Annotated in this window: 52 protein-coding genes (2 of these 52 running past the window's edge); 32 read left to right on the top strand and 20 right to left on the bottom strand. The window is 59.6% G+C overall.

The genetic code is table 11. The features are described 5' to 3' along the window. The 3 genes from MUM_RS1000000132865 to MUM_RS1000000134835 all read left to right on the top strand — a co-directional run. Positions 1 to 684, top strand: the 3' portion of a protein-coding gene (locus MUM_RS1000000132865) for a hypothetical protein (protein ID WP_141629560.1). It extends 420 nt beyond the left edge of the window; only the last 684 of its 1,104 coding nucleotides appear in the window; the start codon falls outside the window, past its left edge; it ends in the stop codon at positions 682 to 684. A gap of 545 nt (positions 685 to 1,229) precedes the next feature. Beyond that, on the top strand, positions 1,230 to 1,595 hold the full coding sequence (locus MUM_RS0127590; RefSeq protein ID WP_010176274.1) for a DUF6124 family protein: 366 nt from the start codon (positions 1,230 to 1,232) through the stop codon (positions 1,593 to 1,595). A 131-nt stretch (positions 1,596 to 1,726) separates the two neighbouring features. After that, a complete protein-coding gene (locus MUM_RS1000000134835; RefSeq protein ID WP_010176273.1) occupies positions 1,727 to 1,948 on the top strand; it encodes a hypothetical protein in 222 nt (73 codons plus the stop codon). Positions 1,949 to 2,049: 101 nt separating this feature from the next. Here MUM_RS1000000134835 and MUM_RS0127580 read toward each other — a convergent pair whose 3' ends face one another. Then, complete coding sequence (locus MUM_RS0127580; protein WP_010176272.1) at positions 2,050 to 3,237, bottom strand: MFS transporter; 1,188 nt, start codon at positions 3,235 to 3,237, stop codon at positions 2,050 to 2,052. A gap of 493 nt (positions 3,238 to 3,730) precedes the next feature. On the opposite strand from MUM_RS0127580, the gene mqo reads away from it, so the two are divergent. Beyond that, a complete protein-coding gene (gene mqo, locus MUM_RS0127575; RefSeq protein WP_010176271.1) occupies positions 3,731 to 5,377 on the top strand; it encodes a malate dehydrogenase (quinone) in 1,647 nt (548 codons plus the stop codon). Positions 5,378 to 5,466: 89 nt separating this feature from the next. Here the strand turns inward: mqo and MUM_RS0127570 are convergent, their stop codons facing one another. Further along, the gene (locus MUM_RS0127570; protein ID WP_010176269.1) at positions 5,467 to 8,394 is read right to left on the bottom strand and encodes an HD domain-containing phosphohydrolase; all 2,928 of its coding nucleotides are present in this window, start codon (positions 8,392 to 8,394) and stop codon (positions 5,467 to 5,469) included. Between the two features lie 114 nt (positions 8,395 to 8,508). Beyond that, positions 8,509 to 9,174, bottom strand: coding sequence for an NADPH-dependent F420 reductase (locus tag MUM_RS0127565; RefSeq protein WP_010176268.1), 666 nt, complete (start codon positions 9,172 to 9,174; stop codon positions 8,509 to 8,511). A gap of 97 nt (positions 9,175 to 9,271) precedes the next feature. Here MUM_RS0127565 and MUM_RS0127560 point away from each other — a divergent pair, with 97 nt between their 5' ends. Continuing rightward, complete coding sequence (locus tag MUM_RS0127560) at positions 9,272 to 10,168, top strand: LysR family transcriptional regulator (protein ID WP_032882292.1); 897 nt, start codon at positions 9,272 to 9,274, stop codon at positions 10,166 to 10,168. On the opposite strand, the gene MUM_RS0127555 is transcribed toward MUM_RS0127560, so the two are convergent. Then, positions 10,165 to 11,013, bottom strand: coding sequence for a LysR substrate-binding domain-containing protein (locus MUM_RS0127555; protein ID WP_010176266.1), 849 nt, complete (start codon positions 11,011 to 11,013; stop codon positions 10,165 to 10,167). The two genes, MUM_RS0127560 and MUM_RS0127555, sit on opposite strands and share 4 nt — an antisense overlap. 97 nt (positions 11,014 to 11,110) lie before the next feature. Here MUM_RS0127555 and MUM_RS0127550 point away from each other — a divergent pair, with 97 nt between their 5' ends. Both MUM_RS0127550 and MUM_RS0127545 read left to right on the top strand, forming a co-directional pair. Continuing rightward, entirely contained in the window at positions 11,111 to 12,010 is a 900-nt protein-coding gene (locus MUM_RS0127550; RefSeq protein ID WP_010176265.1) for a DMT family transporter, read from the top strand. A gap of 158 nt (positions 12,011 to 12,168) precedes the next feature. Then, positions 12,169 to 12,498, top strand: a complete 330-nt coding sequence (locus tag MUM_RS0127545) for a YXWGXW repeat-containing protein (RefSeq protein ID WP_010176264.1) — start codon at positions 12,169 to 12,171, stop codon at positions 12,496 to 12,498. Between the two features lie 15 nt (positions 12,499 to 12,513). On the opposite strand, the gene MUM_RS0127540 is transcribed toward MUM_RS0127545, so the two are convergent. From MUM_RS0127540 to MUM_RS0127530, 3 genes are all read right to left on the bottom strand, one after another. Next, positions 12,514 to 12,888: a hypothetical protein gene (locus MUM_RS0127540; RefSeq protein WP_010176263.1), complete on the bottom strand. Its 375-nt coding sequence runs from the start codon at positions 12,886 to 12,888 to the stop codon at positions 12,514 to 12,516. A gap of 74 nt (positions 12,889 to 12,962) precedes the next feature. Further along, positions 12,963 to 13,358, bottom strand: coding sequence for a PIN domain-containing protein (locus MUM_RS0127535; RefSeq protein ID WP_010176262.1), 396 nt, complete (start codon positions 13,356 to 13,358; stop codon positions 12,963 to 12,965). Then, complete coding sequence (locus MUM_RS0127530; RefSeq protein ID WP_081480140.1) at positions 13,355 to 13,669, bottom strand: AbrB/MazE/SpoVT family DNA-binding domain-containing protein; 315 nt, start codon at positions 13,667 to 13,669, stop codon at positions 13,355 to 13,357. The genes MUM_RS0127535 and MUM_RS0127530 overlap by 4 nt, the downstream gene beginning before the upstream one ends. A 98-nt stretch (positions 13,670 to 13,767) precedes the next feature. Here MUM_RS0127530 and MUM_RS0127525 point away from each other — a divergent pair, with 98 nt between their 5' ends. Next, positions 13,768 to 14,160, top strand: a complete 393-nt coding sequence (locus tag MUM_RS0127525) for a RidA family protein (protein ID WP_010176260.1) — start codon at positions 13,768 to 13,770, stop codon at positions 14,158 to 14,160. A 1-nt stretch (position 14,161) separates the two neighbouring features. Here MUM_RS0127525 and ppnN read toward each other — a convergent pair whose 3' ends face one another. Together ppnN and MUM_RS0127515 are read right to left on the bottom strand one after the other, a co-directional pair. Then, a complete protein-coding gene (gene ppnN / locus MUM_RS0127520; RefSeq protein ID WP_003218868.1) occupies positions 14,162 to 15,535 on the bottom strand; it encodes a nucleotide 5'-monophosphate nucleosidase PpnN in 1,374 nt (457 codons plus the stop codon). 147 nt (positions 15,536 to 15,682) lie between these two features. Continuing rightward, entirely contained in the window at positions 15,683 to 16,507 is an 825-nt protein-coding gene (locus MUM_RS0127515) for an aspartyl/asparaginyl beta-hydroxylase domain-containing protein (protein WP_010176258.1), read from the bottom strand. Positions 16,508 to 16,892: 385 nt separating this feature from the next. On the opposite strand from MUM_RS0127515, the gene fabV reads away from it, so the two are divergent. Then, positions 16,893 to 18,086 carry an enoyl-ACP reductase FabV gene (gene fabV, locus MUM_RS0127510; protein WP_010176257.1) on the top strand — a complete coding sequence of 398 codons (1,194 nt, stop codon included), beginning with the start codon at positions 16,893 to 16,895 and terminating at the stop codon, positions 18,084 to 18,086. A 65-nt stretch (positions 18,087 to 18,151) separates the two neighbouring features. Here fabV and MUM_RS0127505 read toward each other — a convergent pair whose 3' ends face one another. Continuing rightward, complete coding sequence (locus MUM_RS0127505) at positions 18,152 to 19,384, bottom strand: anthrax toxin-like adenylyl cyclase domain-containing protein (RefSeq protein WP_081480139.1); 1,233 nt, start codon at positions 19,382 to 19,384, stop codon at positions 18,152 to 18,154. Between the two features lie 196 nt (positions 19,385 to 19,580). Here MUM_RS0127505 and MUM_RS0127500 point away from each other — a divergent pair, with 196 nt between their 5' ends. Continuing rightward, positions 19,581 to 20,204: an HAD family hydrolase gene (locus MUM_RS0127500; protein ID WP_010176255.1), complete on the top strand. Its 624-nt coding sequence runs from the start codon at positions 19,581 to 19,583 to the stop codon at positions 20,202 to 20,204. Here MUM_RS0127500 and MUM_RS0127495 read toward each other — a convergent pair. Beyond that, positions 20,201 to 21,106 (bottom strand): LysR family transcriptional regulator, encoded by a 906-nt coding sequence (locus MUM_RS0127495; protein WP_010176254.1) that lies wholly within the window; start codon positions 21,104 to 21,106, stop codon positions 20,201 to 20,203. The genes MUM_RS0127500 and MUM_RS0127495 overlap by 4 nt on opposite strands. 103 nt (positions 21,107 to 21,209) lie before the next feature. Between MUM_RS0127495 and MUM_RS0127490 the strand changes: the two genes are divergently transcribed. Continuing rightward, positions 21,210 to 22,379 (top strand): aspartate aminotransferase family protein, encoded by a 1,170-nt coding sequence (locus MUM_RS0127490; RefSeq protein ID WP_010176253.1) that lies wholly within the window; start codon positions 21,210 to 21,212, stop codon positions 22,377 to 22,379. Here MUM_RS0127490 and punR read toward each other — a convergent pair whose 3' ends face one another. After that, the gene (gene punR / locus MUM_RS0127485) at positions 22,380 to 23,312 is read right to left on the bottom strand and encodes a DNA-binding transcriptional activator PunR (protein WP_010176252.1); all 933 of its coding nucleotides are present in this window, start codon (positions 23,310 to 23,312) and stop codon (positions 22,380 to 22,382) included. It abuts the gene before it with no gap. 122 nt (positions 23,313 to 23,434) lie between these two features. On the opposite strand from punR, the gene punC reads away from it, so the two are divergent. Further along, positions 23,435 to 24,628, top strand: a complete 1,194-nt coding sequence (gene punC, locus MUM_RS0127480) for a purine nucleoside transporter PunC (RefSeq protein ID WP_010176251.1) — start codon at positions 23,435 to 23,437, stop codon at positions 24,626 to 24,628. On the opposite strand, the gene MUM_RS0127475 is transcribed toward punC, so the two are convergent. Together MUM_RS0127475 and MUM_RS0127470 are read right to left on the bottom strand one after the other, a co-directional pair. Next, on the bottom strand, positions 24,625 to 25,458 hold the full coding sequence (locus MUM_RS0127475; protein WP_010176250.1) for a hypothetical protein: 834 nt from the start codon (positions 25,456 to 25,458) through the stop codon (positions 24,625 to 24,627). The genes punC and MUM_RS0127475 overlap by 4 nt on opposite strands. A 144-nt stretch (positions 25,459 to 25,602) precedes the next feature. Next, positions 25,603 to 26,553: a LysR family transcriptional regulator gene (locus MUM_RS0127470; RefSeq protein ID WP_010176249.1), complete on the bottom strand. Its 951-nt coding sequence runs from the start codon at positions 26,551 to 26,553 to the stop codon at positions 25,603 to 25,605. A 172-nt stretch (positions 26,554 to 26,725) separates the two neighbouring features. Between MUM_RS0127470 and MUM_RS0127465 the strand changes: the two genes are divergently transcribed. Then, a complete protein-coding gene (locus MUM_RS0127465; RefSeq protein ID WP_010176247.1) occupies positions 26,726 to 28,237 on the top strand; it encodes a nucleobase:cation symporter-2 family protein in 1,512 nt (503 codons plus the stop codon). 116 nt (positions 28,238 to 28,353) lie between these two features. Here the strand turns inward: MUM_RS0127465 and MUM_RS0127460 are convergent, their stop codons facing one another. Together MUM_RS0127460 and MUM_RS0127455 are read right to left on the bottom strand one after the other, a co-directional pair. After that, the gene (locus MUM_RS0127460) at positions 28,354 to 29,280 is read right to left on the bottom strand and encodes a proline iminopeptidase-family hydrolase (RefSeq protein WP_010176246.1); all 927 of its coding nucleotides are present in this window, start codon (positions 29,278 to 29,280) and stop codon (positions 28,354 to 28,356) included. A 94-nt stretch (positions 29,281 to 29,374) separates the two neighbouring features. Beyond that, positions 29,375 to 30,139: a LuxR family transcriptional regulator gene (locus tag MUM_RS0127455; RefSeq protein ID WP_010176245.1), complete on the bottom strand. Its 765-nt coding sequence runs from the start codon at positions 30,137 to 30,139 to the stop codon at positions 29,375 to 29,377. A gap of 182 nt (positions 30,140 to 30,321) precedes the next feature. On the opposite strand from MUM_RS0127455, the gene MUM_RS0127450 reads away from it, so the two are divergent. From MUM_RS0127450 to MUM_RS0127425, 6 genes are read left to right on the top strand one after another with little or no spacing between them, the layout of a single operon-like run. Beyond that, complete coding sequence (locus tag MUM_RS0127450) at positions 30,322 to 31,209, top strand: proline iminopeptidase-family hydrolase (RefSeq protein WP_010176244.1); 888 nt, start codon at positions 30,322 to 30,324, stop codon at positions 31,207 to 31,209. 3 nt (positions 31,210 to 31,212) lie between these two features. After that, positions 31,213 to 32,160 (top strand): ABC transporter permease, encoded by a 948-nt coding sequence (locus tag MUM_RS0127445; protein ID WP_010176243.1) that lies wholly within the window; start codon positions 31,213 to 31,215, stop codon positions 32,158 to 32,160. Next, positions 32,157 to 33,014 (top strand): ABC transporter permease, encoded by an 858-nt coding sequence (locus MUM_RS0127440; protein ID WP_010176242.1) that lies wholly within the window; start codon positions 32,157 to 32,159, stop codon positions 33,012 to 33,014. Before MUM_RS0127445 ends, MUM_RS0127440 begins: the two co-directional genes overlap by 4 nt. Then, entirely contained in the window at positions 33,011 to 33,967 is a 957-nt protein-coding gene (locus MUM_RS0127435) for an ABC transporter ATP-binding protein (RefSeq protein ID WP_010176240.1), read from the top strand. The genes MUM_RS0127440 and MUM_RS0127435 overlap by 4 nt, the downstream gene beginning before the upstream one ends. Then, entirely contained in the window at positions 33,964 to 34,965 is a 1,002-nt protein-coding gene (locus MUM_RS0127430) for an ABC transporter ATP-binding protein (protein WP_010176239.1), read from the top strand. Before MUM_RS0127435 ends, MUM_RS0127430 begins: the two co-directional genes overlap by 4 nt. 15 nt (positions 34,966 to 34,980) lie before the next feature. Beyond that, on the top strand, positions 34,981 to 36,495 hold the full coding sequence (locus tag MUM_RS0127425; RefSeq protein WP_010176238.1) for an ABC transporter substrate-binding protein: 1,515 nt from the start codon (positions 34,981 to 34,983) through the stop codon (positions 36,493 to 36,495). Positions 36,496 to 36,678: 183 nt separating this feature from the next. Here the strand turns inward: MUM_RS0127425 and MUM_RS0127420 are convergent, their stop codons facing one another. The 4 genes from MUM_RS0127420 to MUM_RS0127405 form a co-directional block, all read right to left on the bottom strand. Then, the gene (locus tag MUM_RS0127420) at positions 36,679 to 37,419 is read right to left on the bottom strand and encodes a YciK family oxidoreductase (protein WP_010176237.1); all 741 of its coding nucleotides are present in this window, start codon (positions 37,417 to 37,419) and stop codon (positions 36,679 to 36,681) included. Positions 37,420 to 37,596: 177 nt separating this feature from the next. Further along, positions 37,597 to 38,268: an N-acetylmuramic acid 6-phosphate phosphatase MupP gene (gene mupP, locus MUM_RS0127415; RefSeq protein ID WP_010176236.1), complete on the bottom strand. Its 672-nt coding sequence runs from the start codon at positions 38,266 to 38,268 to the stop codon at positions 37,597 to 37,599. Between the two features lie 4 nt (positions 38,269 to 38,272). After that, positions 38,273 to 38,971: a bifunctional 2-polyprenyl-6-hydroxyphenol methylase/3-demethylubiquinol 3-O-methyltransferase UbiG gene (ubiG, locus tag MUM_RS0127410; RefSeq protein ID WP_010176235.1), complete on the bottom strand. Its 699-nt coding sequence runs from the start codon at positions 38,969 to 38,971 to the stop codon at positions 38,273 to 38,275. A 63-nt stretch (positions 38,972 to 39,034) separates the two neighbouring features. Next, positions 39,035 to 40,366, bottom strand: coding sequence for a TRZ/ATZ family hydrolase (locus MUM_RS0127405; RefSeq protein ID WP_010176234.1), 1,332 nt, complete (start codon positions 40,364 to 40,366; stop codon positions 39,035 to 39,037). Between the two features lie 108 nt (positions 40,367 to 40,474). Here MUM_RS0127405 and mtnA point away from each other — a divergent pair, with 108 nt between their 5' ends. From mtnA to tviB, 13 genes are all read left to right on the top strand, one after another. Next, on the top strand, positions 40,475 to 41,551 hold the full coding sequence (gene mtnA / locus MUM_RS0127400) for an S-methyl-5-thioribose-1-phosphate isomerase (RefSeq protein ID WP_010176233.1): 1,077 nt from the start codon (positions 40,475 to 40,477) through the stop codon (positions 41,549 to 41,551). 303 nt (positions 41,552 to 41,854) lie between these two features. After that, complete coding sequence (gene gyrA, locus MUM_RS0127395) at positions 41,855 to 44,509, top strand: DNA gyrase subunit A (RefSeq protein WP_010176232.1); 2,655 nt, start codon at positions 41,855 to 41,857, stop codon at positions 44,507 to 44,509. Positions 44,510 to 44,727: 218 nt separating this feature from the next. Further along, positions 44,728 to 45,813 (top strand): 3-phosphoserine/phosphohydroxythreonine transaminase, encoded by a 1,086-nt coding sequence (gene serC, locus MUM_RS0127390; protein ID WP_010176230.1) that lies wholly within the window; start codon positions 44,728 to 44,730, stop codon positions 45,811 to 45,813. Further along, positions 45,813 to 46,907, top strand: a complete 1,095-nt coding sequence (pheA, locus tag MUM_RS0127385; protein WP_003218812.1) for a prephenate dehydratase — start codon at positions 45,813 to 45,815, stop codon at positions 46,905 to 46,907. The genes serC and pheA overlap by 1 nt, the downstream gene beginning before the upstream one ends. Positions 46,908 to 46,916: 9 nt before the next feature. Beyond that, positions 46,917 to 48,029, top strand: a complete 1,113-nt coding sequence (hisC, locus tag MUM_RS0127380) for a histidinol-phosphate transaminase (RefSeq protein ID WP_010176229.1) — start codon at positions 46,917 to 46,919, stop codon at positions 48,027 to 48,029. Between the two features lie 28 nt (positions 48,030 to 48,057). Next, entirely contained in the window at positions 48,058 to 50,268 is a 2,211-nt protein-coding gene (locus MUM_RS0127375) for a bifunctional prephenate dehydrogenase/3-phosphoshikimate 1-carboxyvinyltransferase (RefSeq protein WP_010176228.1), read from the top strand. After that, positions 50,265 to 50,954, top strand: a complete 690-nt coding sequence (gene cmk / locus MUM_RS0127370; RefSeq protein WP_003172653.1) for a (d)CMP kinase — start codon at positions 50,265 to 50,267, stop codon at positions 50,952 to 50,954. Before MUM_RS0127375 ends, cmk begins: the two co-directional genes overlap by 4 nt. A gap of 119 nt (positions 50,955 to 51,073) precedes the next feature. After that, entirely contained in the window at positions 51,074 to 52,768 is a 1,695-nt protein-coding gene (gene rpsA, locus MUM_RS0127365; RefSeq protein ID WP_003218806.1) for a 30S ribosomal protein S1, read from the top strand. Positions 52,769 to 53,105: 337 nt separating this feature from the next. Next, on the top strand, positions 53,106 to 53,402 hold the full coding sequence (gene ihfB / locus MUM_RS0127360) for an integration host factor subunit beta (RefSeq protein WP_003218804.1): 297 nt from the start codon (positions 53,106 to 53,108) through the stop codon (positions 53,400 to 53,402). 24 nt (positions 53,403 to 53,426) lie between these two features. After that, the gene (locus MUM_RS0127355; RefSeq protein ID WP_010176226.1) at positions 53,427 to 53,669 is read left to right on the top strand and encodes a lipopolysaccharide assembly protein LapA domain-containing protein; all 243 of its coding nucleotides are present in this window, start codon (positions 53,427 to 53,429) and stop codon (positions 53,667 to 53,669) included. Between the two features lie 266 nt (positions 53,670 to 53,935). Continuing rightward, on the top strand, positions 53,936 to 55,285 hold the full coding sequence (locus tag MUM_RS0127350) for a Wzz/FepE/Etk N-terminal domain-containing protein (RefSeq protein ID WP_010176225.1): 1,350 nt from the start codon (positions 53,936 to 53,938) through the stop codon (positions 55,283 to 55,285). Between the two features lie 267 nt (positions 55,286 to 55,552). Next, a complete protein-coding gene (locus MUM_RS1000000134375; RefSeq protein ID WP_141629559.1) occupies positions 55,553 to 55,768 on the top strand; it encodes a hypothetical protein in 216 nt (71 codons plus the stop codon). 165 nt (positions 55,769 to 55,933) lie between these two features. Further along, positions 55,934 to 56,461 carry the start of a Vi polysaccharide biosynthesis UDP-N-acetylglucosamine C-6 dehydrogenase TviB gene (gene tviB, locus MUM_RS0127345; RefSeq protein WP_010176224.1) on the top strand. 750 nt of this gene lie beyond the right edge of the window, so only the first 528 of its 1,278 coding nucleotides appear in the window; its start codon is at positions 55,934 to 55,936; its stop codon lies off the right edge, out of view.

Genomic DNA, 56,461 nt, shown 5'->3' with positions numbered 1-56,461 from the left:
ATTGACCAAGCGCTATCGAAGGTCGCGGGGCAAAAGGCTGAGGTTGAAAAGCAGCAAACGAAATCGACTCTCCTCGCGTCCATTGCGAGCATCAAGCAGGGCGATTACAAAAGTCTTGCAGACACCTACGCCCAACTAGCCGCTATCGACCATACCTACCAGGCCAATGCTGATAAATTCTCGAGGCTCGCTACTCAGCAGACCAGAGAAGCGGAAGCCCGAGAACAAGCTGCAGCAGAAAAGGCTCTTCGGCGAAGCATGGGGTTAACCTGGAACTACTCTGATGGTGAGGACAATATGTCCGGAAAACCAGTGCGGCGGGCGTACGTTTCGTCGTTGAATACCGTGGATTTCAAGTTTCCGTACAGCGGCGTGCAAAGAGCCACACTCACTATCCGTAAGCATCCACGGTGGGGCACGTCGGTGTATGTAGCTATCGAGAAAGGTCAGTTTGTTTGTGGATACGATGACTGCGATGTACGCGTCAGATTTTCTAAGGGCAATGCTCTGCGCATGTCAGCCAGCGAGCCTGATGACCACAGCTCCAATTTACTTTTCATCAGCAGTGCGTCGTCGTTCGTTGCCCAAGCTCGGAAGTCCGAAAAAATCTACATCGAGGCCGATTTTTACCAAGAGGGCAGCAGGGTCTTCGAATTCGATAGCTCAGGCCTTGAGTGGAAATGATTAGGGTCAAATAACCCCGTCCAATTAATTTCTTCTTTGGTGAGAAACTGCTCGGGCAGAGGATCAACCAATCGGTGCACTTGGACGGTGCAGTATGCAAGCTGCCCTTTGCTCGGTAGCAGCGACATTTATGTCACGGCGGATCACTCGCTCGATTTTGCTGCAGTTCTTCGCAATCAGCGGAACAAACGGATCTGTACGACGTCTTTCATGGTGATGATGCGGGGGCAGACCATGGAACTCTCCAGTATTCCTTGAGAAATTTCCCACACTTTTCTCAGCTTGCCCCTCAGACCTCGCATCGCTAACCTCCTCAAACCGCTGGAAAACCAGCGGCCGGATGTGGAAGTCCGTACCAGCTAAGACGCAATCGCCTATAAACACCTACCGGCTTTTTTTTACGCCTGTATCATGTGTTATGGCGGCTGTGCGCGGGGCACTTCGGTGCGCCGGGTCCTTAGCCCTGGTCTTCCACACCTGCGTACAGCTGCCACCCTCATGTGGAAGTGAGATTGGCAGTTCCTGAATAGTTAAGGAGCTTCGCCATGTACAAAATCACACCGAACCCGCCTCACGCCTCAAATACCGCACCCACTGATGCCAAGCTTCAAGCAGCGGCTCAGCGCGCTATCCATCACTACTTGCCGTCATCCGATGACGACGTACCCGCCGGGCAACCAAGCAGCAATCTATTCCTCGTCAGCCCCGACATAGACACCGAAACCCTTCTAGCCAACGCCGCCGAAAACCTGGAATCCGCCAACCAAATGGCTGCAACCTTGGCTTTCGACCTGGAAGAACCTCACCGCGCCATCGTCCTGGGCATCCAGCAGCTAATCGACCTGAGTGCTCTACTCGTTGACCGAGCCCTGGAGCAAGTCGCGCCTGCGGCCAGCGCCGTCACAGCCTGACGCCTAACCCAAGGCGGCAACCTGAACCCATCCTGTCATCCCGCAAAGTTTCATAATTCCCTGCGCTTTTGAGGTTTACGATCCTCTTCAAGAGAGGACCTCCGTGCCTCCATCCCACAGGGAACTGAAAAATGATCTCCAACCTCGTCAAAGTCGTGATGGTTGCCGGCGCGTTGCTGTTGAGCGCTTGTTCGACGGGTTCGTCGGACGTGAGCAGCGACCCTTGTTTCACCGGGGGATGCCAGGCCTTTGGGGACCATAGCCCCAGCAAGGCCGCTAAGATGAATTTTGGAGGCAGTGCGCTTGGGAGCAGTTACGGGGAATATGGTTCGGGGTTGATGCATGATGACTGACTGAGCGGGTGGGGCAGTCATTTACTCATTGACTGACCCACCGCTTTCGCGAGCAAGCCCGCTCCCACATTGGATCGTGGGTGGGCTTTGGAGGTGTGCCGTTAGCGGCCGCCCTTCATACGCCGTGCGATCAGGTAAATACCCAACCCAACCAGCGCCGTAGCCGCGCCAATATAGCCCGTGCTGGTCCACCCATACCCCGCTGTAATCGCCATCCCACCCAACCACGGGCCTAGCGCATTCGCCAGGTTGAACGCCGCGTGGTTGGACGCCGCCGCCAGGCTCGGTGCCTCATGCGCAATGTCCATCAAGCGGATTTGCAGCGGCGCGGCCATGGCGATCATCGTGCCGACCAGGCCGATGCCCAGCAGTACGCCCCAAAGCGAACTCGCGGCGAAGGTGAAGAAAATCAGCACGGCCATCGACCACACCATAATCCAGCCCACGGCGCGAAATTGCAGGCGATCAAACAGCTTGCCGCCGGCGATGTTGCCGATGATGCCGCCTACGCCAAACGCGGCCAGACCGAATGGAATCCACTGCGGCGAGACTTTGGTCACTTCGAGCATGGTCGGCGCCAGGTAGCTGAACACGCAGAACATCCCGGCAAAACCAATAGCGCCAATGGACAGCGCCATCCACACCTGGGGTTTGGTGAAGGCGCGCAGTTCTTTGCGCGGGTCGCTGCGGGGTTCGTCGTGGCGATCCGGTACGAATTGCCAGACCAGCGCGATGGTGCACACGGCGATGGCGCTGACCAGCGCGAACGCCGAGCGCCAGCCCAGGTGTTGGCCGAGGAAGGTGGCGATGGGGTTGCCGAGCAGCATGGCCAGGGTCAGGCCCATCATCACGCGGGCTACGGCGCCGGCGCGTTTGTCGTTGGGCACCATGCTGGAGGCGACCACGGCGGCAATACCGAAGTAGGCGCCATGGGGCAGCCCGCTGATGAAGCGGAAGGCCACCAGCGAACCGAAAGTCGGGGTGAAGGCGGTGGCGAGGTTGCCCAGGGCATACAGGCCCATCAGCAACAGCAGCATGTGTTTGCGCAGCAGTTTGGCGCCGAGGATGGCCAGCAGCGGGGCGCCGACCATCACGCCCAACGCGTAGGCGCTGATGGCGTGGCCGACCTGGGGTTCACTCAAGTTCAAATTGTGGGCGATGTCGGGCATCAGGCCCATGATGGCGAATTCGCCGGTGCCGATCGCGAAGGCGCCCACGGCCATGGCAGCTTCCATTTTGGCGGCGCTGCGCGCGGGCAGCACGTGCCCGGGTGTTTGCTGGATAGTCATGGGTAACTCTGTTTGGATGAAGTGCACGAAGGACAATCGCCGATGCTACGCAAGCAGCGGCGAAGGTGTCTAGAACAGCCTTTTGCCGCAGAGTTCAGTTTCATCAAACGGCCTGTGACGCCACGTCGCGCCTGTCAGGCTTGACACTGTCGCGTTAAAACCCGCGATTTAGAGCTGTCAATTGGCCAAACAGCGCATATCGGCGGTTTGCCGTGATATTCTGCGCGCCGTCTTGGTCTAGTCTTTCTCCGGTGCGTACACCCGTATACGTCCCGGCGGTTGGCTGTCGCCCAGGTAGCTGAAGCCAATAATGATAAGAAGTCAGCGCAGAAGGGACATAAAAGTGAGGTCGATACGTCGGCCTTGTGTGCCCACCCTGCGGTCCCCGAATGAATGTGCAAACCCCGCGGTGCGTTGCCTGGCGCAGCGTGATTGAGGGTTGCCCATGATCAGGGGCAGTGGGGCGGATGGCGTTCTATCATAGGTGCTACTGATGTTTAAAAAAGTAAACACTGCCCTGCTGGGGCTGGCTTTGTCGATGGGGATCACCTCCGTTCACGCGGAAGAGGCAAAGAAAGTCGATGTGCTGCTGATCGGCGGCGGCATCATGAGTGCGACCCTGGGTGTGTGGCTCAACGAGCTCCAACCGGACTGGTCGATGGAGATGGTCGAGCGCCTGGATGGCGTGGCCGAAGAAAGCTCCAACGGCTGGAACAACGCCGGTACCGGTCACTCGGCCCTGGCTGAGCTGAACTACACCCCGGAAGACAAGAACGGCAACGTTGAAATCCCGAAAGCGGTCGAGATCAACGAAGCGTTCCAGATCTCCCGTCAGTTCTGGTCCTGGCAGGTTCAGCAGGGCGTCCTGAAGAACCCGCGTTCGTTCATCAACTCCACACCGCACATGAGCTTTGTGTGGGGCGATGACAACATCAAGTTCCTGAAGAAGCGTTATGAAGCGCTGCAGGCGAGCCCGCTGTTCGCCGGCATGCAATACTCCGAAGACCCGGTGCAGATCAAGAAATGGGTCCCGCTGATGATGGAAGGGCGTGACCCGAACCAGAAAATCGCGGCCACCTGGACCCCGATCGGTACCGACGTGAACTTCGGCGAGATCACCCGCCAGTTCGTCGCTCACCTGCAAACTACGCCGAAGTTCGACCTGAAACTGTCGAGCGAAGTGCAGGACATCACCAAGAACGCCGATGGCACCTGGCGTGTCAGCTACAAAAACCTGAAAGACGGCACCAAGACTGAAACCGACGCCAAGTTCGTGTTCATCGGCGCCGGCGGCGGTGCACTGCACCTGCTGCAGAAGTCGGGCATTCCTGAAGCCAAGGAATACGCCGGTTTCCCTGTGGGCGGTTCGTTCCTCGTGACCGATAACCCAACGATTGCCGAGCAGCACCTGGCCAAGGCCTACGGTAAAGCTTCGGTTGGCGCACCGCCGATGTCGGTTCCGCACCTGGACACCCGCGTGCTGGATGGCAAGCGCGTGATTCTGTTTGGCCCATTCGCCACCTTCTCGACCAAGTTCCTGAAAGAAGGCTCGTACCTGGACCTGCTGACCAGCACCACCACCCACAACATCTGGCCAATGACCAAAGTCGGTATCCGCGAATACCCACTGGTCGAGTACCTCGCCGGCCAACTGATGCTGTCGGATGACGACCGCTTCAAGGCACTGCAAGAGTACTTCCCGAACGCCAAGAAAGAAGACTGGCGCCTGTGGCAAGCCGGTCAGCGCGTGCAGATCATCAAGCGTGACGAAGAGCAGGGCGGCGTCCTGAAACTCGGTACCGAAGTGGTCAGCTCCGCCGACAACACCATTGCAGGCCTGTTGGGTGCATCGCCAGGCGCGTCCACCGCGGCTCCGATCATGCTGACCGTGCTGCAGAAAGTGTTCAAGGAACAGGTTGCGTCCCCGGCCTGGCAGGAAAAGCTGCACCAAATCGTGCCGAGCTACGGCACCAAGCTGAACGACAGCCCTGAAGCTGTGGCTAAAGAATGGGCCTACACCGCCAACATTCTGCAGCTGACGCCTCCACCAGCGATTCCGCAGCTGACTGCGCCTAAAGCCACCGAGGCTGCCAAGCCTGCGGCTGAGCCAGGCAAGCCCGCTTCTGACCTCGCACTGTAAGACGTGGGTGAGGTCCTGACTCAGGACCCCGCCGATGTGAAAAGCCCGCTGAACCGGTAACGGTCAGCGGGCTTTTTGTTGGCTGCGGATCAAGCGTCTTCAGTCCGGTTCACGTCCAGGTAGGGCTGGATATCCACGGCATCAATCAACTCGTCGGGCAAGTAACGCCTGGCGTACTCAAGGTAGATGCCCGAGCGCAGGAACAGGTCGAAAATCTCCGGGTCGATGTGCTGGTCTTTTTTCATGCCCACCATGATCTTGATCGCCTCGGATAGCGTCTTGCCCTTTTTGTAGGGCCGGTCGGCGGCGGTCAATGCCTCGAAGATGTCCGCGATCCCCATCATGCGTGCCGGCCAGCTCATTTGCTCGCGGGTGAGGCGTTTCGGGTAGCCGTTGCCGTCCATTTTTTCGTGGTGACCGCCGGCTATTTCCGGGACGTCCTGGAGGTGGCGCGGGAACGGCAGTTTTTCCAGCATGCTGATGGTCTGGATGATGTGTTCGTTGATCTTGTAGCGCTCTTCTTCGGTCAGGGTGCCGCGGCCGATACACAGGTTGTAAAGCTCCCCACGGTTGTAGAGGTGTTCCGGGACCTTGACCTTGAAGCCGTAGGGATTGTCGTCACCCAGGGTGTCGCGGCTGCTGCGCGGGAACAAGTGGTCGGGACGGTCTGCCAGCAAGGGCTCCATCACCGGAAGCGCTGCCTCGGCCGAGCGTTGTTTGCGGGCAGTTTCGTCGTTGGAAATGCCGATACGATCCGACAGTGTTCGCCGCCATGTGCAGGTGGCCAGTTTCTGCATGCGTTCGACGCGGTCCGGTGCCATGAACTCTCCGCCGATATTGGATTGGGCAACAAAGGCAAAATCGTCATCCAGTTGCGCGAGTTTTTCAGTCAGTTCGGTGTGCAGTGTTTCGGCTGCGCTGCCGGCAGCGATGCCCTTCCAGTAATCGAGTTCGGCGTCGCGCTTGAGCACCTCGAAGCGCATCCGCACTTCATGGATGCGGTCGTACAGCGTTTCAAGTTTGGTGGCTTTATCCACCACGTATTCGGGCGTGGTGACTTTGCCGCAGTCGTGCAGCCACGCCGCGATATGCAACGCCTCCCATTGCTCTTCATTGAGTGCGAAATCCTTGAGTGGCCCGTCTTTTTCATTGCAGGCCGCGTGCGCAAGCATCTTGGTCAGCTCGGGTACGCGCTGGCAGTGGCCGCCGGTGTAGGGACTCTTGGCATCGATCGCGCCGGCAATCAGTTGGATAAACGACTCGAGTAAAGTCTTCTGCTCGTCGATCAGGTGTTGGGTGTTAAGGGCAATGGCGGCGGTGCTCGACAGTGCTTCGACGAAGGCCATGAGCGAGGGCGTCAGTCGGCGTTCGTTCTCGTCTACCAGCAACACGAGGGCGCCCAGTAACAGGCCACTCCGGTCCTTCAGCGGTAAAGCCCAAAGCGTCAGTGACGTCTGGATATCCCCCAGAAAACCAAAGTGAGTCTGCAGTTGTTCGCGGCTTAACCGCTCAGGCTTCGCCTGTGGCGTATTGAGCGCCCGTACCAGTGGGTGGCTCGGGTTATCGTCCAGTTCAACCGGCTTATCCCCGGCTGTTTCCTGTAACTCATTGCCCCAACGCACTCGCGCCACTTTCAAGTGGCTGGCATTGGCATCAGCCAGATAGATCAGGCCGCCTTTAGCCCCGGTGGTCCCTTGCATTTCCATCAACAAACGCGCCAGCAGGTTCTGGAAGTTAGTCTCGCTGGACAGCACTCTCGAGAGCTCCAGAAAGTGCTGAATGGTGGATTTCATACTGTCCATGGCGTGCGCCAGGTCGATGACTTCGGCGATGTTCGATTTAACCGGGGCGGAGGCCTCGAAGTTGAATTGTTCTATCTGTGTGGCTTGCCGGGTCAACGCCGCCAACGGCCGGGATGCCGCCCGGGACATTGCCAGGGCCACAAGGATGCTCACGGCCAGAAACGCCAGGGAGATGAACAAGCCGTGATTGCGGGTGGCAATGGCACTGGCCATCAGCTCCCGATACGGCGTGGTCATCCATAACGAAAGGTTTTGCGTACCCGCCAGCGGCAGTTCAACACGCATGCCTTGCCATTCGCCATCGGCAGTACTGAGGCTCAATTGGTCGCTGCGCTGTGCGGTGGCCGCGGCCACAAATTGTCGAGTCACTGGCAGGCTCAACTCATCAAGATGCGCCAGGCGATTTTCACCCTTCCCGGTGGCGATCAGCCGCGAGCCTTTTTCAGAACTGATCACCTCGTTTTTTGTATTGAGTACGGTCAGGTGTGAACCCGGGGTTATTTTGGTCGACAGCAAAAGTTGGTCGATCGAGTGCAGGCTGATATCGATGCCAGCCACCCCGGCACCATTTTGCGTAGGCTGAGCAAAACTGACGCCCACCTCCTCGGTTCCAAAAAACGGGTAGGGCGGTGTGACAAATAAGGCTCCTGCGGATTTCGCGCCTGTGTACCAACTGCGTGTACGGGGATCGAACTGAGTGGTGGGGTCGGGCCGGCGCTCCATGACGGACAGGTCGGCATTCAGATAAAGGTACTCGCCGACGGGTCTGCCACCCTGTGCCTGGATGTTCTGCAGGGTCCAGGCGGTACCCGGTGGCGGCGCAAGCGTGGGGTCCTGTGTCGGGTTTTCATTCCCGCGGAACAACATGAAAAAGTCGCCATTGCCATACCCCATGTAAACACCCCGGACCGCCGGCTGCGCCTTCAGCATCGTCACCAGAAACGGGAGGCTGTCGAGGCGTGCATCCAGTGTGGTGGCGCTCATCAGCCGTTGCTGTGACAGCAGGCCAACGGTGAGTTCGGCGGGCCCATACAGGCTTTGCAGCTCTTTGAGGGTGAGTTGCCCGGCGATCTCAAAGCGCGAGCGCGCTTCATCGGCCATGAACCGCTTGGTCTGGAGGAATTGATAGCTGAGGTTGATCAGTGCAAAGAGCAGCAGCAACCCGACGAACAGGTAGGAAATATGCACGTAAAGGGGAACGCGACGAGATGGCATTTTGCAGCAATCCTTCGAAATTGCTCGTCGTGTGACTATAGGTCGTATTTGCGGGGCCAGGAGTGCGTGGAGGCCCGCCGAACCGAGAACGGCCGGCGGCCTTTTTTCCAGGGTTTAGCGTTTGGGCGTTTCCACGGGCGGCAACTCGACCTCCCGCTCTGCTGCCGACAAGGCCGCTTTCAGCCCCTCCTTATCCAGCGCAACACAATACGCAGGCTTGGCGCGTTCAAACCGCCAGCTTTCATCCAGCCCGCCGGCGTCCACCGCGTCGAAGCCAAACTCGTCCAGCAACGCGATCACGTGCGCCTTGGCGACCGGATCATCCGCCGACACCGGGAGCGCACGCCGGTCGGGTGCGCCGCGGCTGCGGGCATCCTGGGTCAACTCTGGCGCACGGATGGCGTTGAACGCCTTCACCACTGTCGACTGCGACAGGTGCTCGGCCACCAGCCGGCTGGTGGTGGTTTCAAAACGGTCGAGCACAGGAATGCGCCCATCGCGATCCGGGTAGTAGTTGTTGGCATCCATCACGATTTTGCCTTCCAGCCACTGCGCCGGCACGCTGGGGTAATGCTCGAACGGAATGGCCAGCAGCACCAGTTCGCCAAATTCAGCCGCTTCCTGCGCCGTGCCCACTTGAACGCCACGAATGCCGCTCACCACGCTGCTCATCGTCTGGGGGCCACGGGAGTTGCTCAACATCACTTCATGGCCGGCTGCCAATGCCAATTGCGCAACGGCACGTCCGATAAAGCCTGCTCCGATGATGCCAATGTTCATGTCGGTGCTCCTGGGTTGAGAGAGTGGTTATGATGATTGGCTACTGGATGAGGATAAATGCCCGTTCTGGTCTTGGTGTTGTTACTGGGAGTGGTGAATGATGGACCGCCTTTCAAGCATGAGTGCCTTTGTGATGGCTGCCGAGCTCGGTTCTTACGCCCGTGCGGCGGAGCGCTTGAGCATGTCGCCGCAGATGGTGGCCAAGCATGTGACGGCCCTGGAGCAGCGGCTGGGTGCCCGCTTGCTCAACCGCACCACCCGCCGGCAAAGCCTGACGGAGCTGGGAAGCGCGTACTACGAGCGCTGCAAACACATCCTCACAGAGGCTGAGGCGGCGGACTCCCTCGCCCAGATCATGCATGACACGCCGCGGGGCACGCTCAAGATCAGCGCCCCGGTGACCTTTGGCTCCTACAGCCTGATGCCACTGGTGACCGGGTTTTTACGGGACAACCCCGAGGTGGAAATCGACCTGCACCTGACCGACCGGTTTGTCGACCTGGTGGAGGAGGGCTACGAAGTGGCGTTCCGTATCGGCCCTCTGGCGAGCAGCAGCCTCACCGCCCGGCCGCTGCAGCCCTACCGCCTGGTGGTCTGCGCGGCACCGAAATACCTGGCCGAGCGCGGCACGCCGCTGATTCCCGCAGACCTTGAACACCACGAATGCCTGGGATACGCCTACTGGTCGCGCCCGGTCGATCGCGAATGGTCGTTCTACCAGGGCGCCGTCTTGCACAAGGCGCAGGTCACCAGTCGCCTGCACGTGAATGAGAGTCGGGCCTTGATGACTGCAGCGCTGGATGGTTTTGGCATTGTGCTGGGGCCTGAGGATTTTTTACGCTCGGCCCTGAAACGCGGCGAGCTGGTGCGCGTGCTGCCGGAATTTGAAGCGCCAAGCCGACAGATGCATTTGCTTTACACCGCGAACCGCCAGCGCACCGCCAAGCTGCGGCAATTCGTCGAGGCGGTACTGCTGCGTTTCGGCCCGCCCTAGACGCTGAAGCCGGTTTTGACCTGCTCATACACATGCAGCGCCAACAGGTTGCTGCTGTCGCAAAGCAGGTACAGGTGATGCACCGGCAATGGCGGCAATTCAACCCCCGCAATCTGCCGCGTCAATCCCTTGCCCATCCGGCTTTCTTCTACCAACCCCACCGCCATGCCACTGCGGATGCACGCTTCAACGGCGGGTGAGCTCGCGCTTTCCAACAGCACGCGATAGTAAGTGCCGTGCTCCTTCAGCGCCCGAATCGCCGCGGCGCGATAAGGGCAGCCGGTCAGTTGCACGGCAATCGGCAACGGCGCCTGCGGTGGAGAGCTGAAGTGTTCGGCGGCGACCCACAACGGCTGGATCTCTCCCAGGCGCTCGCCTTGTTCCAACGGCTGGGCGCTGACAATCAGGGCCAGATCCAGCTGCTGGCTGCCGAACAAGGTCAACAGTTCGCCGCTGGAGCGTGCTTCCACCTCCAATTCCAGCAGTGGGTTGTCGGCGACCAAGCGGGGCAGGAAGTCCTGCATGAAATCCGGCGCGTACGAGTCAGGCAGACCCAGGCGGATTTTGCCCTGCATGCGTTGCGGCGTGAGGGATGCCAGCAAGCGGTCATGGCTCTTGAGGAATTCGGTGGTTTCACCCAGGAGTTTCTTGCCGTACATGGTCAGCTCAACCCCTTGGTTGCTGCGGTTGAACAGGCGTTGGCCGACCTGGTCTTCGAGTTTTTGAATCTGGGTGGTCACGGTCGAAGCACTGCGGTGCACGTGATTGGCGGCTTCGTTGAATCGCTGGAAGCGGGCCACCGCGTGGAAGGTGCGCAACAGGTCGATGTTCAGTTGCTTGCTCATAATTCCACTTTTATGGATTAGTAGTGCGGCTTATTCAAATATACAGAATCATGCGCAGCACTTAGCCTTTCGGTCAATCACGCGAACCGGAGGCTCAATGAAGCGATCGACCTTAGGGCTGCTGCTGTTACAGACAGTCTTCGTGCTGTCGTGGAGTTCGGGCTTTATCGGCGCCAAATTGGCGGCCCGGAGTGATGGTGTGTTCAACGTGCTGTTCTGGCGTTTTTTGCTGGTGTCTGTGTGCCTGGCGCTGTTTTTGAACGTGCGGCTGCTGAAGGTTTCCCGGGCCCGGATCCGCCATCACGCGGTGATCGGCTTTCTCTCGCAGTTTCTCTATTTGACCTGTGTCTATGTGGCGATCCAGAACGGTTTGCCGCCGGGGATTGCAGCGATCATCGCGGCCTTGCAACCGTTGATGACGGCGGCTTTGTCATCGGGCAGCGTGAACGAGCGCAGTGGCGGTTGGCAGTGGCTGGGGTTGATGATCGGTTTTGCCGGCGTATCGATTGTGATCTCGGGGCAATACCGCAACAGCGGGGCCGACGTCGGGTGGGTCATGTACTTATTGCCCCTGGTGTCGGCACTGGGGCTGACTGTGGCCACGCTGTATGAACGACGGTCTGCCCAGGTTCAGTCCGGCGACCTTGCCCTGGCGTTGTTTATCCAGTCGTTATTGACCTTGATCGGCTTTGCCGCCGCAGTGCTATACACCGATACGCTGAGCATTCCTCGGGCTCCCGACGTGTTGATCTCCATCATTTGGCTGACGGTGTTTTCTACCTTCCTGGCTTACCTGAGCCTGTGGATGTTGTTGCGGGTGATGACGGCCACCCACGTGGCGGCGCTGGTGTACCTGGAGCCACCCGTGACATTGGTATGGGCCGCGCTGATGTTTGGCGACGTGATTTATGCATCCACGTATCTAGGGATCGCCGTGGTGGTGGCAGGGCTGATTCTGGTGCGGCTGAAACAACCGGCTGCAGCGTGTACTTCTTGAAAAGGTCAGTTTTTCTTTACCTGCCGTCTGCCCGCGGGTTCAGCAACCTGACAGTTGGCACCTGTTAAAAAGTCTTATAGCCAAGCAGGAGCGCGGCTGGAACAAGGGGGCATTTTTTACTGGTGTAAACGCTGGGCGGTGACGCCCGAGGATTCTGTATGTTGTTACGTTATGCGGCATTGGCGGCCCTGGTCGTCGCGGCTTCCGGGTGTGTAGAGGAGCGGGTCGTGCATGATCGACGACCGGTGCAGCGTGAATATGTAGAAATCGTGGCGCCGCAACCGCCACCGGTGCAGGTCATCGAGGTCGAGCCTGAAGGGCGGCCAGGCTACCTGTGGTCGCGCGGTTACTGGCGTTGGGAAGGCGGGCGTTATGTGGCGGTGCATGGTCACTGGGAGCCGGAGCGTCCAGGCTATCGCTACGTGCATCCGCATTGGGTACAGCGCAGTGATGGCTATCACTGGCAGGGCGGTGGTTGGGTTCGCTGACCGTATTTGCGTGGCTTAACTCGGCTTCTTCGTACCCAGAAGCCGAACTTCCCTGAGCAGCGCCGCGCCCAACTGGCCGGTGCCCAGTTCCTTGTAACCGACCGCTTTTACATCGCCGTTCTCTTCCGCCTGGATGAGGATCACCGGTGTTTCCTTGCCTGTGCCTTCGTCGACATGCATCGCGTATTGCGGGATATCCAGCTTGATCGGCGTGCCTGCCGCCTGGCCTTTCACATTGATCAGAAACGCCGCACAACCGGTATCCACATCCTGGCTGGTGGCGGAGCGGCCGCTGACGAAGCAGGTGGAGGGCAGGTCGGGCCAGGTGATGGCCTCGGCAAGGGGCAGTGGGGACGTTAATGCCAGGCTGGCGAGAAGAAGCGTGCGCACGTTGGTTGTATCTCTGGATAAGGTCGGTAACGACATTTTCTACCAAAGCCTGAACGCTGCTGCAACGCGACCTCTCAGGTCAGCCGCCGCATACCTGCAGCTTTGGCCGCGTTGACATCAAATGTCGCCGTATATTCGCACCCCGCTGCGTGGGCGCAGCGTTCAATCAGGCAGTCGGCGAAATCGGCTTTGGTACTTGTGAATCGCCGGAGTGCCTGCCAGATAACTTCGGCGTGCTCTACGGTCAGTTCCCGGGTGCGTAGCAGCGTCTCCAGGACCGCAATCACTTCACTCTTGGCTGATTGGTAGCTGGACTGCAGGACCCACACCAATTCGACCACTGAAACCAGGCTGACAAAACCCGGCGAGGCAGGGGTGAGGGACTCGATCAGTCTGGATGCCTTTGGCGATTGAACGGGATCATCTTGGGTGACATAACGCACCAGCACATTGGTATCCAGTCCGATCATCCTGCTTTGGCTCCCTGTGCTGCGATGGCCAGGTTCATTTCTTCGATGCTGACGGGCTTGACGGGTTTGCGGATCAGCCCTTTGAGGTCCAACACAGTTTTGCTGGCAGCGATGATCGCAAACTTGCCCTCTTCCATTTCGACAAATTCGACCCGGTCGCCAGTGTCCAGCCCAAGTGCGGTCCGCACTTGAACAGGGATGGTGATTTGTCCTTTTGATGTGAGTGTGGCGGTAGCCATGTTGAAAGCCTCTCTCGTGATGCTCCTTACCTTAGGGTAAGGAGTAGTAGAGGGCAAGATCCATTGGTCCATAGGTTACTCGTCTGGCATGGGGGGGACGGAACAGGTAAAACGATAGTCCGAACTTTTCCCGTCGACACGCCTGAAACCATCCTTAAGAGATACAACATATGACCGACCGCCACCTCATCATCCCCACCTCCATGCAGCCCATCGTCGAGCGCGCCGGCTACGTGCCGGCCGTAAAAGTCGGCAAGACGTTGTACTGCGCAGGCCAGGTCGGCCGCACGGAAAACCTGGAAGTCATCACCGACCCCGAGGCGCAATTCATCGCCGCCTGGGAGAGCCTGCGGCTGGTATTGGAGGAGGGTGGATGTACCTTCGAAGACGTGGTCGACATGACCACTTACCACGTGAACCTGAGCGAGCACATGGCGGTTTTCCGTGAGGTGAAAAACCGCCTGTTCCCCCGAGGGTTGTGCGCCTGGACGGTCATTGGCGTATCAGAACTGGCCAATCCAGGCTTGCTGCTGGAGATCAAGTGCGTCGCGGTTCAGCGCTGACTCACTGCACCACGCGGTAGCACGGCACGTAGGCAGCGCCGCCCGGCAGTTTCATCCGGTGCTGCTCCACAAACGCTTTCAGCAACTCATCCAGCGGTTTCATGATCGCCGGGTCGCCATGAATCTCATACGGCCCGTTTTGCTCGATCAGGCGGATGCCCTTGTCCTTGACGTTGCCCGCCACGATCCCGGAGAACGCACGGCGCAGGTTGGCCGCCAGTTCATGGGGCGGCAGGGCGTGGCTCAGTTGCAGGCTGGCCATGTTGGCGTGGGTCGGGTCGAACGGACGCTGGAAGCCTTCGTCGATCTTCAGCAGCCAGTTGAAGTGGAACGCGTCGTTGCGCTCGCGGCGGAACTGTTTGACCGCTTTCAAGCCGACGGTCATCTGCCGTGCCACTTCAGCCGGGTCGTCGATGATGATTTGGTAGTGGGCTTGAGCCGCTTCGCCGAGGGTGGCGCCGACAAACGCGTGCAGCTGTTGCAGGTACGGCGCGGCGTGTTTCGGCCCGGTGAGGATCACCGGGAACGGCACGTCGCGGTTGTCCGGGTGCATCAGGATGCCCAGCAGGTACAGGAACTCTTCGGCGGTGCCGGCGCCGCCCGGGAAGATGATGATGCCGTGGCCGACGCGCACAAAGGCTTCGAGGCGTTTTTCGATGTCCGGCAAAATCACCAGCTCATTGACGATCGGGTTCGGCGCCTCGGCGGCGATGATCCCAGGTTCGGTCAGGCCCAGGTAGCGCCCGCCGGTAATGCGTTGCTTGGCGTGGGAAATGGTCGCGCCCTTCATCGGGCCTTTCATCACGCCGGGGCCGCAGCCGGTGCACACGTCGAGGCTGCGCAGGCCCAGTTCGTGGCCGACTTTCTTGGTGTATTTGTATTCTTCGGTATTGATCGAGTGCCCGCCCCAGCACACCACGATCTTCGGCTCCACGCCCGGGCGCAGGGTACGGGCGTTGCGCAGCAGGTGGAACACGTAGTCGGTGATGCCCTGGGAGCTGCTCAGGTCGATGCGCTGGCTGTCCAGTTCGTTTTCGGTGTAGACGATGTCGCGCAGGGCGCTGAACAGCATTTCCCGGGTGCTGGCGATCATTTCGCCATCGACGAAGGCGTCGGCCGGGGCATTCAGCAGTTCCAGGCGCACGCCGCGGTCCTGCTGGTGGATGCGTACTTCGAAGTCTTTGTAGGCGTCGAGGATGGTCTTGGCGTTGTCGATATGCGCGCCGGTGTTGAGGATGGCCAGGGCGCATTGACGAAAGAGGGTGTAGATGCTGCCGGTACCGGCTTCGCTCAGTTGCTGGACTTCACGTTGCGACAGCGTTTCAAGGCTGCCTTTAGGGCTTACGGAGGCATTGATGACTTGTCTTTGGGGCATTCTGATTCCCTGAAAGCACAGCCACCGGACCATACATGGCCAGTGGCTTGAGGATAGTGCGCGCCGTTTTCGGTCGCATTGGACTGGCATTTTCCCCGGCACTGGAGCCGAGCGCAAACACCGTCGCGCACCATCATGCCGCAGAAGTTACTGAATCAGCTTCCAGTTTTTGTAGAAAAACCGCCGCAAGGTAAAGACCGCTCCGGCAAAGCCGGCGATCAGGCCGTTCAGCACGGACGGCACCAGGGTTGGCCGCACGATATCGATGAACAGGCAGTAGCGCTTGGCGTCGTTCTTGTTGAAGGAGGCGTGCATCAGCGTGTCATCGAAGATAAACAGCGGGTCATCGTGCCAGTAGTGCTTGTGCTTGCCGACCTGGATGTAGACGCCGTCGTGGTGCGGCGCCGGTGCCATGTTGTAGAGCACCCGGAACATCATGCGCAGCGGGCCGAAGTGAAACGAGGTGGAGCGGTTTTCATTGAACACCGACACGCCGATGGTTTTCACATAGGGCAGTTTTTCCCGCAGTTGCGGGATATCCAGGGTGGTTTCGATCGGGCGACCGTACCACTGGAAGAACAGCATGCCGCGCTTCTTCTCGGCCATGCGCTCATCCAGGTACTGGATGATTTCGTCCTTGTTGGCCATGGCGTCGTCGATCACCTTTTGCAGGTCTTCGCGCCAGGCCGCAGGCAAGTCGTTCATCTTGTACACGTGGCGATTGCGCTGGCTCAACAGGTCAAACAGCGTGTTGAAGGGGGCCAGCAGCCAGGTATTGCGGCCGTTGCCGATGAAATACTTCTTGATCGTCGGGCCGTCGTACAGGCCATTACGCAGGAAGTCATACAGCCCGCAGAACACTACCAGCAGCAGAAACACCAGGGTGGTTTTCGGGAAGCAATAGATGAACAGCAATACGCCAAGGATCCAGGCGGCGGACGCCAGGCGTTTGCGGATGACACTCTTACTCATGAAACTGGGCTCCATCGGGCGGTTTTCGATTGCTTCAAAACCGTCCGCGATCGACTGGCAGGCCAGGCAAAGGAGTCAGTCAACCCGTGGGGCATCATGCCCGAGCTGAAACATATCGAAATAATATGGTCATGATAGGGTGTTATCGCGCTCAGGTGGCGTTTTAAATGCTGGAAATTTGTGAAGTCACTGCACATTTTTTTACCGTTGTCCCTTTAAAACACCTCGGCTAATAGCCGGATCAGCAGTGTTGCGGATAGCATTTTGTGAACAGAAGATTTGCGACTATCGTGACGCTTCGGTTTTCCGGACGTCTATGAACCGTACGATTGACGCTGTAATGGCCACCATTGGCCTTCAGCACCTTGGAAGAGGCAGAAATTTTATGATCATCAAACCGCGGGTTCGTGGCTTTATCTGTGTGACCGCTCACCCGGTTGGCTGTGAAGCGAACGTCAAAGAGCAGATCGACTACGTGACCGAACACGGTGCCATTGAAGGCGGCCCGAAAAAGGTGCTGGTCCTCGGGGCTTCCACCGGCTACGGGCTGGCCGCGCGCATCAGCGCCGCCTTCGGCTGCGGCGCCGACACCCTGGGCGTGTTTTTTGAGAAAGAAGGCGAAGAAGGCAAGCTCAGCTCTGCCGGCTGGTACAACAGCGCCGCCTTCGAGAAATTTGCACTGGAAAAAGGTCTGTACGCCAAGAGCATCAACGGCGATGCGTTCTCCGACGAGATCAAGCGCCTGACCATCGAAACCATCAAGAAAGACCTGGGCAAGATCGACCTGGTGGTCTACAGCCTGGCCGCGCCACGCCGTACCGACCCGCAAGGCGTGGTGCACAACTCTACGTTGAAGCCGATCGGCAAGGCCGTGACCCTGCGCGGTATCAACACCGACAAGGGCGTCGTGGTCGACACCACCCTTGAGCCGGCCACCCAGGAAGAAATCGACGGCACCGTGAAAGTCATGGGCGGCGAAGACTGGCAGCTGTGGATCGACGCCCTGCGTGACGCCGACGTATTGGCCGAAGGCGCCAAGACCACTGCGTTCACCTACCTTGGCGAGAAGCTGACCCAGGACATCTACTGGAACGGTTCCATCGGCGAGGCCAAGAAGGACCTGGACAAGAAAGTCCTGACCCTGCGCGAAAACCTCGCTGCACTGAAGGGCGACGCCCGTGTGTCGGTGCTCAAGGCCGTGGTGACCCAGGCCAGCTCGGCGATCCCGATCATGCCGCTGTACCTGTCGCTGCTGTTTAAAGTGATGAAAGAGCAGGGCACCCACGAAGGTTGCATCGAGCAGGTCTATGGCCTGTTCAAGGACAGCCTGTATGGCAAAGAGCCCAAGCTCGACGCCGACGGCCGCCTGCGCGCCGACCTCGCGGAACTTGAGCCGAAGGTTCAGGACGCCGTAGCGGCGCTGTGGAATCAGGTGTCTGACGACAACGTCAATGAGATCAGCGATTTTGCCGGCTACAAGGCGGAGTTCCTGCGCCTGTTCGGTTTCGAGATCGACGGCGTGGACTACGACGCGGACGTCAATCCGACCGTGAAGATCCAGGGCCTGATTCAGGCCTGAGCGATGTGAGCAGGCCGCGACCTTGAAGAGGTGTTATCAAGGCCGCGGCTGGTTACTTCACAACCTCAGGCAGTCCGGGATGAAGAGAGGCGCGCCTGTGCCTCGCTGAACGCGGGCCGCCTGACGTTTACCACTTCTTTTTCCCACAGCGGGTTCAAGGGCATGTGGTAACCACTGTCTTTGGCTGTCCGGATCAGTTCTGCCATTTCCTTGCTGTCATTGATGATGGAGATTTCGTCGAACCGTCCGAGTTTGGCCGGCAGGAAAAAGGTCACCGGGTAGTTGGCAGCAACATCAGCCGCCGGGCTCCCTGAGTCCGTATTGTGGTGAACCACCCATTCTCCCTTCCCCACCAGCGCCTCATTGATCGCAGGGATCATGTTCGCTATTCGCGACGTGGCATTGCCGATGTTGCTGTCTTCCTTTTGATAAAAACGACCAGCGCTTTCATAGTCTTCGCGCAGTTCATTTGGCGCCTTGTATTGACTGGGATCTGCACTGCGTTGTTTGTAGCCATCAATCCGCTCCTTAAATACGCTGTGGGCGACATCCGGCACGGGTAGCTTGTCTTGCGGGCCGAGGTCACTCAGGTGAGGGCCGATCAAGTGCAAATCATAGTCAGCCGTCAGGGCTTTGCCGCTTTCGGGTTTTGCCAGCACTTCGACAGGCTTGCCTTGGTGCGTGATTTGAAAGTCGTTATCTAAGGGTGATTGGCGCTTGCCTTCGAATGCGTACATTTGCTGGCTTGGCCCCTGTGCATTGAAGCGTATGACGCCGTCAGGGGTCTCGGGTTGGAGTTGATCGATTTTGCCGAGCTTCAGCAGGTCGTCAAGGCGCTTGCTCGACACCGTCAACGGAACTGAAACCGCATAGCCATCCTGGATGCAGCCGGCGGTTTGCTCGTTGGCCTTGGCGATTTTCTGCGGATTGTTTTCAGAAAACTTCTCCAGTTTACTGAGCGCCTGGTCCACGCAGATCAGGCCCGCCTGCGGCCCCCAGTCGGCACTTTTGCCTTTGATATGAAAGTCCTTGGTGGGATGCCCCGCCTCGATCAGCCCGGTTGCCACTGGCTCGACCGCACGTACCCCTATGATGGTGTTGTGCTCAGCGGCCAGGCGCTGGAAAGGTGCAAGATGGCTTGACGCAATTCCGGTCTGGTCTTTGACCCGTTCGATAGCCGACTCCACGGAGCGCTTTTCCAGCGCGACCGATCCGCCATTCTGTTCAATTTGGCGATTTTCCAGTATTGCTCTGCTGGCGCTTGATGGAGAAATAAGAGAAGTATTAATAGTGTTCATGGGTTACCTCCAACTTCGTTGCGACGTGTCGTGAGTTTTATGGAGTTCCCTTCCAGACAAATGCGTGACCGATTGCACCGTCGACGCTAAGTAACCCGTCTAGTCCGTGCTATCGGAAATATCTGAAGTGTTCCGAGACGTATTTATGCAATCCATTGATCCCGCATCTGCAGGTGTTTGAAACGGAGATGTCCTTATGACGATTCGCGCAGTGGTCTTTGATTTCGGCGGTGTTCTGTTCGACTGGAACCCGCACCATCTTTACCGCCAGTTGATTGCCGACGACCAGGAACGCCAGCGGTTCCTGGACACGGTCTGCACCCAGGCCTGGAACACCGAACAGGACGCCGGCCGCAGCCTGGCCGAGGCGACCCGTACGCTGATTGCCGAACACCCGCAGCATGAGCCCTTGATCCAGGCGTACTACGACCGCTGGCACGAGATGTTGCGTGGCTCATTGCCTGAGGGCGTGGCGATTCTGGAAGCGTTGCATGAAGCAAAAATGCCGCTGTTCGGCCTGACCAACTGGTCCGCCGAGACCTTTCCCTATGCCCGCGCCCACTATCCCTTCCTGCAGTATTTTCGCGACATCGTCGTGTCCGGCGAAATCAAGCTGATCAAACCCGATCCCGCGATCTACCACGCCAGCCTGGCGCAGGTGCGCGCCCATCTGCCGGATATCAAACCGGCTGAGGTGGTGTTTATTGATGATGTGGCCGGTAATTCCGAGGCAGCCATTGCCCTGGGTTGGCAGGGGATTCATCACGTGTCTGCGGGGCAGACACGTCAGCGCTTGATTGAGCTGGGGGTGAACCTCTAGCGCGCCCACTTCTCCATGACGAAATCCACAAACGCCCGGAGTTTGGGCAGGCGATAGCGGTCCTGGGCGTAGAGCAAATGCATGGGCCGGCTGGGCAGTTGGTAGGACGTCAGCAATGCCACCAGTTTCCCGGCCCGCAGGTCGGGCTCGACCAGTGCGTCAGGCAGCATCACGATGCCCATGCCTTCCAGCGCCGCCTGGCGCAAGGCCTGCGAACTGTTGATGGTCAACGAGCCGGAAACGGGAATTTCCACCTCGCCCTCGGCGCCGCGCATTCGCCACAACTTGTCGGCGTTGCGCCAATCGTCGGTCGCCGGGTAAGCGAACGCCAGGCAGTCATGCTGCTGTAGATCATCGGGACATTGAGGCGTGCCACGGCGCGCCAGGTACGCCGCAGAGGCGCAGAGGGTGATGGTGTAATCCTGCATCGGTCGGGCAATCAGGCTTGGCGCGTCCAGTTCGCCCAGGCGGATGGCCACGTCGAAGCCGCTGTCGACCATGTCCATCCGCTGGTTGCTCAGCACCACGTATAGCTTGATCTGTGGGTAACGCCGGGAAAATTCACTGAGCGCCGGGGCCAGGCGTTCGGTGCCAAAGGCCGGTGGTGCGGTGATCCGCAGCAGACCTTTGGGCACGTCGCTGTTGGCTTGCTCGGCCATCTGCTCGGAGTCGGCCACCAGGCCCAGCACCTCCAGGCAACGCTGGTAATAAATCCCGCCAAACTCGGTCAGGCTTTGCTTGCGTGTGGTGCGCTTGAGCAGGCTGACCCCCAGGCGTTGCTCCAGCGCGCGCAGGTGATTGCCGACCATGGTGGTGGACATGCCGCACGACTGAGCCGCGGCCGTCATGCTGCCGGCTTCCACCACTTTCACGTACACCGTCATCGCCTGGAACAGATCCATTATCAAGCCCTGATTTAAAGTGATCGCAGTGTTGTGCAGTTTATCCAGCTCGGGTGGCTAACGATACTGGTGCCATCACCACGATGCACTGGAGCCTGACGCCATGACCGCCGCCTGCCTGATGACCACTTATCAACCGTCGCCCCTGAGCTTTACCCGTGGCCTTGGCACGCGCCTGTGGGACCAGCAGGGCCGCGAATACCTGGATGCCGTGGCGGGTGTGGCGGTGACCAACGTCGGCCATTCCCACCCACGGTTGGTGACGGCCATCAGTGAGCAGGCGGGTTTGCTGCTGCACACCTCCAACCTCTACAGCATCGACTGGCAACAGCGTCTGGCCCTGCGGCTCACCCGGCTTTCCGGGCTGGACCAGGCCTTCTTTAATAACTCCGGTGCCGAAGCCAACGAGACGGCGCTGAAGCTGGCCCGGCTGCATGGCTGGAAAAAGGGCATCGAACAGCCGCTGGTGGTGGTGATGGAGAACGCCTTTCACGGGCGCACCCTGGGCACCCTGTCCGCCAGCGACGGGCCTTCGGTACGGCTGGGGTTTCAAAAGCTGCCGGGGGACTTTATCAAGGTCGGCTTTGGCGACTTGAAGGCGCTGGAGGCCGTGACCGAGGCATTCGGCCCGCGGATTGTCGCGGTGCTGCTGGAGCCGATCCAGGGTGAAAGCGGCGTGCAAGTCGCGCCGCCGGGCTATCTGAAAGCCTTGCGCGAGCACTGCACCCGGCAAGGCTGGTTGTTGATGCTTGATGAGATCCAGACCGGGATCGGCCGCACCGGTCGCTGGTTTGCCTTCCAGCATGAAGGCATCGTGCCCGACGTGATGACGCTGGCCAAAGGCCTGGGCAACGGCGTGCCGATTGGCGCGTGCCTGGCCCGGGCCGCCGTGGCGCAACTGTTTACTCCCGGCAGCCACGGCAGCACCTTCGGCGGCAACCCGTTGGCCTGTCGGGTGGGTTGTACGGTGTTGGAGATCATCGAAGAGCAAGGCCTGCTCGACAATGCGGCGCAACAGGGCGAGCGGTTGCTGGCGCGCCTGCGGGTGGAATTGAGCGAACATCCCCAGGTGCTGGCGATTCGCGGGCAGGGGCTGATGATCGGTATCGAACTGGCGACACCTCAGCGCGACCTGGCCCAACGCGCGGCGCACGAGCATGGCCTGCTGATCAACGTGACACGGGGCAAGATCATCCGCCTGCTGCCGCCGCTGACCATTGACGGCAAGGAAGTGGAAATGATCGTGCGGGCGCTTTCCCGGTTATTGGATTGATCAAACGGGGTAGCCGGAGCCCACCTGCACCCCGTTCAACCACTCCTGATTCAGGGTTTCGGTGTCCCCCAGATAGTCGAGCAACCAGGCCATGGCCGGCGACAGTTTGTTCTGCGCCCACGCCACGCACGACGGGCTGGCGGGGAAGGGCCGGGACAGTTGCAGGGCGCTCAGCTCGCCGCGCTCGATCCACGGTTGCACCAGGTGCGCCGGCGCCATGCCGACGCACAGGCCGTCCCGCAGGCAATCAATCGCCGACGCCCAGTGCGGCACCACCAGGCGGCGCTGGTTGTCCAGGGTCCAGGTGTCGCGCTTGGGCAGGTTGCGTGAGGTATCGGTCATGCACAGGGAGGCGAAGGGCCGCAATTGGTCATCGCTGAGCAAGCCTTCTGCCGCCGCCAACGGATGCCGGCTGCTGACCACGCACAGCCAGTTCAACAGGCCCATGTCGCGAAAGGTGAACTGGCTGGCCACCGGCACCGCGCTGGTGGCGCCGATCACGATGTCGGTGCGGTCATCGGCCAGGGCATCCCACACGCCGTTGTACACCTCGTAGTCCAGCAGCAATTCCACCTCCGGGAACTGGCGATAGAAATCCAGCACCAGTTGCCGGCAGCGCTGCTGTTTGACGATGGAATCCACCGCGACTTTCAGCTGGCCGCTCCAGCCATTGGCCACTTGCTGGCACAGCCTTCGGGTGCCAAGCATTTTTTTCATCACGCCGCGGGCTTCGTCGACGAACAATTTACCGGCGGGCGTCAGCTCCACGTCCCGATGACGTCGGACAAACAGCGGCACCGCCAGCCATTCTTCGATTTGCCGCACCGTGTAGCTGATGGCCGACGGCACCCGGTGCAGTTCCTGGGCGGCGGCGCTGAAGCTGCCGTGGCGAGCCACCGCGTCCACGACATCCAGGGAATATTCAGACCACATGCAGGCTGCCTTCAAAAATATTGATAAGAGAGTCCAATTATTCTCGCTTCACAGGGAATCATCCAGCTTCATAATAGGCGCCAGTCAGCAAATAGTTTGATGGCAGGTTATACAAGGCTTCAATGAAAAACTCTTTTGGATTCACCTGGTACCTGGCGGGGCTGAGCATGCTCGGCTATCTGGCCATGGATATGTACTTGCCGGCGTTTGGCGCCATGGGCGAGCAACTGCAGATTTCCCCCGGCGCGGTGGGCGCGAGCCTGAGCATCTTCCTCGCGGGCTTTGCCGTCGGTCAGTTGTTGTGGGGGCCGCTGTCCGACCGGCTGGGACGCAAACCGGTGCTGCTCACCGGCCTTTCCCTGTTTGTGCTCGGTTGCCTGGGCATGTTCTGGGTCGAGACTGCACCGCAGTTGTTGGCCCTGCGCTTTGTGCAGGCGATTGGCGTGTGTTCCGCCGCCGTCAGTTGGCAAGCGCTGGTGATTGATCGCTACCCGGCGGACAAGGCCCATCGGGTATTCGCCGGCATCATGCCGCTGATGTCTCTGTCACCGGCCCTGGCGCCGCTGTTGGGGGCGTTGATGCTGAATCACTGGGGCTGGCAGGCGATCTTCGGCGTGCTGTTGTTGGTATCGCTGCTACTGCTGTTACCGACACTGTTTCTCAAACCATTGCCGAAACGCCTGACAACCGATGGCGAACCTTCCCGGCTGGGCTATGGGCAGTTGCTCAAGTCGCGGGTATTCACCGGCAACGTGATGATCTTCGCCGCGTGCTCCGCCAGTTTCTTCGCCTGGCTCACCGCCTCGCCGTTCATCCTCGGCGGTATGGGCTACAGCCCCAATGACATCGGCTTGAGCTACGTATTGCCCACGCTGTCGTTTTTGATCGGTGGCTACAGTTGCCGCAGTGCGTTGCAGCGCTTCCAGGGCAAGACCTTGTTGCCGTGGTTGCTGCTGGCGTACTGCATCAGCATGGGCGCGCTGTACCTGGTGGCCACCTTGACTGTGCCGACGCTCAGCACCTTGCTGATTCCGTTCTGCCTGATGGCGCTGGTCAACGGCGCCAGCTACCCGATCGTGGTGGCGAATGCGCTGATGCCATTTGCAGAAAATTCCGGCAAGGCGGCCGCCTTGCAGAACACGTTGCAGTTGGGCCTGTGTTTCCTCGCGAGCCTGATCGTGTCGTCGATGATTGATCAACCGCTGTTGATCACCGCGATTGTGATGTTGGCCACCGCGCCATTGGCCGTGTTGGGTTACTGGCTGGCGCGGCCGAAGGTTGATGATGCCGATGCCGACCTGGTGAGTGCGCCTTAAAACGTCACTTCCAGGTTCACCGTCGGCGTGGAGGTGCGACTGCCCCGGCCGCCGTCCACGCCGAACTTGTTATGCCAATACTCATACCCGACGCCCAGGTACAGGTTGGGCTTGACGCTTTTACCCGGGCGCACCGCCACCATCAGCGCGGTGCGCATCAGGGTTTCCGGCGCGGTGTCGCGGCCATGGAAGTCTTCGCCCTTTTCCCCGACGTGATTGATAAACCCCTGAAACTTCGCCCCATGGTTGCCGATCTCGAAAGGTCGCATCCAGGTCAGGTTGAGCATGTAGGTATCGTCGAAGGTGTGGTCGGGTTCTTTCGCGCCGGGGATGCCGGAATGGTTCCTTTCCTTGTAGTACATCAGGCTCAGGTCCAGCACGCCGACGGTGTTGAACTTCAAGGTCGGGCCAATCACCAGCGCGCGCTTTTTCGCCGACGCCAGGTTGTTGTTGCGGTTGGCATCAAAGCCGAAGGTCAGCGCGTAATCCTTGATCACCCCGGTACCCAGCGGCACATCGAACACCCGTGAGGCGTACAACTGGTGCCGGTACACGGCATACACTTCGCTGCCGCCGTGGTCGGTGCCCTTGCGCGGGTCGCGGCTGTCGGACAGGAACACGTCGAGGTTCAGGTAATTGCTGCCGTACTGGTAACCGCTGGCGTGGGTGAAGCTGTAAATGCGCTTGCTGAATTCATCCGGGTTGTTCGGGTTGGTGAACTGCTGGCCGTAGCGAAATCCCAGGCTGTTGTTCATCCATTCCAGCGCGACAGCCTCCCCGCCGCCGAACAGTGTGAGCAATACGGTTGCGCCGTGCAGTGCCTTTTTCATTGTTTTAATTCCTTTGGCGTTTTGGCTCATGGCAACCGTGCAAGGGTCGCCGGGCGCAGTATCCGCACATCCGTTGTGGGTTCCAAAGAACAGAATCTCGCCTGGGCCGATGCCGAAACGGCAGCACTGAAGCTGGCCGAAGAGTCAGGAAATACGCGGCATCCAGGGCGTTTCCTGATGTTCGCGCAGGCTGATTTCTTCACTGAGCAGATGGGCCATGGCTTGCACCGCGATCGGCAAGTCCCGGTCTTTGCGGGCGTACAAGCCCAGGTCGCTGAAGATCCCGCCCTGGTCGCTCAGCGGGATGTGCAGGAGTTCGCCCCGGGCCAAATCAACTTCCACGCCGATGCGCGTCTGGAACGCGATGCCCAATTGCTGGCGGGCCAACTGCCGGGCCAGTTCCATGGAGTTACTGTGCAGCAGCGGCTTGTTCGCTGCCGCCGAACGCTTGTGCAGCGGTGCGATCAGGTGATGAACCGACAGCTCGCTCTTGGCCTGGATCACCCCGTGCTCGCAGCAGACGGCGTAACTCACGCTGGCCTCGCCGGCCAGTGGATGCCCCGGGGCCATAAGCGCACCGAGACGGAAATGGCCGACACACACCTGGATGGTTTCGCTGCTGCGCGGTAATGCAAAAGCCAGCCCCAGATCAGCCTGGCCATTGACCACCGCGCCGGGAATCGACTGTGAACCTTGCACCGTGACGCCAATGGTCACTTTCGGATAGCGCTCCCGCATGCGCTTGAGGGCGGCGGGCAGCAGTTCCACGGTGGCGCCTTCCACCGTGGCGATTTCCACGTGGCCGGTCTGTACCTCGTTCAACCCCTCCAGCTCGCCCCGCACGCGCTCCACATCCTGCAGCACAAAACTCACGTGGCGCGTGAGGATCTCGCCGGCTGCGGTCAGGCGCAGCCCGCCGGGCAGCCGTTCGAACAGCGCTGCGCCTACTTCGTCTTCCAGCTTGAGGATCTGCCGGTTCACCGCCGACGACGCTACGTTCAGGCGCCGCGCGGCTTCGCGGATCGAGTGGCAGCGGCGAACCATGTCGAAGTAATAAATCGCCGGGGCGTGAATGCGAAGCTTGCGGTTGAGCATTTTTTTCGAGTCCTTGTGCGCAGCGCTTCGAGCCACGGGGCAGGGCGGCTGAATGGATTTTTGTAACACCGTTGGTGATGGTTTTGTGAAAATGATTGTATACAACTCTATGGACATCCAATCTTTCTATTGCATACAGTGAGTGCACAACAAAAACAGAGAACCCCTCACCATGACTATCCCGAAGGCGTCACCGCAGCGGCCAGAAGACGAGAATCTCGGCGTCGCGGCCAACATGGCTTACGGCCTGCAGCATGTGCTCACCATGTACGGCGGCATCGTGGCCGTACCGTTGATCGTCGGCCAGGCGGCCGGGTTGTCGCCGGCCGATATCGGCCTGCTGATCGCCGCTTCGCTGTTTGCCGGTGGCCTGGCCACACTGCTGCAAACACTCGGGTTGCCGTTCTTCGGCTGCCAGTTGCCGCTGGTGCAAGGGGTGTCCTTTGCCGGCGTGGCAACCATGGTCGCGATTGTCGGCAGCGACGGCGCGGGCGGCATCCCGGCGATTCTCGGGGCGGTGATGGCCGCGTCGTTGATCGGGTTGTTGATCACCCCGGTGTTCTCGCGAATAACCAAATTTTTCCCGCCGCTGGTGACCGGCATCGTGATCACCACCATCGGCCTGACCCTGATGCCCGTCGCCGCCCGCTGGGCCATGGGCGGCAACAGCCGCGCCGCTGATTTCGGCAGCATGCCCAACATCGGCCTGGCGGCGCTGACCCTGGTGCTGGTGTTGTTGCTGAGCAAGATCGGCAGCGCGACCATCTCCCGGTTGTCGATTCTGCTGGCGATGGTGATCGGCACGGTCATCGCGGTGTTCCTCGGCATGGCGGACTTCTCCAGCGTGACCCAGGGCCCGATGTTCGGCTTTCCCACACCCTTCCATTTCGGCATGCCGACCTTCCACCTCGCGGCGATCATTTCCATGTGCATCGTGGTGATGGTGACGTTGGTGGAAACCTCGGCGGACATTCTCGCGGTGGGCGAAATCATCGACACCAAGGTCGACTCCAAACGCCTGGGTAATGGCCTGCGTGCCGATATGCTGTCGAGCATGTTTGCGCCGATCTTCGGTTCATTCACCCAAAGTGCGTTCGCCCAGAACGTCGGGCTGGTGGCGGTGACCGGGGTCAAGAGTCGCTACGTGGTCGCCACCGGCGGGATATTCCTGGTGATTCTCGGCCTGCTGCCGTTCATGGGGCGGGTGATTGCGGCGGTGCCGACTTCGGTGCTGGGCGGGGCCGGGATTGTGCTGTTCGGCACCGTGGCCGCCAGTGGGATTCGCACCCTGTCCAAGGTCGATTACCGCAACAACATGAACCTGATCATCGTCGCCACTTCCATCGGTTTTGGCATGATCCCGATTGCGGCACCGAGCTTCTATGATCACTTCCCGAGCTGGTTCGCGACCATTTTCCATTCGGGCATCAGCTCGTCGGCGATCATGGCGATTCTGTTGAACCTGGCGTTCAACCACTTCACTGCCGGCAATTCGGACCAGCAGTCGGTGTTTGTCGCCGGGACTGAGCGCAGCCTGTGCTTCCAGGATGTGGCGGCGTTGCGGGACGGGGATTACTTCAGCGGCGGCAAGCTGTTTGATGCCGAGGGCAAGGAGATTCCGTTGCTGGAGGAAGTGCCGAAGAAAGCGGCGGTGCACGGCAGGGCGCAGACGAGCGAGGTGTAACAGCCAATCATTGTGGCGAGGGCGCTTGCTCCCGTTGGGCTGCGAAGCGGCCCCAGCTTTTGCGACTGCTTCGCAGTCGAGCGGGAGCAAGCTCCCTCGCCACATACACGGTGTTATCAGCTGACTTTTCTGTGGGGCACCGCGCACGCCTCATCCAAAAACTGCACCACCGTCCCCATGCACGCCTGCCGCTCTTCAACATGCGGCATGTGGCTGGAGTCTTCAAACAACGCCCAGCGCACATCGGCGATCTCATCCAGGAACGGCTTGACCACCAACGGCGTGGCCTCGTCATGGCGACCGGAAATCACCAGGGTCGGTACATTGACCTTCGACAGCCGGCCAATCACGTTCCAGTCTTTCAAACTGCCAATCACATGGAATTCCGTCGGGCCGCTCATGGCGTGATACACCGTCGGGTCGGCGTCCACCTGGGCGAACGTGCGGGCGACTTCTTCCGGCCATGGATTGACCCGGCACACATGCTGGTCATAGAAAATCCGCGAAGCCGCGAGGTATTCAGGGTCGTGGTAGGTACCGGCCTGTTCGTGCTTGAGCAGGGTCTCGTGTACGCCTTCAGGCAGTAATTTGCGCAGGCGGTTGGCTTCGCTGACCCAGGTACGCATGCAGGTCGGCGAGTTGGCCGGGATGAACGCCCGCAGGCCCTTGGGTTGCAGGATGGCGTGTTCGCTGCCGAGCATGCCACCCCAGGATTGCCCCAATATCGCGTAGTTGTTGCTGATTTGCAGGTGGTCCAGCAGGTTGTCCAGTTCTTCCAGGAACAAACTCACGGTCCAGAACGAAGGGTCTTTGTCAGGCAGGTGGGTGGAGCGGCCGTTGCCCAGTTGGTCGTAGTGAATGACCGCGTGGCCGCTGGCAGCCACGTCCTTGTAGGCGTCGACATAATCATGGGTACAACCCGGGCCACCATGCAGGATGACCAGCGGCGTGAGGCCGCTGTCCAGGTCGCCGGTGATTCGATACCAGGTTTGGTAGTCGCGAAAGGCCGCATAGCCTTCGCGGATTGTTTCGATGAATTCCATTTCGTGCCCTGCCCTGAGAAAAAGTGATCAGGTACACGATAGTCGGCACAGAAAGTTTAAGTAACTAGCAAAACAGCTAGGTTTTTCCTTCGGATCAATCTTCAAGCAACCGGTAGTGGGTGGCCCGTACCACCGCTTGGACCCGGTTCTTGGCCCCGAGCTTGTGCATGGCCGAAGCCAGGTGCAGGGTGACGACGGCCAAGGAACGGCTCAGTTGCGTGGCGATTTCGGCGGCGGTCAGGCCGTCGGCGGCCCATTTCAGGCATTCGCGTTCACGCTTGGTCAGGCGGATATGCGGGTATGAACGCAGCTCCTTGCTGAATAGCGGGTAGGCCGCTTCCTGCAAGGCGTGGGTAATCAGGCTGAATTCCGACAGGGTCTGGCGGGCATCCTGCAACACGGTGCTGGCCTTGCCGGTGCGCAGGCCGGTCAGTGAGGCGAAGCCGCCACGGGGCAGGTGGATCGGCACGCTGACGCCGCAGGTCATCTGCCGGTCGTGCAGGTAGCTGGATACGGGGGCGTGACACGGGTCGATGATCTTTTGCAGCGCAGTGTCGGCCTTGGCTTCGTAGGACCAGACAAACGGTGAAACCGTCGACAGTGCCAGATGCTGCACCGGATCGATCTGATAAAAGCCGGCGCTGCACCACAAGCTGTACCAGTCGGGGGGCGTATTGCGCAGTTGCAGCACAGAAGGGGTGATCAGTGCACCATTATGGTCAATGGGCACGGGGGTGTAGTCGTAGACCAGCGCATCAAAACCCAGGTTCTGGGCCAATACGAGGGTGTTGTCCATCTGTTCATCCAGGCTCCTGCCGGGGATGAGACGGTCATTAAATGCGGTTAGCCTGGCCAGCATCCGTTCTGCTCCCGAATTCGTTTGAATCTCGTCTTGCTGCAAGTAGAATGCCACGCCCCGGCGAAGGACTGCCAGACCAAACCTATAAGAATTACCAGGTTATGGACGCGCGGCATCCTCGGTAGTGTTGGCCTTTAAACGGCCACTATTCCCAGGGCCGACACACAACAAGGAATGTATGCATGTGGCGTGAAATTGCCCCCGACCAGCAGTACAACGTGCAAGTCGACGGCCACAACCTCGTGGCCTATAGCTTTGGCGAAGGCGATGAGGTGTTGCTGTGTCTCAATGGCGGCCCGGGGCTGCCTTGCGACTACTTGCGCGACGCTCATGGCTGGCTCAAGGACAACGGCCTGCGAGTGGTTGCATTCGACCAGCTTGGCACAGGCGCTTCAGCCAGACCGACCGATGTTTCGCTGTGGGAAATCGGCCGTTATGTCGAAGAAGTTGAAACCGTGCGCCAGGCCCTCGGCCTGGGCCGCGTTCACTTGCTGGGGCATTCCTGGGGCGGATGGCTGGGCATCGAGTACGCCATTCACTACCCCGACGCGCTGAAAAGCCTGATCCTGGAAAACACCGTCGGCGACATTCCGCACCTGTCTCTGGAACTGGAACGCTTGCGCGGAGCCCTGGGCAGCGAAACCGTGGCCATGATGCAACGCCATGAAGCCATGGGCACCCTTGACCACCCGCAGTACCAGGCTGCCATCACCTTGCTCAACTACCGCCACGTCTGCCGGCTGGACGAGTGGCCGGCGCCGGTCCAGCGCTCCCTTGGCGACTGGAACATGGGCCCCTACGAAACCATGCAGGGCCCCAACGAATTCCTCTACATCGGCAACCTCAAGGACTGGAACCGCATCCCCGAGATGGCCGAATTCAAGATGCCGATACTGATCACCACCGGCCAGCACGACGAGCTGACCCCGGCCTGCGCCATGCGCATGAAAAGCGCGGCCAGGCACGCCGAGCTGCACGTGTTCCCCAACAGCAGCCATATGCCGTTTTACGAAGAGCCCCAGGCTTACTTCCCGGTGCTGCTGGACTTTCTTGCTCGTCACCGAGGCTGACGGATGAACCTGGCGCGTTACCGTTTTGTGCTGTCCCGGCCGCTGCAATTGCTGCCGGTGCTGTTTGGCATCAGCCTGATCACCTTTGTGCTGGTGCGCTCGATTCCCGGCGACCCGGCGCGGGCCCTGCTGGGGTCACGCAGCACGCCGGACGCCTTGCTGAAGATTCGCGCCCAGTACGGCCTCGACCAGCCCTTGTGGCTGCAATATTTCTACTTCCTGAAAAACCTGCTCAAGGGCGACCTTGGCCAGTCGCTGCTGTACAAGGTCGACGCGCTGAAACTGATCGTCACCCGCATCGAGCCGACCCTGTTCCTGGTGCTCGGCAGTGTGCTGCTGGCGCTGTTGATCGCCGTGCCGCTGGCCACCGTGGCCGCACGGAATAAAGGCGGTTGGGCGGATAACCTGATCCGGCTGTTCACCACGGTCGGCCTGGGCATGCCGGCGTTCTGGCTGGGCTTGATGCTGATCCTGTTGCTCAGTGTGCAATGGGGATTGTTCCCGGTCTCCGGTTATGGGCGTACCTGGCTGGACAAGGCGCACCACATGGTGCTGCCTTGCCTGACCATCGCCCTGGCGTTGTCGGCGGTGCTGGTGCGCAACCTGCGGGCGAGCATGTTGATGGAGTTGCAGGCCGACCACGTCACCGCCGCCCGGGCGCGAGGGTTGTCGGAGGCGGCGGTGTTTCGTCGCCATGTACTGCCCAATTCCCTGGTGCCGGCGGTCAACCTGCTGGCCGTGAACATCGGCTGGTTGATCAGCGGCACGGTGGTGATCGAAAGCCTGTTCGCGATTCCCGGCATTGGCCAGTTGCTGGTGCGCGGGATCTTCACCCGCGACTACATGGTGGTGCAGGGTGTAGCGATGGTGCTGGCTTGCGCGACCGTGCTGGTCAACTTTGTCGCCGACGTGGTGACGGTCGCGCTGGACCCTCGAGTGAAAATGCAATGAGCAGCCGCCCGTTGATTGCCCCGTGGCGCTTGCGCCTGCGCTTTGGTTTTCGCAATGGCCGCCTGACCGCGGCCTGGGGCCTGTTGATTTTGCTGACATGGTTGGCGCTGGCCGTTTTCGCACCGTGGATCGCACCCTTCGATCCGATTGCGCAAAACACCGACATCAGTTTGCTGGGCCCCAGCCTGGCCCATCCATTTGGTACGGATAACTACGGTCGGGACATTCTTTCGAGGGTGATCTGGGGCGCGCGAATCGACCTGCAACTGGCGGTGGTCGGGGTGATCTTTCCATTCCTGATCGGCACCTTTGTCGGCGCGGTGTCCGGTTATATCGGCGGGCGGTTCGACAGCTTCTGCATGCGGGTGATCGACGTGATCCTCGCGTTTCCCTTCCTGGTGCTGATGCTGGCGATCATGGCGATCCTCGGTCCGGGGTTGAAGAGCTTTTATATCGCCATGGCGCTGGTGGGCTGGGTGTCTTACGCGCGGCTGATTCGCTCGCAGATCCTGGTGCTCAAGGAAAGCGACTTCGCCCTGGCCGCCAAGAGCCTGGGTTTTGGTCATGGGCGCATTCTGTTCCGGCATTTGTTGCCTAACGCGATGTTCGGCTCGATTGTGTTCTCGATGTCTGACGCGGTGCTGGTGCTGCTCAACGGTGCGGCGGTCAGCTACCTCGGTTTGGGCGTGCAACCGCCGACGGCCGAGTGGGGCACCATGGTTGCCGAAGGCCAGGCGTTTATCACCACCGCCTGGTGGATTTGCACCTTCCCGGGCCTGGCCATCGTGACATTGGCCATGGGCTTCAGCCTGCTGGCCGATGGCGTGGCGCAAGTGTTGGGGGACCGCTCATGAGCCTGTTGCAAGTGCAGGACCTGAGCGTGATCGCCAATAACACCGGGCGCGATGTGACGTTGGTGGACCGGGTGTCCTTCGACCTGGCCGAAGGTGAAATCCTCGGCCTGGTGGGCGAAAGCGGTTCGGGCAAGACCATGGCCTGTCGCGGGTTGATGCGTTTGCTGCCGTCCCCCAGCCTGCGGGTGCAGGGCGGCTCGGTGTGCCTCGCCGGCCAGGATTTGCTCGCGCTGGATGATGCCGGCATGCGCGCAGTACGCGGCGGAAAACTGGGAATGATTTTCCAGAACCCCAGCAGCCACCTCGACCCACTGATGCGCATCGGCGAGCAGATCGCCGAAGGTATCCGCCTGCATCAGGATGCTTCGAAAAAGGACGCACGCTTGCAAGCCATCGAGGTGCTGCGCCAGGTCGGGATTCCTGATCCGCCGGCGCGTATCGACAATTACCCTCACGAGTTTTCCGGCGGCATGCGCCAGCGGGCAATGATCGCCGTGGCCCTGGGCTGCAATCCCAGCGTACTGATCGCCGACGAGCCGACCACCGCCCTCGACGTCACCGTGCAGGCGCAGATCCTTCGCCTGCTGCTGGACCTGCGAGACCAGCGCGGCTTGTCGATCATCATGATCACCCACGACCTGGGCGTGGTGGCGCAAACCTGTGATTCCATCGCCGTGATGTACGCCGGTCGCCTGTGTGAGCACGGCAGCAAATACGAGCTGTTGGCGCACCCGCAACACCCTTACACCGCCGGCCTGATCGAGTGCCAGCCCGCCACCAGCAGCGGCCATGCCTTGTTGCGCACTATCGCCGGGCAGCCTCCGTTGCTTGATGCATTGCCCAAGGGCTGCCGGTTCAACCCGCGTTGCCCGCAGGTCGGCAGCTTGTGCACCGAGCTGCTGCCGGAAGGCGCACGAGTTGCCTGCCACTATCCCCTGGGAGTTCGCCCATGACGCTGTTGCAGGTGAATGACCTTGAGGTGCGATTTGCCACCGCTGGCAGCGGCCTGTTTGGCTTGAATAGACAGTGGGTGAGGGCGGTCAATGGTGTTTCGCTGACCCTGGCCGCCGGCGAAACCCTCGGTTTGGTGGGCGAGTCCGGCAGCGGCAAAAGCACCCTGGGCCGGGCGATCCTGCACCTCAACCCCATCAGCGCCGGGCAGGTGGTGTTTGACGGTATCGACATGGCCCACGCCGGGCCGGTCGACATCGCACGTCTGCGGCACGAGACGGCGATGATCTTCCAGGATCCTTACGCGGCCCTGAACCCGCGCCTGACGGTCGGTGAAACCATTGCCGAAGTGCTGCGGGTGCAGCGCAAGGTGTCGCCAGACAATATCCCGCGCCGGGTCAATGAATTACTCGACCTGGTAGGCCTGCGCCCCGAACTCGCCAGCCGTAAACCCGGCTCCCTGAGTGGTGGGCAATGCCAGCGCGTCGGCATTGCGCGGGCGCTGGCGGTGGAGCCGCGGTTGATCATCGCCGACGAATGCGTGGCCGCCCTGGATGTGTCGATCCAGGGTCAGATCATCAACCTGCTGCTGGAACTGCAACAGCGCATGAACCTGGCGATCCTGTTTATCGCCCACGACCTGGCCATCGTCCGCCGCCTGTGCGACCGGGTGGCGGTGATGTACCTGGGGAAAATCGTCGAGGAAGGCCCGGTGGAAGCGGTGTTCACCACGCCGCGTCATCCGTACACGGCGGCCCTGATCCAGGCGATTCCGGAGATTGATCCGTACCGCCCGCTGCCCAGCGAACCGTTGCCAGGCGAGCCACCGAGCCCGCTGAAACTGCCCGATGGCTGCGCCTTTCACCCACGTTGCCGGCATGCACGCGCCGTGTGTGCCGAGGTATTGCCGCCGACTCACTTTGTGCAAACGCATCGGTACAGTTGCGTGCTTGAAGAGCCTTTGACCCTATCTGCCACTCGTGAACAACCGCCGTTATAGACAAGGAGTTATGACATGCAATCCCGTCACTTGAAGTTGCTCGCCGCCGCCACGCTCACCGCCTGGTCGCTGACCGCCGGTATCGCCCACGCCGCGGGTGTGCTCACCATCGGCTGCCGCGAAGACAGCACCACCTTTGACCCGATCAAAAGCGCGCAGAACCGCGACACCTGGGTGTTCGCCAACGTCTACGACACCCTGGTGCGCGTGGATAACCTGGGCACCAAGATGGAACCGGGGCTGGCAGAAAGCTGGGACATTTCCAAGGACGGCCTGACGTATACCTTCAAGCTGCGTGCCGCAAAGTTCTCGGACGGCTCGCCGATCACCGCTGATGACGCCGCGTTCAGCCTGTTGCGCATCCGCGACAACAAGGCCTCGCTGTGGAGCGACCCGTTCAGCCTGATCAACACGGCCAAGGCCAGCGACCCGCAAACTCTGGTGGTAACGCTGAAGACCCCGGCGGTGGCCTTCCTCTCGCAACTCGCGTCGCCGACGGTATCGATCCTGTCGGAAAAGGCCATGACCACCATGGGCGAGGACGCCTACTCGGAAAACCCGGTGACCTCCGGAGCGTTTACCGTGGGCGAGTGGCGCAAGGGGGATCGGGTGATTCTGAAGAAGAACCCGAACTTCTGGCAGGCCGGCAAGGTGAGCCTGGATGGCGTGGAATGGGTGTCGGTCACCGATGACAATACGCGCATGCGCATGGTGCAGAACAACGAGCTGGACACAGCGATCTTCGTCCCGTTCTCCCGGGTGGAAGAGCTGAAAAAAGACAAGAACGTGGTGGTCCACTCCGACCCGTCGACCCGTGAAGATCACCTGTTGATCAACCATGCCCACGGCCTGCTGGCCAAGCCAGAAGTGCGTCAGGCGCTGGACATGGCCATCGATAAACAGTCGCTGGTGAAAACCGCCACCTTCGGTCAAGGCACCGTGGCCTATTCCTACATTCCGAAAGGTTCGCTGTACCACTACGCCAACAACCTGCAACGCCCGTACGACCCGACCGAAGCCAAGAAACTGCTGGCTGCTGCCGGTGCCCAGGATTTGAAGCTGAACTACGTGGTCAACGCCGGCAACGAAGCCGACGAGCAGATTGCGGTGATGATCAAGGATCAGTTGGCCAAGGTCGGCGTGACGGCCAATCTGCAAAAGGTCGACCCGACCCAAAGCTGGCAGATGCTGGTGGACGGCGAATACGACATTTCGGTGATGTACTGGACCAACGACATCCTCGACCCGGACCAGAAGACCACCTTCGTGTTGGGCCACGACACCAACCAGAACTACATGACCCGCTACAAGAACGACAAGGTCAAGGACTTGGTGGCGGCCGCGCGGATCGAAGCCGACCCGGTGAAGCGTGAGCAGATGTACATCGACCTGCAGAAAATGGCGAAACAGGATGTGAACTGGATCGACTTGTACTACAGCCCGTACATCAACATCTCACGCAAGAACGTCAGCAACTTCCTGCAAAACCCGTTGGGGCGCTTCACGCTTGAGGAAGTGGTGAAGAACTAAGCGTTGTAAACCCAAGTGGGGCCAGCCCTTTTGTGGTGAGCGGGCTTGCCCCGCGCTGGGCTGCGAAGCAGCCCTGAAGCCGGTCATCTCATTCTATCTGAAAGCATGCGGTGCCTTTATTGGGGCTGCTTCGCAGCCCAGCGCGGGGCAAGCCCGCTCACCACGAAAGCCAGCCAGTGTCTTTTATTGCGCGTCAAACGCTTGGCCATTGATGCCGGTACTGTCCGGCCCCATCAGGTACAGGTACACCGGCATGATGTCTTCCGGTGTCGGGTTATCGGTCGGGTTCTCCCCTGGATACGCCTGCGCCCGCATGCTGGTGCGGGTGGCGCCCGGGTTGATGCTGTTGGCACGCACCGGTGCCACGTTATCCAGCTCGTCCGCCAGGGTTTGCATCAGGCCTTCGGTGGCAAACTTCGACACCCCGTACGCGCCCCAATAAGCGCGGCCCTTGCGGCCCACGCTGCTGGAGGTGAACACCACCGATGCATCCTGGGACAGCTTGAGCAGCGGCAACAACGTGCTGGTCAGCATGAACATCGCGTTGACGTTCACGTGCATCACCCGCATGAAATTCTCACCCGACAACTGCTCGATGGGCGTGCGCGGGCCGATGATCGAGGCGTTGTGCAGCAGGCCGTCGAGGTGGCCGAATTCCTTTTCGATCATCGCTGCCAGCTCATCGTATTGATGGGGCAGGGCGGTCTCCAGGTTGAACGGAATCACCACGGGCTGTGGCTGGCCGGCCGCTTCGATTTCGTCATAGACCTGCGCCAGGTTGGCTTCGGTCTTGCCCAACAACAGTACGGTGGCGCCATGGGCGGCATAGGTTTTTGCCGCCGCCGCGCCAATCCCGCGACCGGCGCCGGTGACCAGGATGACCCGGCCCTTGAGCAGTTCTGGACGTGCGGAGTAATCAAACATAAACAACCTCGACAAAGTTCACAGAAAATCCATGTGATTCATTGCGGCTAAGGCTTCTGTGGCGAGGGAGCTTGCTCCCGTTGGGTGCGAAGCAGCCCATCTGTTTGCGACTGCTGCGCAGTCGAACGGGAGCAAGCTCCCTCGCCACAAAGGCGCATCAACCTCAAGCATTCCCGATCAGCAGCTGCACAGCGCGCTATCCAGCACTTTGCGCAATTCCAGCGGGTGATCCACCACCACGTCGGCTCCCCAGTTGCGCGGGTTGTCGTCCGGGTGGATATAGCCGTAGGTGACCGCAGCGGTTCGGGTGCCGGCGTCGCGGCCCGACTCGATATCCCGCAGGTCATCACCCACGAACAGCACGCTGGCCGGGTCCAGGTTGAGCATCTTGCACGCCAGGATCAGCGGCTCCGGGTCTGGCTTGCTGTTCTTCACGTGGTCCGGGCAGATCAACAGCGCCGAGCGTTCCGCCAGGCCCAGTTGCTGCATGATCGGTTCGGCAAAGCGCAGCGGCTTGTTGGTGACCACGCCCCAGATCAGCCTGGATTTTTCGATATCGGCCAGCAGCTCTTCCATGCCCTCGAACAGCTTGCTGTGAATCGCGCAGCCCTTGAGGTAGCGCTCCAGGAATTCCTGGCGCAGCTCTTCAAAGCCTGGGGATTCGGGGTCCATGGAAAAGGTCACGGCGACCATCGCCCGGGCGCCGCCGGAGATTTCATCGCGGATGTGCTGGTCGTTCATCGGCGCCAGGCCGCGGTCGGCCCGCATGGCCTGGCAGATGGCGATAAAATCCGGCGCGGTGTCCAGCAGGGTACCGTCCATGTCGAAAAGAACCGCTTGCAACTTCACAGGCTTACTCCTCGCGCAGGGTCTGGATCATGTAGTTGACGTCAACGTCGCTGGCCAGCTTGTAGTGCTTGGTCAGCGGGTTGTAGGTCAAGCCGATGATGTCCTTGACGGTCAGCCCGGCCTGGCGGCTCCAGGCGCCCAGCTCGGAAGGGCGGATGAATTTCTTGAAGTCATGGGTGCCGCGGGGCAGCAACTTCATGATGTATTCGGCACCTATGATCGCGAACAGGTACGCCTTCGGATTGCGGTTGATGGTGGAGAAGAACACCTGGCCGCCGGGCTTGACCATGCTGAAGCACGCGCGGATCACCGAGGACGGGTCTGGCACGTGCTCGAGCATTTCCAGGCAGGTGACCACGTCGAACTGCCCGGGCATCTCTTCGGCCAGCTCTTCGGCGGTGATCTGCCGGTATTCGACGTTCACGCCCGACTCCAACTGATGCAACTGGGCGACGGCCAGTGGCGCTTCGCCCATGTCGATACCCATCACGGTGGCGCCGCGCTGGGCCATGGATTCGCTGAGAATGCCGCCGCCGCAACCCACGTCAAGCACCTTCTTGCCGGCCAGGTTGACGCGCTCGTCAATCCAGTTGACCCGCAGCGGGTTGATGTCGTGCAGGGGTTTGAACTCGCTTTCGCGGTCCCACCAGCGATGGGCCAAGGCTTCGAATTTGGCGATTTCAGCGTGGTCGACGTTGCTCATGGGGAATCCTCTAAATCTGATAAAACGTTTTGCCGGCCCTGGCGTTCGTTGCCAGGGCGGGCGTTATTCGCTGTGTCCGCTGATGCGTTGGCCCCAGGCGATGGCCGTGGCGCACAACTGTTCTTCATCCAGGCGGGTCAGTTGCCGGTCGTCGAGCAATTGCTTGCCGCCGACCCAAAGGTGTTTCACACAATCGCGTCCGGTGGCATATATAAGCTGTGAGACCGGATCGTAGATCGGTTGTTGCGCCAGGCCCGACAAGTCGAAGGCCACGATGTCGGCGGCCTTGCCCACTTCCAGCGAGCCGATTTCACTTTCCTGGCCCATGGCCCGGGCGCCGTTGAGGGTGGCCATGCGCAACGCGCGGTGGGCATCCAGGGCGGTGGCCGAGCCGGCGACGGCCTTGGCCAGCAACGCGGCGGTGCGGGTTTCGCCCAGCAGGTCGAGGTCATTGTTACTGGCGGCGCCGTCGGTGCCTACTGCCACATTGACGCCGGCTTGCCACAGGCGCTCCACCGGGCAGAAGCCACTGGCCAGTTTAAGGTTGGACTCCGGGCAGTGGATCACGCTGGTGTTACTTTCTACCAGCAACGCCAGGTCGTCATCGCTGATTTGGGTCATATGAACGGCCTGGAAGCGCGGCCCCAGCAAGCCCAGGCGACCGAGGCGTGCCAGCGGGCGTTCACCGCGCTGCTCAACGGACTGCTGCACTTCGAAAGCGGTTTCATGCACGTGCATATGGATCGACGCGTCCAGCTCCTCGGCGATCACCCGGATTTTTTCCAGGTTTTCATCGCAGACGGTGTACGGCGCGTGGGGGCCGAAGGTGATTTTGATCCGCGGGTGGTGCTTCAGGTCGCCGAACAGCTCGACGCCCTGGCGAATGGCCTCATCGGCATCACTGGCACCAGGAATCGGGAAATCAAGGATCGGGATGGCGATTTGCGCACGAATACCTGCGTTGTGTACGCGTTCGCTGGCGACTTTCGGGAAGAAGTACATGTCCGAGAAGCACGTGATGCCGCCCTTTATCTGCTCGGCGATCGCGAGGTCAGTGCCATCGCGTACGAAGGCTTCATCGACCCACTTGGCCTCGGCGGGCCAGATGTGGTTTTCCAGCCAGGTCATCAGCGGCAGGTCGTCGGCCAGACCGCGAAACAGCGTCATCGCCGCGTGGCCGTGGGCGTTGATCAGGCCGGGGCTGAGCAGCATGCCCGGCAGTTCACGCACCTCGGTCGCTGCGAGCTTCAAGGCCGCCGCGCGTGGGCCGATAAACGCAATGCGCCCGTCGCGAATGCCCAGGCCGTGCTCCTTGAGCACTACGCCAGCAGGCTCGACAGGTACCAGCCAGGTGGGCAGCAGCAATAAGTCGAGCGGGGCGGCAGTCGGTGTCATCGAGGGCGGTTTCCCTGGCATCTATAAAGAACGGCGAAGTATACCCGAGCGTCCTGGCTGGCGGATCGCTATAATCGGCGGCTTTTGTTCATGAGTGCGGGGTGAGGGATGCGCGATCGACTGTTGGCTGCGGAGAAAGTGAGGGCCATCGAGTGGCGTGATGGCGCACTGTACCTGCTCGATCAGCGTATTTTGCCGGCTGCGCAAACCTGGGTGGCCTGTACCAGTGCCGCCGAGGTGGCCGAGGCCATTCGCTTGATGGTGGTGCGCGGCGCGCCGGCCATTGGTATCAGTGCAGCGTATGGCCTGGTGCTGGCCGCGCGTGCTCACATCGCCGAGGGCGACGACTGGCAGGCTGCCTGGGAAGAGGACTACGCGCTGCTGGCGGATACCCGTCCGACCGCGTCGAATCTTTTCTGGGCCATGAAGCGCATGCGCGATTGCCTCGATCGCCTTAAGAAACACGCCGATCCGCTGGCGGTGCTGGAGGCCGAGGCGGTGGCGATTCACCAAAGTGATCGTGAAGCCAACCTCACCATGGCGCAGTTGGGCGTGGAGCTGATCCGCAAGCATCAGGGCAACGTCCAGGCAATCCTGACCCATGGCAATGCCGGGGCGCTGGCCACGGGCGGCGTGGGCACCGCTCTCGGGGTGATTCGCGGGGCGTTCCTGGAAGGCATGGTGGAGCGGGTCTACGCCAACGAAACCCGGCCCTGGTTGCAAGGCTCGCGGTTGACGGCCTGGGAGCTGGCCAACGAGGGAATCCCGGTCACTGTGAATGCCGATTCGGCCGGCGCGCACATTCTCAAGACCAAGGGCGTGACCTGGGTGATCGTCGGCGCCGATTGCATTGCCGCCAACGGTGACGTGGTCAGCAAGATCGGCACTTATCAATTGGCGGTGTGTGCCATGCATCACGGCGTGCGCTTCATGGTGGTGGCGCCCAGTTCCACCATCGACATGATGGCGGCCAGCGGCGATGACGTACCGCTTGAAGAGCGCGATGCCCGGGAGTTGCTGGAAGTCGGCGGCACCCGTGTGGCGGCTGATGTGGACGCCTTCAACCCGGTGTTTGACGTAACGCCGGCGGACCTGATTGATGTGATTGTCACCGAAAAAGGCATCGTCGAACGTCCCGACACGGCGAAGCTGGCGCAACTGATGTGTCGTAAACGCCTGCATTAAGGCAATTTGCCCGCCAAAAACGCCTTGGATCCAGCTCTAAGGCCCTCTCGTCGCCGTCAAGCCTGTCATCCGTCAACTTACTATGCTCCATGCGCATCAGGGGGATAGGTGCGTGGCGGCGATTGTGATAACATCCGGCGGTTTCCAGGGTCACCTCAAGGGGTAACCTTTAATGCGCAGATCCGTGTCATAACTCGTTGATTTGTCGTAAGTCGTTGCCAGGCACCATGCCAGCAGCGGCGAGCTTCGTTCGTCCCATATGGATGTGACGAGGTTTCACCCGAAAAAGGAATCAGGCTTCTCATGGGCGAACTGGCCAAAGAAATCCTCCCGGTCAATATCGAAGACGAGCTGAAACAGTCCTACCTCGACTACGCGATGAGCGTAATTGTCGGTCGGGCACTGCCTGATGCGCGCGATGGCTTGAAGCCCGTGCACAGGCGTGTGCTGTTCGCGATGAGCGAGCTGGGTAACGACTGGAACAAGCCGTACAAGAAATCTGCCCGTGTTGTCGGTGACGTGATCGGTAAGTATCACCCTCACGGCGACACTGCGGTGTACGACACCATCGTTCGGATGGCCCAGCCGTTTTCCCTGCGCTACCTGCTGGTAGACGGCCAGGGCAACTTCGGTTCGGTCGACGGCGACAACGCTGCGGCCATGCGATACACCGAAGTGCGCATGACCAAGCTGGCGCACGAGCTGCTGGCTGACCTGCACAAAGAAACCGTGGACTGGGTGCCGAACTACGACGGCACCGAAATGATCCCGGCGGTCATGCCGACCCGTATTCCCAACCTGCTGGTCAACGGCTCCAGCGGTATCGCCGTGGGCATGGCCACCAACATCCCGCCACACAACCTCGGTGAAGTCATCGACGGTTGCCTGGCCCTCATCGACAACCCCGAGCTGACCGTCGATGAGCTGATGCAATACATCCCGGGCCCGGACTTCCCGACTGCCGCGATCATCAACGGTCGTGCCGGTATCATCGAAGCCTACCGCACCGGCCGTGGCCGCATTTACATGCGCGCCCGCTCGATCATCGAAGACATCGACAAAGTCGGTGGCCGCCAGCAGATCGTCATCACCGAACTCCCTTACCAGTTGAACAAGGCGCGTCTGATCGAGAAGATCGCCGAGCTGGTTAAAGAGAAGAAGCTGGAAGGCATCACCGAACTGCGCGACGAGTCTGACAAAGACGGTATGCGCGTAGTGATCGAGTTGCGTCGTGGCGAAGTGCCTGAGGTGATCCTCAACAACCTCTACGCCCAGACCCAGCTGCAAAGCGTGTTTGGTATCAACGTGGTAGCGCTGATCGACGGCCGCCCGCGCATCCTGAACCTCAAGGATCTGCTGGAAGCCTTCGTGCGTCACCGCCGCGAAGTGGTCACCCGCCGTACCGTATTCGAACTGCGCAAGGCCCGTGAGCGCGGCCACATCCTGGAAGGCCAGGCGGTTGCGCTGTCGAACATCGACCCGGTCATCGCCCTGATCAAGGCCTCGCCGACGCCGTCGGAAGCCAAGGAAGCCCTGATCAAGATGCCGTGGGAATCCAGCGCCGTAGTGGCGATGGTTGAGCGTGCCGGTGCCGATTCGTGCCGTCCGGAGACCCTGGACCCACAATACGGCCTGCGCGACGGCAAGTACTTCCTGTCCCCGGAACAGGCCCAGGCCATCCTGGAACTGCGTCTGCACCGCCTGACCGGCCTGGAGCACGAGAAGCTGCTGGCCGAGTACCAGGAGATTCTCAACCAGATCGGCGAGCTGATCCGCATCCTCAACAGCGCCGTGCGCCTGATGGAAGTGATCCGCGAAGAGCTGGAAGTGATCCGCGCCGAATACGGCGACGTGCGTCGCACCGAGATTCTCGATGCCCGTCTCGACCTGACCCTGGGTGACATGATCCCGGAAGAAGATCGCGTCGTGACCATCTCCCACGGTGGCTATGCCAAGACCCAGCCATTGGCTGCGTACCAGGCCCAGCGTCGTGGTGGTAAAGGCAAGTCGGCTACCGGCGTCAAGGATGAGGACTACATCGCTCACCTGCTGGTTGCCAACAGCCACACCACGCTGCTGCTGTTCTCCAGCAAGGGCAAGGTGTACTGGCTGAAAACCTATGAAATCCCGGAAGCGTCCCGTGCTGCCCGTGGTCGTCCGTTGGTCAACCTGCTGCCGCTGGACAGTGATGAATACATCACCACCATGCTGCCAGTAGACGAATACACCGAAGGTCACTTCATCTTCATGGCCACCGCCAAGGGCACCGTGAAGAAGACCCCGCTGGAATCCTTCAGCCGTCAACGCAGCGTGGGCCTGATCGCCCTCGAACTGGACGAAGGCGACGTATTGATCAGCGCGGCGATCACCGACGGCGAGCGTGAAGTCATGCTGTTCTCCGACGGCGGCAAGGTCACGCGCTTCAAGGAATCCGACGTTCGCGCCATGGGCCGTACCGCCCGCGGTGTGCGCGGCATGCGTCTGCCGGAAGGGCAGAAGCTGATTTCGATGCTGATCCCGGAAGAAGGCAGCGAGATTCTCACTGCTTCGGCTCGTGGTTACGGCAAGCGTACTGCTATCAGCGAGTTCCCTGAGTACAAGCGTGGCGGCCAGGGCGTTATCGCCATGGTCAGCAACGATCGCAATGGCCGTCTGGTCGGCGCGGTCCAGGTGCTGGATGGCGAGGAAATCATGCTGATTTCCGACCAGGGCACCCTGGTGCGTACCCGGGTTGATGAAGTGTCGAGCCTGGGGCGTAACACCCAGGGCGTGACCTTGATCAAGCTGGCCAGCGACGAAACCCTGGTAGGCCTGGAGCGTGTCCAGGAGCCATCGGAAGTCGAGGGTGAGGAGCTGGAAGGTGAAGAGCTTGAGGGCGACGTGATCGCCGGTGGCGATGACAACGTCGACGAGCCAACACTCGACGCTGCCGCAGACGAAGAAGAACCGCAGGAATAAGCGGACACACAGGGGGCGGATGAAGATTCGCCCCCTTGTTGTTTGTCCCTTTTGAAATACGACGCCGCGCCGCTCTTGTAGGAGCCGGCTTGCCGGCGATGGCATCAACTCGGTTCAAGTGAAGCGCCGAGTCGTTTGCATCGCTGGCAAGCCAGCTCCTACAGGGTTCCGCGTTGCGGGATGTTGATTGCAGTCCCACCAGATCAGAGAGATTGGATGTGAGCAAGAGAGCCTATAACTTCTGTGCCGGTCCCGCGGCGCTTCCTGAAGCAGTCCTGCAGCGCGCGCAGGGTGAACTCCTCGACTGGCATGGAAAAGGCCTCTCCGTGATGGAAATGAGCCATCGCAGCGATGAGTTCGTGTCCATTGCCACCAAGGCCGAGCAGGATATGCGCGACTTGCTGGACATCCCGTCTGACTACAAAGTGTTGTTCCTGCAAGGCGGCGCAAGCCAGCAGTTCGCCCAGATCCCGCTGAACCTGCTGCCGGAAGACGGCACGGCCGACTATATCGACACCGGTATCTGGGGCCAGAAGGCGATTGAAGAGGCCTCCCGTTACGGCCACGTCAATGTGGCGGGCACTGCCAAGCCTTACGACTACTTCGCCATTCCTGGTCAGAACGAGTGGAAGCTCTCGAAAGACGCGGCCTACGTTCACTATGTGGCGAACGAAACCATTGGCGGCCTGGAGTTCGACTGGGTTCCCGAAGTGGGTGATGTTCCGCTGGTGTGCGACATGTCCTCGGACATCCTCTCGCGCCCGATCGATGTGTCCAGGTACGGCATGATCTACGCCGGCGCGCAGAAGAACATCGGCCCGAGCGGCATCCTGGTCAATATCATTCGCGAAGACCTGCTGGGCCGTGCGCGTTCGCTGTGCCCGACCATGCTCAACTACAAGGTCGCGGCCGATAACGGCTCGATGTACAACACCCCGCCGGCTTTCGCCTGGTACCTGTCGGGCCTGGTATTCGAATGGCTGAAAGAGCAGGGCGGTGTGGCTGCCATGGGCAAGCTCAACGAAGAGAAGAAACGTACTCTGTACGACTTCATCGACGCCAGCGGCCTGTACAGCAACCCGATCAACCTGACTGACCGTTCGTGGATGAACGTGCCGTTCCGCCTGGCGGACGACCGTCTGGACAAGCCATTCCTGGCCGGCGCCGACGAGCGCGGCCTGTTGAACCTCAAGGGCCACCGTTCGGTAGGTGGCATGCGCGCCTCCATCTATAACGCTGTCGATATCCACGCCGTCAGGGCGCTGGTGGCCTACATGGCAGAGTTCGAAAAGGAACACGGCTAATGTCTGAGCAAGAACTCAAGGCCCTGCGCGTACGCATTGACAGCCTGGACGAGAAAGTCCTGGAGCTGATCAGTGAGCGCGCGCGGTGCGCCCAGGAAGTTGCACGGGTGAAAATGGCGTCCCTGGCTGAAGGCGAAGTGCCGGTTTTTTACCGTCCGGAGCGTGAAGCCCAGGTGCTCAAGCGCGTGATGGAGCGCAACAAGGGCCCGCTGGGCAACGAAGAGATGGCGCGGTTGTTCCGTGAAATCATGTCTTCGTGCCTGGCACTGGAGCAGCCGCTGAAAGTGGCTTACCTCGGCCCGGAAGGCACCTTCACTCAAGCTGCAGCCATGAAGCACTTCGGTCACGCCGTGATCAGCAAGCCGATGGCCGCGATCGACGAAGTGTTCCGTGAAGTGGCCGCCGGGGCGGTGAATTTTGGCGTTGTGCCGGTGGAAAACTCCACCGAAGGCGCCGTCAACCACACTCTCGACAGCTTCCTTGAGCACGACATGGTGATCTGCGGCGAAGTTGAGCTGCGTATCCACCACCACTTGCTGGTGGGCGAAAACACCAAGACCGACAGCATCAGTCGCATCTACTCCCACGCCCAGTCCCTGGCCCAGTGCCGCAAGTGGCTGGACGCGCACTATCCGAACGTGGAGCGTGTGGCAGTGTCCAGCAACGCCGAAGCGGCGAAGCGGGTCAAGGGTGAGTGGAATTCGGCGGCAATTGCCGGTGACATGGCCGCTGGCCTATACGGCCTGACGCGCTTGGCCGAGAAAATCGAGGATCGCCCGGATAACTCCACGCGCTTCCTGATGATCGGCAGCCAGGAAGTGCCGCCGACCGGCGACGACAAGACCTCGATCATCGTCTCCATGAGCAACAAGCCCGGCGCGCTGCATGAACTGCTGGTGCCGTTCCACGACAACGGGATTGACCTGACGCGAATCGAGACTCGTCCTTCGCGCAGCGGTAAATGGACTTATGTGTTCTTTATCGACTTCGTCGGCCATCACCGCGACCCACTGGTCAAGGGTGTGCTCGAGAAAATCAGTCAGGAAGCCGTAGCACTCAAGGTGCTGGGCTCTTACCCGAAAGCGGTTTTGTGAGGCTTTAAGATGAGTGGCAACTTCCTCGCCCTGGCACAGCCGGGCGTGCAACAACTGTCGCCTTACGTTCCGGGCAAGCCTGTGGACGAGTTGGCGCGTGAGTTGAATCTGGATCCATCGAAGATCGTAAAGCTGGCCAGTAACGAAAACCCGTTGGGCCCAAGCCCCAAGGTACTGGCCGCGATTCGTGATGCGCTGGCTGAGCTGACCCGTTACCCCGATGGCAATGGCTTTGCGCTCAAGTCCCTGTTGGCGGAAAAGTGCCGGGTTGAGCTGAACCAGGTGACCCTGGGTAACGGTTCCAACGACATTCTGGAGCTGGTCGGCCGTGCCTATCTGGCGCCGGGCCTGAATGCAGTGTTCAGTGAGCATGCGTTTGCGGTCTATCCGATCGTCACTCAGGCGGTAGGGGCTGAAGCTCGCGTCATTCCTGCCAGGGATTGGGGCCATGACCTGCCGGCCATGCTGGCGGCCATCGATGACAAGACCCGTGTCGTGTTTATCGCCAACCCGAATAACCCGACCGGTACCTGGTTCAGCGCCGAGGTGCTGGACAACTTCCTCCAAGACGTGCCGGAGCACGTGCTGGTAGTCCTGGACGAGGCTTACATCGAGTACGCCGAAGGCAGCGACCTGCCGGACGGCCTGGACTTCCTCGCGGCTTATCCGAACCTGCTGGTCTCGCGCACGTTCTCCAAGGCTTATGGCCTGGCATCGCTGCGGGTCGGTTACGGCCTGTCCACCGCCGTGGTGGCCGATGTGCTGAACCGTGTTCGCCAGCCCTTCAACGTCAACAGCCTCGCACTGGCGGCGGCTTGCGCTGCGGTGCAGGACGCCGAGTACCTGGAAGAAGGTCGTCGCCTCAACGAAAGCGGCATGCTGCAATTGCAGGAAGGCTTCCGTGAGTTGGGTCTGGGCTGGATTCCGTCCAAGGGCAACTTCATTTGTGTCGATCTCGGCCAAGTTGCGGCGCCGGTGTTCCAGGGCCTGCTGCGCGAAGGCGTGATCGTGCGTCCGGTGGCCAACTACGGCATGCCGAACCACCTGCGCATCACCATCGGTTTGCCTGCAGAAAACAGCCGCTTCCTTGAGGCACTGGCCAAGGTTCTGGCTCGTGGTTGATGTCACTGCATTGCAACCTGCTGTGCCTATGATCGGTCGCCTGGTGGTGGTCGGTCTGGGATTGATCGGCGGCTCCTTCGCCAAGGGCCTGCGGGAAAGCGGCCTGTGTGGCGAAGTGGTCGGTGTGGACCTGGACCCGCAATCGCGCAAGTTGGCGGTTGAGTTGGGGGTGGTGGATCGCTGCGAGGCGGACCTGGCGATTGCCTGCCAGGGCGCGGATGTCATTCAGTTGGCGGTGCCGATCCTGGCCATGGAGAAGTTGCTGGCGCTGTTGGCCGGCATGGACCTGGGCCGGGCGATCCTGACCGATGTCGGCAGCGCCAAGGGCAATGTGGTGCGTGCGGCGCGGCTGGCCTTTGGTGGCATGCCTGCGCGCTTTGTGCCGGGGCACCCGATTGCCGGGTCCGAACAGAGCGGGGTGGAGGCGTCCAATGCGCAACTGTTCCGCCGCCATAAAGTGATTCTGACGCCGCTGGATGAAACCGATCCTGCGGCATTGGCCGTGGTGGATCGGCTCTGGCGCGAGCTGGGGGCGGACGTCGAGCATATGCAGGTCGAGCGCCACGATGAGGTGTTGGCGGCGACCAGTCATTTGCCGCATTTGCTGGCGTTTGGCCTGGTGGACTCGCTGGCCAAGCGCAACGAGAACCTCGATATTTTCCGTTACGCCGCCGGTGGTTTCCGTGACTTTACCCGGATCGCCGGCAGCGACCCGGTGATGTGGCACGACATCTTCCTCGCCAACCGCGATGCAGTGTTGCGCACCCTGGATACGTTCCGCAGTGACCTCGACGCCTTGCGTGACGCGGTCGATGCAGGCGACGGGCATCAGTTGTTGGGCGTGTTCACCCGTGCGCGGGTGGCGCGGGAGCATTTCAGCAAGATTCTGGCGCGTCGGGCTTATATGGATGCTGCTGTAAACGCGGATGACCTGGTGTTTCTCGCTAGCCCGGGTGGCCGCTTGAGCGGGCAGATTCGGGTGCCAGGGGATAAATCGATCTCTCATCGCTCGATCATGCTTGGGTCGCTGGCGGACGGCATCACTGAGGTAGAAGGTTTCCTGGAGGGCGAAGATGCCCTGGCGACCTTGCAGGCGTTTCGCGACATGGGCGTGGTGATTGAAGGCCCGCACCACGGGCGCGTCACCATCCACGGGGTTGGCCTGCATGGCTTGAAGCCGGCGCCAGGTCCGATTTATCTGGGTAATTCCGGCACCTCCATGCGGCTGTTGTCCGGTTTGCTGGCGGCGCAAAGCTTTGACAGCGTATTGACGGGCGATGCCTCGTTGTCCAAGCGGCCAATGAATCGTGTGGCCAGGCCATTGCGTGAAATGGGCGCGGTAATCGAGACCGGGCCGGAAGGGCGTCCGCCACTGACGATTCGTGGTGGCCAGACACTGAAAGGGCTGACGTACGCATTGCCGATGGCCAGCGCCCAGGTTAAATCCTGCCTGCTGCTGGCCGGGTTGTATGCCGAGGGTAAAACCTCGATTACCGAGCCCGCGCCGACCCGTGACCATACCGAGCGGATGTTGCGTGGTTTTGGTTATCCGGTGGAGGTGGCGGGGGCAACGGCGTCGGTCGAGTCCGGTCACTCGCTGACCGCGACGCATATAGAAGTGCCGGGGGATATTTCCTCATCGGCGTTTTTCCTGGTGGCGGCTTCGATTGCCGAAGGCTCTGAGCTGTTGCTTGAGCATGTGGGGATCAATCCGACCCGTACCGGGGTGATCGATATCCTGCGGCTGATGGGCGCGGATATCACCCTGGAAAACCAGCGGGAAGTAGGCGGCGAGCCGGTTGCCGATCTGCGTGTTCGCGCGGCGCCGTTGAGGGGTATCGAGATTCCCGAAGCCCTGGTTCCGCTGGCTATCGATGAATTCCCGGTGTTGTTCGTGGCGGCGGCGTGCGCGCAAGGCCGGACGGTATTGCGCGGTGCAGAGGAGCTGCGGGTCAAGGAGTCCGATCGGATCCAGGTGATGGCCGATGGGCTGCTGGCGTTGGGCGTAAAGTGTGAACCGACACCTGATGGGATTATCATTGAAGGCGGCGTAATCGGTGGTGGTGAAGTCCATGCCCATGGCGATCACCGTATTGCCATGGCCTTCAGCGTGGCCTCCCTGCGAGCGTCTGCGCCGATTCGTATCCATGACTGTGCCAACGTGGCTACGTCTTTTCCGAATTTTCTTACACTGTGTGCCCAAGTCGGCATCCGTGTTGCCCAAGAGGCTCAATTGTGAATATCAAAGCACCGGTGATTACCATCGACGGGCCAAGTGGCTCGGGCAAAGGCACGATCGCCGGCATCCTGGCCAAGCGCCTGGGCTGGTGCCTGCTGGATTCCGGCGCGCTGTACCGCTTGCTGGCTTTTGCTGCACGCAACCATGGCGTCGACCTGACCAACGAAGAATCACTGAAGCTGCTGGCTGCCCATCTTGATGTGCAGTTCGTCGGGGCGACGGAAGGTCATCCCCAGCGCATCATCCTGGAAGGGGACGATGTGACGGATGATCTGCGAAACGAACAGGTCGGTTCCTGGGCGTCCCAAGTTGCCGCCTTGCCGGCTGTGCGCGACGCTTTGCTGCAGCGCCAGCGAGCTTTTCAGGAGCCGCCGGGCCTGGTGGCTGACGGCCGCGATATGGGCACGGTGGTTTTCCCCGAGGCGCCGCTGAAGATTTTCCTGACCGCCAGCGCCGAGGAGCGGGCCCGTCGCCGTTACTTGCAGTTGAAGGGCAAAGTCGATGGTGTTAGTCTGTCGAGTCTGCTAGATGAGATCCGTGCACGCGACGAGCGTGACACCCAGCGTGCGGTAGCCCCGCTCAAGCCGGCGGCTGACGCCATACAGCTGGATTCCACGGAGTTGTCCATCGAGCAGGTGCTGGAACGCATCTTGAGTGAAATCGCCATTCGCGATATCGCCGGGTGACCAAGAAGGCCGCAGGGGACCAGTCATAGTCCTGTGGTGCTTCTTTTAATTGAAACTGACCCACACCGTCTGGGGTGTGGAGATGGGCGTATTCTTCGCCCTTATCAACAGGAATTAAAATGAGCGAAAGCTTTGCGGAACTCTTTGAAGAAAGCCTAAAAACCCTGAACCTTCAGGCAGGCTCCATCATCACCGGTGTTATCGTTGATATCGATTACCAAGCTCGCTGGGTAACCGTTCACGCTGGTCTGAAGTCTGAAGCTCTGATCCCGCTGGAACAGTTCTACAACGATGCTGGTGACCTGACTATCAATGTCGGTGACGAAGTTCACGTTGCTCTGGACTCGGTTGAAGACGGCTTCGGTGAAACCAAGCTGTCCCGTGAAAAAGCCAAGCGCGCTGAATGCTGGATTGTTCTCGAAGCAGCCTTCGCAGCTGAAGAAGTGGTCAAGGGCGTTATCAACGGTAAGGTTAAAGGCGGCTTCACTGTCGACGTTAACGGCATCCGTGCGTTCCTGCCAGGTTCTTTGGTCGACGTTCGTCCTGTGCGCGACACCACGCACCTGGAAGGCAAAGAACTCGAATTCAAGGTCATCAAACTCGACCAGAAACGCAACAACGTTGTCGTTTCCCGTCGCAGCGTCCTGGAAGCAGAAAACTCCGCCGAGCGTGAAGCTCTGCTGGAATCCCTGCAGGAAGGCCAACAAGTCAAAGGTATCGTCAAGAACCTCACCGATTACGGCGCATTCGTCGATCTGGGTGGCGTCGATGGCCTGCTGCACATTACCGACATGGCTTGGAAGCGTATCAAGCATCCATCGGAAATCGTCAACGTTGGCGACGAGATCGATGTCAAGGTTCTGAAGTACGATCGTGAGCGCAACCGTGTCTCCCTGGGCTTGAAGCAGCTGGGCGAAGATCCATGGGTCGCTATCAAGGCTCGTTACCCAGAAAGCACTCGCGTCACCGCGCGTGTTACCAACCTGACCGACTACGGCTGCTTCGCAGAGCTGGAAGAAGGCGTGGAAGGCCTGGTACACGTTTCCGAAATGGACTGGACCAACAAAAACATCCACCCTTCGAAAGTCGTACAAGTCGGCGACGAAGTGGAAGTTATGGTTCTGGACATCGACGAAGAGCGTCGTCGTATCTCCCTCGGCATCAAGCAGTGCAAATCTAACCCATGGGAAGATTTCTCTGGCCAGTTCAACAAGGGCGATAAAATCTCCGGCACCATCAAGTCGATCACCGATTTCGGTATCTTCATTGGTCTGGACGGCGGCATCGACGGCCTGGTTCACCTGTCCGACATCTCCTGGAACGAAGTTGGCGAAGAAGCTGTTCGTCGTTTCAAGAAGGGCGACGAGCTGGACACCGTTATCCTGTCGGTTGACCCAGAGCGCGAGCGTATCTCCCTGGGTATCAAGCAACTGGAAAGCGATCCGTTCTCCGAGTACGTTCAAGAGAACGACAAAGGCGCAATCGTTAAAGGCATCGTGAAAGAAGTTGACGCCAAAGGCGCCATCATCACTCTGGCCGACGACATCGAAGCGACTCTGAAAGCCTCCGAAATCAGCCGTGACCGCGTTGAAGACGCGCGCAACGTTCTGAAAGAAGGCGAAGAAGTAGAAGCCAAGATCATCAGCGTTGACCGCAAGAGCCGCGTAATCCAGCTCTCCATCAAGTCGAAAGACGATGCTGAAGAGAAAGAAGCCATCCAGAGCCTGCGCGACAAGCCAGCTACCTCTGAGCCTTCTGCTGGTCCTACCACTCTGGGCGACCTGCTGCGTGCACAAATGGAAAAGCAGAACTAAGTTCTGTCAGACCATAGAAAAAGGGCGACTTCGGTCGCCCTTTTTTGTGCCTGGGATTTGGTGTTGTGCGAACTTCATCTTGGCGTTCTGCGGCTGGGGCGCTGTGGTCTTACTGGTAGCGCTTACGTGCTCTTAGGCTCCATCGGGCAGTCATCACGCTTGAGTGGCTTCTATGCTGCTACGCGAGCTGAGAAGTGATGGGGTGTAAAGTCGTGGCTCTGAGAGTTAGGCCCCAACTCTTTGAATATAAGTCAATACTTGGGCTGTTCAAATTCCTCCGGTCATGCTAAAACCTTCGAAGCGCTTTTCCTAGCTGCTTGAAAAAGAAGGGAAAAATATGACGAAGTCGGAGTTGATCGAACGAATTGTCACCCATCAAGGGCTGCTCTCATCCAAAGATGTCGAGCTGGCCATCAAGACCATGCTTGAACAGATGTCACAGTGCCTGGCTACCGGTGATCGAATTGAGATTCGTGGGTTTGGTAGCTTCTCACTGCACTATCGCGCGCCTCGTGTAGGTCGCAACCCGAAAACCGGGCAATCAGTCAGTCTTGACGGCAAGTTTGTACCGCATTTCAAGCCGGGCAAGGAATTGCGTGATCGGGTGAACGAAGACGAAGAAGAAGGCGTCTGAGTGTTTTTGGGGTAGGAGAAGGTTATGCGTGGGGTTAAGCGCGTTGTGTTGGTGCTGATTACTTTGGTCGTCATGGTTGGGGTGCTAGCGTTTGTGCTGGAGAATCAACAGAGCGCCGCTTTGTCATTCCTGGGGTGGGCCACTCCCCAGGCACCGATTTCCATCTTTATTACATTGGCTTTGCTTGTAGGAATGATCGTTGGCCCATTGGTGGGTTTGGCGTTTAGGTTGAATCGCTCCCCTCGGTCGAAGAGGCTGGCGCCCTGATCGATAGCTCGGTGCTCACGGGGTGCCGCGCAAGCTTTTGTAATATTTTTCAAGAAGATTGGCTTTTTCGGAACAGTCCTACAGATTGTCAAGACTTGTAATATGGCAATTAGATGGCAAAATGCTTGCTGTTCTCGAGAATAGGCAATTTTTGTGGCTCATCCCAGCAGCGACGCCGGGGGCGAGCCAGATGTTTATAATTCTAAAAAACCATGAATTGTCTGCATAACGAGCCCGCAGTTTCTCTTTGAAGGCAGGTTTTTGTTGTGAGTAGTAGTTTTAATGCCCCTCCGGTACCACCATCCGATGAAATTGATCTTGTCGCGCTTTTTCAGGCGGTATGGCAGCAAAAGGTCCTCATAGTCATAGTCACCGCGCTTATTGGCGCGATGGCTGCCGCTTATGCCTTTTTTGCGACTCCAGAATATCAAGTCAGTAGCGTTTTGCGCCCTGCGGCGATCAACGAATTGGATGCGTTGAATCGATCTGGAATTTACGGTCTTCCTCCTGGAGAGGCGCTGATCAGGGTCGGAGCGTCTCTTGAGTCGTATGACACCCGCCTGAGTTTTTTTCGGACTCATCAAAATCTATTTAAGGCATTTGAGCGTCCAGGAAGAACTCTCGAGCAGAGTTTTGAGGAGTTCAATCGTAACTCGATCAATCTGGTTCTGCCTGATCCTAAAAAAGCCGACTCCCTGAGTGCCTATATCAAACTTGAGATGAACTATCCTAAGGGAATTGATGGTGTCTCGATTTTGAACGGATTTATTCAGTTCGCGATTGATACCGAGCGTCATCAGATCGGCGCAGATTTGAACGTAATCGTGAAAAACCGACTGAACGAGATTGAAGGCAAGCTGAAAGCTGCTCGCTCAAGCTATGAGATCGATAAAGAGGCAAAAATTGCCACTCTGACTGAAGCTGATGTGCTTCGGCGTGCCCAGTTGCAGGATGAGCTCAAAGCGCTCAGGGCCCAATTGAAAATCATCCGTGGTGATCGGCTTGTACTGCTGAACGAGGCAATTGGCATCGCCAAATCGCTGGGTATTAAAAAGCCAGCTACTCCCTCGTCGCTCGGCGATGAAAACCGCGCTGGGACGCCAGGCATGATGCGTACCGAAATCAATAACCAGCAGATCCCCCTATATTTTATGGGCGTAGATGCACTGGAGGCAGAGCGAAATGCCCTGCAACGGCGCACGTCTGATGACTTTACTGAAGGTCGTATCGCCCAAATTGCCAAAGAGCTTCAACTGCTGCGGGCCAATCGTCAGATTGAGGTCTTGAATCGTCGTGAGAATGAAGACCTGTTTCTAATCAATGTGGAGCCCCTGCGTGCAGAGGAGGCTCGGCTACGTAAATTGAATATCGATATGAGTCGGTTGAAACTGGTGGCTATTGACAAGCAGGCGCTCGAGCCGCTGAGTCCAATTAAGCCGAAGAAAGCTCTCGTGCTCGCAATGGGGCTATTTCTGGGTGGGATTCTTGGCGTTCTGATTGCTCTGGTTCGAACACTACTGGCAAACAGGAAAAGAATGGCGTCACGTCAAGTGCCCGTTCTCGGCTCTGAACTGCTTGGAGAGGGAAAAGCTCAGGCTCAGACGCGAGTGTGTTAACTGCGTCAATTAGGGTTGTGTCGCTCGATTGTGTGCAAACAACCCGACCTCCAATTCTTCTCTCGGTATAGGGATTGCTCCTATACCGAACCAAATCACCTTCGGGTGTTCAAAAAATGACTCTCCGGCATGCCATGAGCCTTGAGGCTCTAGGCGTTGCATGTCTGACGTCGGGATCCGGATGCCGCGAGTTCTGATTTATATTGGTATCGCGTAGTATGATTATCTAGCTGTCATGGAACTCTTCTAATTGAGAATCATCGAAGCATGATGGCATTGCGCTATGCTTCGCGGTCTTCTGATTATCCGATTCCGAGTGCAACTGAGAGCGATATTCTTCATGGTGTTCAGCGGGTTGTGGTGTTTAAACTATCGGCGCTGATGGGCCAGGAGCGATACGTACCCTATTCGACAGGGGAGGCTGCGGCAGTGCCAGAAACAGACCTGAATTGTTCGCTGATGGAATATGCTGCTGACGAATAATATAGGTGGTGGAATGCCTCAAAAAGCATCACTGAGGGATTAGTTGGATGTGCGGGCCATGACTGTACCAGGAGAGAGTACTGAATCGGCGTCGCGCTTGAAGCACTTCATACTGAAATTAATTCAGTAAATATTATGGATTCTCTGATTATTTAGGCTTTGATTATGCAAAAACTGGAAGATATTAAGCTCGCCATCATCGGCCTTGGATATGTGGGCCTGCCCCTCGCAGTGGAGTTTGGTAAGCATCGGACGGTGGTCGGGTTTGACATTAACCAGCCGCGTATCCAAGCCTTGAAAGAAGGACATGATTCAACTCTCGAAGTCAGTGACGAGGAGCTGAAGCAGGCGGGCTATTTGAGTTATAGCTGTGAGCTGAATGAGCTGGGTGCCTGCAACACTTTCGTCGTTACCGTTCCGACCCCTATCGACGAATACAACCAGCCAGACCTGACGCCTCTGATCAAGGCTTCTGAAAGCATCGGGAAGGTATTGAAGAAGGGCGATCTGGTAATTTACGAGTCAACCGTATATCCAGGCGCTACAGAAGAAGACTGCGTCCCAGTTCTTGAGCGGGTCTCTGGTCTCAAGTTCAACGTCGATTTCTTCGCTGGGTACAGTCCTGAGCGGATCAACCCGGGCGACAAAGAGCACCGTGTTACTACGATCAAAAAAGTCACTTCCGGCTCCACG

This window comes from Pseudomonas sp. PAMC 25886 (genome assembly GCF_000242655.1).
Lineage (GTDB): Bacteria > Pseudomonadota > Gammaproteobacteria > Pseudomonadales > Pseudomonadaceae > Aquipseudomonas.
This window is presented reverse-complemented; position numbering and strand designations above follow the sequence as displayed.

What these genes read in the sequence shown, in the direction of transcription:
- MUM_RS1000000134375 (WP_141629559.1), top strand. Translation starts at nt 55,553, where the DNA reads ATGATGGCATTGCGCTATGCTTCGCGGTCTTCTGATTATCCGATTCCG.
- MUM_RS0127590 (WP_010176274.1), top strand. Translation starts at nt 1,230, where the DNA reads ATGTACAAAATCACACCGAACCCGCCTCACGCCTCAAATACCGCACCC.
- pheA (WP_003218812.1), top strand. Translation starts at nt 45,813, where the DNA reads ATGTCTGAGCAAGAACTCAAGGCCCTGCGCGTACGCATTGACAGCCTG.
- MUM_RS0127440 (WP_010176242.1), top strand. Translation starts at nt 32,157, where the DNA reads ATGAGCAGCCGCCCGTTGATTGCCCCGTGGCGCTTGCGCCTGCGCTTT.
- mtnA (WP_010176233.1), top strand. Translation starts at nt 40,475, where the DNA reads ATGCGCGATCGACTGTTGGCTGCGGAGAAAGTGAGGGCCATCGAGTGG.
- MUM_RS0127505 (WP_081480139.1), bottom strand. Translation starts at nt 19,384, where the DNA reads ATGAACACTATTAATACTTCTCTTATTTCTCCATCAAGCGCCAGCAGA.
- MUM_RS0127545 (WP_010176264.1), top strand. Translation starts at nt 12,169, where the DNA reads ATGTTGTTACGTTATGCGGCATTGGCGGCCCTGGTCGTCGCGGCTTCC.
- MUM_RS0127530 (WP_081480140.1), bottom strand. Translation starts at nt 13,669, where the DNA reads ATGGACCAATGGATCTTGCCCTCTACTACTCCTTACCCTAAGGTAAGG.
- MUM_RS0127450 (WP_010176244.1), top strand. Translation starts at nt 30,322, where the DNA reads ATGTGGCGTGAAATTGCCCCCGACCAGCAGTACAACGTGCAAGTCGAC.
- MUM_RS0127375 (WP_010176228.1), top strand. Translation starts at nt 48,058, where the DNA reads ATGATCGGTCGCCTGGTGGTGGTCGGTCTGGGATTGATCGGCGGCTCC.
- MUM_RS0127580 (WP_010176272.1), bottom strand. Translation starts at nt 3,237, where the DNA reads ATGACTATCCAGCAAACACCCGGGCACGTGCTGCCCGCGCGCAGCGCC.
- ubiG (WP_010176235.1), bottom strand. Translation starts at nt 38,971, where the DNA reads ATGAGCAACGTCGACCACGCTGAAATCGCCAAATTCGAAGCCTTGGCC.
- MUM_RS0127500 (WP_010176255.1), top strand. Translation starts at nt 19,581, where the DNA reads ATGACGATTCGCGCAGTGGTCTTTGATTTCGGCGGTGTTCTGTTCGAC.
- gyrA (WP_010176232.1), top strand. Translation starts at nt 41,855, where the DNA reads ATGGGCGAACTGGCCAAAGAAATCCTCCCGGTCAATATCGAAGACGAG.
- mqo (WP_010176271.1), top strand. Translation starts at nt 3,731, where the DNA reads ATGTTTAAAAAAGTAAACACTGCCCTGCTGGGGCTGGCTTTGTCGATG.
- MUM_RS0127550 (WP_010176265.1), top strand. Translation starts at nt 11,111, where the DNA reads ATGAAGCGATCGACCTTAGGGCTGCTGCTGTTACAGACAGTCTTCGTG.
- fabV (WP_010176257.1), top strand. Translation starts at nt 16,893, where the DNA reads ATGATCATCAAACCGCGGGTTCGTGGCTTTATCTGTGTGACCGCTCAC.
- punR (WP_010176252.1), bottom strand. Translation starts at nt 23,312, where the DNA reads ATGTGGTCTGAATATTCCCTGGATGTCGTGGACGCGGTGGCTCGCCAC.
- MUM_RS0127570 (WP_010176269.1), bottom strand. Translation starts at nt 8,394, where the DNA reads ATGCCATCTCGTCGCGTTCCCCTTTACGTGCATATTTCCTACCTGTTC.
- MUM_RS1000000134835 (WP_010176273.1), top strand. Translation starts at nt 1,727, where the DNA reads ATGATCTCCAACCTCGTCAAAGTCGTGATGGTTGCCGGCGCGTTGCTG.
- MUM_RS0127475 (WP_010176250.1), bottom strand. Translation starts at nt 25,458, where the DNA reads ATGAAAAAGGCACTGCACGGCGCAACCGTATTGCTCACACTGTTCGGC.
- MUM_RS0127470 (WP_010176249.1), bottom strand. Translation starts at nt 26,553, where the DNA reads ATGCTCAACCGCAAGCTTCGCATTCACGCCCCGGCGATTTATTACTTC.
- MUM_RS0127535 (WP_010176262.1), bottom strand. Translation starts at nt 13,358, where the DNA reads ATGATCGGACTGGATACCAATGTGCTGGTGCGTTATGTCACCCAAGAT.
- MUM_RS0127355 (WP_010176226.1), top strand. Translation starts at nt 53,427, where the DNA reads ATGCGTGGGGTTAAGCGCGTTGTGTTGGTGCTGATTACTTTGGTCGTC.
- MUM_RS0127460 (WP_010176246.1), bottom strand. Translation starts at nt 29,280, where the DNA reads ATGGAATTCATCGAAACAATCCGCGAAGGCTATGCGGCCTTTCGCGAC.
- punC (WP_010176251.1), top strand. Translation starts at nt 23,435, where the DNA reads ATGAAAAACTCTTTTGGATTCACCTGGTACCTGGCGGGGCTGAGCATG.
- hisC (WP_010176229.1), top strand. Translation starts at nt 46,917, where the DNA reads ATGAGTGGCAACTTCCTCGCCCTGGCACAGCCGGGCGTGCAACAACTG.
- ihfB (WP_003218804.1), top strand. Translation starts at nt 53,106, where the DNA reads ATGACGAAGTCGGAGTTGATCGAACGAATTGTCACCCATCAAGGGCTG.
- MUM_RS0127455 (WP_010176245.1), bottom strand. Translation starts at nt 30,139, where the DNA reads ATGCTGGCCAGGCTAACCGCATTTAATGACCGTCTCATCCCCGGCAGG.
- MUM_RS0127525 (WP_010176260.1), top strand. Translation starts at nt 13,768, where the DNA reads ATGACCGACCGCCACCTCATCATCCCCACCTCCATGCAGCCCATCGTC.
- MUM_RS0127490 (WP_010176253.1), top strand. Translation starts at nt 21,210, where the DNA reads ATGACCGCCGCCTGCCTGATGACCACTTATCAACCGTCGCCCCTGAGC.
- MUM_RS0127435 (WP_010176240.1), top strand. Translation starts at nt 33,011, where the DNA reads ATGAGCCTGTTGCAAGTGCAGGACCTGAGCGTGATCGCCAATAACACC.
- MUM_RS0127515 (WP_010176258.1), bottom strand. Translation starts at nt 16,507, where the DNA reads ATGAGTAAGAGTGTCATCCGCAAACGCCTGGCGTCCGCCGCCTGGATC.
- rpsA (WP_003218806.1), top strand. Translation starts at nt 51,074, where the DNA reads ATGAGCGAAAGCTTTGCGGAACTCTTTGAAGAAAGCCTAAAAACCCTG.
- MUM_RS0127445 (WP_010176243.1), top strand. Translation starts at nt 31,213, where the DNA reads ATGAACCTGGCGCGTTACCGTTTTGTGCTGTCCCGGCCGCTGCAATTG.
- MUM_RS0127555 (WP_010176266.1), bottom strand. Translation starts at nt 11,013, where the DNA reads ATGAGCAAGCAACTGAACATCGACCTGTTGCGCACCTTCCACGCGGTG.
- MUM_RS0127405 (WP_010176234.1), bottom strand. Translation starts at nt 40,366, where the DNA reads ATGACACCGACTGCCGCCCCGCTCGACTTATTGCTGCTGCCCACCTGG.
- MUM_RS0127560 (WP_032882292.1), top strand. Translation starts at nt 9,272, where the DNA reads ATGATGGACCGCCTTTCAAGCATGAGTGCCTTTGTGATGGCTGCCGAG.
- MUM_RS0127420 (WP_010176237.1), bottom strand. Translation starts at nt 37,419, where the DNA reads ATGTTTGATTACTCCGCACGTCCAGAACTGCTCAAGGGCCGGGTCATC.
- MUM_RS0127430 (WP_010176239.1), top strand. Translation starts at nt 33,964, where the DNA reads ATGACGCTGTTGCAGGTGAATGACCTTGAGGTGCGATTTGCCACCGCT.
- MUM_RS0127565 (WP_010176268.1), bottom strand. Translation starts at nt 9,174, where the DNA reads ATGAACATTGGCATCATCGGAGCAGGCTTTATCGGACGTGCCGTTGCG.
- MUM_RS0127425 (WP_010176238.1), top strand. Translation starts at nt 34,981, where the DNA reads ATGCAATCCCGTCACTTGAAGTTGCTCGCCGCCGCCACGCTCACCGCC.
- MUM_RS0127495 (WP_010176254.1), bottom strand. Translation starts at nt 21,106, where the DNA reads ATGGATCTGTTCCAGGCGATGACGGTGTACGTGAAAGTGGTGGAAGCC.
- MUM_RS0127465 (WP_010176247.1), top strand. Translation starts at nt 26,726, where the DNA reads ATGACTATCCCGAAGGCGTCACCGCAGCGGCCAGAAGACGAGAATCTC.
- ppnN (WP_003218868.1), bottom strand. Translation starts at nt 15,535, where the DNA reads ATGCCCCAAAGACAAGTCATCAATGCCTCCGTAAGCCCTAAAGGCAGC.